The sequence below is a fragment of the Billgrantia sp. C5P2 genome (genome assembly GCF_051062895.2).
The window spans coordinates 730,506-785,166 of record NZ_CM128542.1; the positions used below are offsets into that span (position 1 = coordinate 730,506).

The following is a 54,661-nucleotide window of genomic DNA, read 5'->3' on the forward strand; positions in this document are numbered from 1 at the left end:
GGAGACCTGCACGATGCGTCCGCCGCCTTGGGCGCGCAGGTGGGGCAGTACCGCGCGAATCAACTGGATCGAACCGGTGAGGTTGGTGGCGATCTGGTGATCGATCTGCTCATCGCTGAGCTCTTCGGCGGCACCGAAGAGCCCATAGCCAGCGTTCGATACCACCACATCGATCCTTCCCATACGCTCGAAGGCCTGGCGGGTGACCTCGTGGATCCCTGGCACGTCGGTGAGATCGAGTGTCAGCACCCGCAAGCGCTCGCCATGGGCCTGCTGCAGTTCGTCGAGCACGCCTTCCCGGCGCAGCGTGGCAACCACGCGATCGCCACGCGCCAGCAGGCGCTCCGTCATCAGTCGGCCTAAGCCTGAGGATGCTCCGGTAATCAGCCATGTCTTGCTCATCATTCTGCTCCTTCGTTCGGTTGGGTTGACGAACCCATGGTGGCGCTCCCGATTGGAATGAAGAAGTAGGCTACTGTTGTATGTACTCGTGAGAGGATTTCACCAATGAGCAAGCCGAGCACGACCAAGCCAAGTCTGGCCGACCTGGAAGCCTTTGCGGTGGTAGCCGCCGAGCGCAGCTTTCGGCGCGCAGCCGATGTGATAGGTATCTCGCGCTCGGCGTTGAGCCACCGGATGCGGCATCTGGAAGAGCGGCTCGGCGTGCGGCTGCTGCACCGCACCACCCGCAGCGTTTCCCTTACCGATGCCGGCGGCCGGTTTCTGGCGCGTATCACACCGACCTTGAGTGAACTGAACGCCACGCTGGATACCCTTGCCGACGACCGCGGCGAACCCAGCGGCCAGTTGCGCATCAATGCGAGCAGGGCGGCAGCTCGACTGTTGCTTGCCCATGTCGTGCCGGCTTATCTGCGCCGCTATCCGGCGGTGGAGCTCGATCTCGTCAGCGAAGGGCGTCTCGTCGATATCGTCGAGCAGGGGTTCGATGCCGGGGTACGGCTGGGTGAGGCGGTGCCCCAGGACATGATTGCGGTGAAGCTGGGAGGGGATATGCGATTCCTGGCGGTGGCCTCGCCGGATTACCTGCACCGCTTCGGCACACCCGACGTTCCCGACGACCTGCACAAGCACCGCTGCATACGCCAGCGTTTGCCCAGCGGCAAACGCTACCGCTGGGAGTTCGAACGGCGAGGGCAGGAAATCGCCATCGACGTGCCCGGTACGCTGACGCTCGACGACAATGAACTCATGGTCGAAGCGGCAGCCGACGGCCTCGGCATCGCCTACGTTCCCGAACTCGTGGCCAGCGACCGCCTCGCATCGGGCCAGCTCGTTGCGTTGCTGGAAGCGTGGAGCCCGCCATATCCCGGCTTGATGCTCTATTACCCCGGGCATCGCCACGTACCCACAGCACTACGTGCCTTCATCGACCTGCTGAAGGTGTCGGATGTTCAGGCGGGTATGCGTATGGCTCAGGCTGGCGATAGTATCTAGTCAGCGCCTTTCCCTGCGGCTCGGCTTAAGCTATCCCTGTATGGCGTCCAGGAGGCGCGACATGGCGAAGCACTTTGGCACCAAGTACGGCTTGTCCTCCAGGCGCGTTTGCACTGGCTCCATCAGGAGGCGCCATGACCCCACAGAACGTATATCGCCGGATCACGCGCGGAATGCCGCTCCTTCTTCTGGCAGGAACGATGGCAATGGCAGCGACGATTGTTGCCGATACAGAAAAATCGACCCTGGCCTTGGCCCAGTTCGATTTCCAGGACACATCCGGCGAAGTCCAGGATCAAAACGCCGAGCACGAAGCGAGACTGAGATCGCTCAATGAGACGCTATACAGTGGCCTCGCCGGGCATCAGGAGATTACGTTTATCGACCTGACCTGCGAGATGGAACGCTGTACGCACCGAACCCCTGGCCTGGCCGTTCTTACAAGGCAGGCCAAGACCGCCGGCGCCCAATATCTCCTTATCGGCGAGGTTCACAAAGTGAGCACGCTGATCGGAAGGGTCAGGCTGGCGGTGCTGGATCTGAACGACAACAACAAGTTTGCCTGCGAGCAACTGTTGTCCTATCGAGGTGATTCCGACGAAGCATGGCAACGCATGGCACAGTACACCTTGCGCCACATCGAGGAGAGTTGCATTCCTCCGGGCTGAAGCCGCCATCGAACGCGACTAGCTACTCCTCTCGCCCCGTGTCGTCACGATCGCAGTCGTAGCGCTTCATGTAAGGAAACGGTGGCAGCCAGGACTCGCGGCGGACGGTCCAGCTTTCGTAGGTGGGCATCAGTTGGTCGGGGGCATCCAGCGCTCCCAGGTGCACTTCGATTTCATCTCCGCTGCGTGCGAACACGGACGAACCGCAGTTGGGACAGAAAAATCGCCCTGCGTAGTCGCGCGTTTCACCTTCGATCGTCACCGCCTCCTCAGGGAACATAGCGGCCGCGAAGAACAGCGCGCCATGATGCTTGCGGCAGTCGAGGCAATGACACAGGCCGACCCGGTAGGGGCGCCCCGTCGCCACGATGCGAACGTTGCCGCAAAGGCAACCACCCGTGAACCGGTCCATGCGGTGTCTCCTCCGATGTGGCCATCCGGCCTCTACCAATCAAGCTAAAAGTAGCAGAGGAGACGGCCACGGCTCTCCTGCCGTTTCTCATCTATGCAACCGGGCTGCGTACTGCTAGTCGGCCAGGGGCCGGTCCGCCAGCACGATGGGATGGCCGCGGGAGCAGCGTTCTATGCGGGCCTCGATGCCGTAGGTACGGGCCAGCAGCTCAGGGGTCAGTACCTGTTGCGCCGTGCCCATCTCAGCCCGCCCACCGGGAGAGAGCACCAGCACCCGGTCGCAGAAGCGCAGCGCCAGGTTGAGGTCGTGGCTGGCCACCAAGGCGATGGCGCCGTTCTCGTGGGTGGCCGAGCGCACCGCCTCGAGCACGTTGAGCTGCCAACGCAGGTCCAGCGCGCTGGTGGGCTCGTCCAGCAGCATCAGCGGCGGCTTGCGTACCAGCACCTGGGCCAGCCCTACCATCTGGCGCTGGCCACCCGACATTTCGGACAGCTGGCGCAGGGCCAGATGACGAATGCCCAAAGTGTCGAAGACGTCTTCGATGGCCTGTTCGGTTGTGGCCCGCGGTTCACTGGCACGTACGGCGCGGCAGGCGCTGAACACGGTCTCGTAGGCTACCAATGGTACCGCCTGGGGTAACGGCTGGGGCAAATAACCCAAGTGCTGCACGCGCTGGGCCGGGGAGAGTGCCCTCAGCTGTTGGCCGTTCAACTGCACATGTCCGCTTGTCGGCATGAGGCCGGCGATGCCCTTCAGCAGAGTGGATTTGCCCACCGCGTTGGGGCCTACCACCGCCACCAGCTCGCCCGGCTCGATGCTCGGCAGGGTCAGGTCGCGAAACACCGGATGGCGCCGATAGCCTGCCGTCAGCCGTTCCAATTCGAGGCTCATAGCGCGGCCCTCCGGCTGCGGGCGACGATCAGGCCGATGAACAGGGGAATACCCACCAGGGCGGTAACAATACCCACCGGCAAGACCACGCCCGGCACCAGCAGCTTGCTGGCGATCGAGGAAAGCGAAAGCAGCACGGCACCCGCCAGGGCGCTTCCCGGCAGCAGGAAGCGATGGTCTTCGCCCAGCATCAGGCGGGCGATGTGCGGCGCCACCAGGCCGATGAAGCCGATCTCGCCGACGAAGGCCAGGGCGGCGGCGGTCAACAGGCTGACACGCAGCAGTACCAGCAGGCGCATCCGCTCCACCGGCACGCCCAGGCTGCGGGCCTGCTCTTCGCCGCTGCGCAGAAGGGTCATGGCCCAGGCATTGCGCAGCGAGAAGGGCAGGCAGACCGCCAGCACGCCGACCACGATGGCGACTTTATCCAGCGACGCGCGAGCCAGGCTGCCCATGGTCCAGAACACGATCTGCTGTACCGACTCGGCGTCGGCGACGAACTGGATCAGCCCCACCACGGCATTGATGCCGAACAGCAAGGCGATACCGAACAGCACCACGGCATGAACCGAGGCACCCAGGGTGCGCGACAGCAGCAGGATCAGCAGCGAGGCGGCGGCGGCGAACACGAAGGCCGAGAGCGGCAGCAGCAGATGCACCGCCAGGCCGAACAGCGAGACGTTGAACGCGATCACCAGCGACGCCCCCAGGGTGGCAGCGGCGCCCACGCCCAGGGTGAAGGGGCTGGCCAACGGGTTGTTGAGCACCGTCTGCATCTCGGCCCCGGCCAATCCCAGGCAGGCGCCTACCACCACCGCCATCAGCGCATAGGGCAGGCGAATGTCGAAGATGATCACGCGAGTGCCGGTTTCCAGGGCGCCGGGGGCGAGCAGGCCATGAACGACTTCTCCCAACCCCAGCATGGCGGGGCCGGAAGCGATGTCTACCAGCAGGGCGGTGGCCGCCGCCAGCGTCAGGCCGGCCAGGCACAGTATTCGGCGCCACACGAAGCGCTGGTACTGGCTGGCCAGCCGGGCGTCAACTTCCATCACTTGGTTCACGGCGCTTCCTCCGCGAGGCCAACCCAGTAGGTGCCGTCCAGCGCCACGGGCTGGAAGCGACTGTAAAAGGTGGCCAGGGTCTGCTCTGGCTCGAGGTGTGCCAGTCGCTCGGGGTGCAACCAGCGGGCCAGGGCCTGCACGGCCACCACATTGAGCGGCGTGTTGTAGAAGTGGTGCCATATGGCGAAGGCGTGCTCGGGGTTTTCGATGGCGGGGAGCGAGGCAAGGCCGGGGCGCTGCACAGCCCGGGCCAGGGAGCGGCGGGCGTTCTGTTCGCTGACACCGGCGCCCAGCACCACGAAGGGCTGCTCGTCAGCGGAGGTCGCATTCTCGGCCGAGCCGATGGCAGTGGCCAGGTAGCGGTCCGGCGGGTCGCTGATCAGGGTCTCCAGGTTGATCGTGCCGCTGACACCGGGCAGCCGCTCGGCGGCCACGTTGGTCCCGCCGGCGGCCTCGATGAAGTGCCCCATCATGCCGTTGGCCATGGTCTCGCAGCAGCCGTCGTGCAGGCCCACTCGGCTGTGCAGGAAGACGCTCGGCCACTCCTCCTCGGGAATCGCAGCCACCGCCTCGCGCACCTTGGCCAGCTCTTCTTCATAGAAGCGGTTGAAGCGCTTGGCTTGTGCCTGGCGTCCCAGCACCTCGCCGAGCAGCGCCATGCTGCGCGGCGTGTTGCGCAGCGGATCCTGGCGAAAGTCGATGAACACCACCGCCACACCGGCCCGCTCCAGGCGCGCGATCAGCTCGTGGTTGTGCGCGCCGGGCCCATGGCCCTCCAGGCTAAAGATGGCCAGGTCGGCGCCCATGGCCAGCACGCTCTCCAGGCTGAAGCTGTCGGCGGAGGCGTGCCCCACGCGGGGCAAGTCGGCCAGCTCGGGGAAACGCGCCAGGTACTGGGCGTAGCCGGCGGGGTCGGTCTGCTCGAAATCGGGCAGCAGGCCGACTAGCCGTTCGATCACTCGTTCGCCCTCAAGGATCGCCAACGCCGGGATGTAACGGCTCTCGCCCAGCACGATGGCCTTGGCCTGCTCGGGCACGCTAACGCTGCGTCCCGCCAGGTCGGTCACCGTGCGCTCCGCCTGGGCCTGAGAGGCGCCGAACAGCACCGCCAATGCGAGCAACAACAGATTGGGTCGCTTGAGCATCAGAACCTCAGCGCCAGGCCGAGGCGGATATCGCGGCCCGGCTCCGGCAGGCCCACTACGCCCGCATAGCCCGGCAGGTGCTGGTAGTCCGCATTGCTGGCGTGGTCCAGGTACTGCTTGTCGCCTATGTTGTGGACCGTGAGCGTTACGCGCAGGTCCTCGTTGGCGGTGGGCAGCCAGTCCATGAAGAGGTCATGCACGCCGTAGCCCGGCTTGTCGATGGTGCCCACGCGGGTCACCAGGCCGTCGAGCCCCTGTACGAAGCGGCCGCGCCAGCCGAATTCCAGATTCGGGCTCCACTGGTAGGCCAGATCGGCCACCCAGGTATCGCCCATGCTGTTGCCCAGCAGGTTATGCGCATAGACGGTGAGCGGCTCGCCATCCACCTTGGCCTCGTTGCTGTGGTAGCTCAGCCCGGCTTGCAGAACGCCCCAGCGATAGGTGGCGCCGAGGCGATACCCGTCCGATTCCAGGTCGCCGATGTTCTGGTAGAGAGCCGGGCCGAACAGCGGGTCGGCGATGGCCTCCTCGATGGTGGAACGATAGACCTCTCCGAACAGGGTGAAATTGCCGAGGGCATAGTCGAAGCCCACCTCGGTATTCCTGGCCTTTTCACCCTTCAGATCCGGGTCGTTCAGGGCGCGGTCGATCTTGAAGGCGTCGTGGGGCATCGGCCCGCGGAAGGCCTCTGCGTAGCCCGCCCTGAGGGTCAGCCCGTCGACTGCCTCCCAGGCCAGGTTGACGTTGGGGCTGACGTCGCTCTCGCTGTAGTGCTGGTCGCTATTGTCGGTGAGCCGGTATTCGTCGTAGCGCACCCCGGCGCTCAGCAGCAGGGTGTCGGTGATCCAGAAGTCATCCTGCAGGTAAACGCCGGTGACCCTGCCGGACTCCTCCTCTGCCCTGGGATCGTCTTCGGCGCCGGCATTCACCGAGTCGCGCCGGTAGTCGACACCGTAGGTCAGGGCATGGTCGCCGAGCCGGCTGGTGTTGCGCAGGTCACCGCCCACGCTGCGCGTGAAGCCGTAGTAGCGGCCCCAGCGGTCGGCAACGTTCTGTTCGATCTCCGACTCGGTGTGATACAGGGTAAAGGCCGCATCCAGCCAGGCGTTCTCTTCCGGGGCGATGGCGTAGTTCAGCGTGGTGGTATCGCGGCGGCCATCCAGCTCGTAGAGCGGGTTGAAATCGCTGATGCCCCATTGCGGCCGCTGGGGGCGCTCGCCCTGGTCGGTGCGCACCTCATGGCTCAGCCTCAGGGTCTGGCCGCCAGGCAGTTGGCCGACGATCTTGGCGAAACCCGACTGCTGCTCGGCATCGGTGCCGGGAATCTCGTTGCCATCGCCATCCTCGAAGCGGCCGTGGTCGCTGTGATTGAGGGAGACCATGCCGCTCCAGCGCTCGCTCAGACGGCCAAAGACGGTGGTGCTGCCCTGGTAGCCCTCGGTATTCGAGGCGCCGCCGATCTTGAACAGGGCGCCCAATCGCTCGTCGTCGCGCAGCAGGTCGCCGGGATCCTTGGTGACGAAGCGAATGGCGCCGCCCAGGGCACCCGCGCCAGCCGTGGCCCGGCCGGCGCCGGCGTCCACTTCCACTTGCTTGAGTAGCTCGGGCTCCACGGCCAGGCGGCCGGTGTGGTGGAACAGGGCGCCGGCCTGGGTCGCGCCGTCGATGGTGACGTTGAGTAGCGTGTCTTCGACGCCGCGTACGTAGACTTTCTGCGCGATACCCACCGTGCCGCCTACGGCAACCTCAGGCTCGCCGGCAAAGAGTTCGCCCAGGTCGCCGGCCTGGTAGCGTTCGATGGTCTCGTCATCGATGCTCATGTCGCTCACTGTCTCGCGCTCGCCGATGACCTGGATCGGTTCGAGCCGATGAGCGTCGTCTTGCGCCAGCACAGTGGGGCTCGCACCCAGCAGGGCAATAGCCGAGTAGAGGGCGCGACGGCGAAAGCGGGGCGGGTGTGGCTGGGTAACTGCCTTGGCAGGAAGTGAAATGTTCATATGCGCTCCAATGTCATCATTACGGATGAGAATCATTGTCTTTTGAAGCGCATTCTTACTCTCCGTCACTCCGATGTGAAACGCTTTTACAATTGTTACTTTTGCCAAGGCCTCTTGGATCGTGCCACTTACGACAAAGCCGCTTACTCCAAGTGACTCAGGTGACAGTTATCTGCGCCGGTGCATTGGCGTGGCCTCGGGATGCCGGTAGCCACAGGCGCATTCGCAGCCCGCCTTCATGGCGATTCTCGGCCTCGATCCAGCCGCCGGCTGCCTCCACCTGACGGCGCGCCAGGGCCAGGCCCAGGCCGTGCCCGCCGGGGCGGGAACCGCGCGCCTGGGCCGTGCGAAAGAACGGCGTGAAGATACGTTCCAGATGCTCGGTCGGCACCCCCGGGCCTTCATCCTCGATGGTGAGCAGGTAACCGTCCGGCATGGCTTTCAGATCGATCCAGACGTTGCCGCCAGCCGGGGTGTGGGTGCAGGCGTTACGAATGACGTTCTCGAAGGCCTGTGCCAGGGCACGATGGCTGCTACCACTGACTTCCGCCCGGGCGGGCAGCCCGGCGTGCAGCGTGTGACCGGGGTATTCGTAGCGGGCGTCCTCCAGGATGCTGTCGAGCAGGTCGGTGAGGTCCAGGCTGTCCCGGTCGAGGTTGGGCTTCTCGTTCTCCAGCCAGGCCAGGGTCAGGGTATCCTCCACCAACTCGCGCATCAGGCGGCATTCGCGGCGCAGCCGAGGCAGCAAGTGCTGGGTGTCGATGCCTTCCTCCACGCAGCTAATGGCCATGTCGATGCGTGTGAGCGGGGTGCGCAGTTCGTGAGACAGGTCAGCGATCAGACGGCGCTGGGTGAGGATGAGATCGCCAGTGCGCTCGGCCATGCAGTCGAACGTCTCGGCCAGGGCGGCAAGCTCGTCGTTGCGATTGCCCAGCAAGGCGCGAACCCGCACGCCCAGGTTGCCGTTGCTGAACTGGCGAGTAGCCAGCTCGAGTTGGCGCAGCGGGCGCATCAGGTGGCGATAGATCACCAGGCTCAGCACGATCAACACCACCAACGGCAGGGCGACCTTGAGGAACAGCTTGGCCTGGGGCAGGTAGGTGCCGGGGCGCATGCGTTGGGGCAGCAATACCAGAAAGTGGGTCCGCCCGTCGGCGAAGGGAGTCTCCATGATGGGGTTTTCGGTGAAATAGAGGTGGATCTTCCACTCCTCGCTGCGGCCGATGCGAAAGCCTTCACGAAAGCGCGGGGTGAGCACGCTGCCGGCCAGCGGCTGAATGTCAGAGCGGACCACGGCGGCCCAGGTGTCCTCGCGTGCCTGCAGCTCGGCCAGCCAGTCGGCCAGGGCTTGCTCGTCGCCGGCGTTATGCAGGCGTTCGGCGGTGCGCCCCCACTCCTTGAGGGTCTGCTGGTGGCGTTCGGCGATGAAGCTCATCTGCTGCTCGGTTTCATCACCCAGGAAGGTAATCACCCACATCAGTACAAGGGTGCCCAGCGCCAAGGTGGCGCACAATTTCCACAACAGCCGCCGGTTCACAGGAAGCAGTATCCCTTGCCGTGGACCGTCTGCAGGCAATCCGCCGTCATGCCCGCTTCCGCCAGCTTGCGCCGCACCCGGCTCAGGTGCATGTCGAGGCTACGATCGAAGCGACTGTACTCCCGCTCCAGCACCACCTGGTAGAGGTAAGGTTTGCTCAACGCCTCGCCCTGGTGAAGCATCAATACCCACAGCAAGCGAAACTGAATCGGGGTGAGAGTGATGGGTCGGCCCGAGTAGTGCACGGACAGGGTACTGCGCTTCAGTGTCAGCGAGCCCACGCTAAGCGTTTCCGGGTTGGCGCCCGGATCGGTGCTGCCCAGCGTGCGCCGCAACAGCGCCTCGATGCGCAGCAGCAGCTCGGCGAAGGCGAAGGGCTTGGGCACGTAATCGTCGGCACCGCGGCTGAAACCGCGGATGCGCTCCTCCTCGGCGCCACAGGCGGTAAGCATGATCACCGGCGTCTGGCGCAGCCTGCGCAAGCGGTTGAGTACTTCGAAGCCATCAAGCTGTGGCAGCAGCACGTCGAGCAGGATCAGATCGAAACGCTGGCTGAGTGCCGACAGCAGCCCGTCTTCCCCCGCATAGCACTGCTGCGTCTCATAACCCTTTCCTTCCAAAAGCCGTGAGATTTGGCCGTTCAGCGTCCTGTCGTCCTCGACGACCAGCACGCGAGGCCGGCACGGGGTGATCGGGGCCATGGCTTATCCATTCTTATATGAGATTTATTATCATATGTGCATGAGATGCAATGGACAAGCGCGACTATAGGCTGCTGCCACCGGTTCGTCGACAACATCCGAGCCATCGAAGCCTGGGCTATGCTTCAGTTCGTCTAACCAATTCAACAGGTTTGAGGTAGACCATGGCCAAACGCTTCAAGGTGGGAGACCGCGTCAGCTGGAACTCCGAGGCGGGGCAGGTAAGCGGCAAGATCATCAAGGTCCACACCCAGGACACGGAGTACAAGGGGCACAAGCGCCACGCCAGCGAGGACGAGCCGCAATACGAGATCAAGAGCGACAAGACCGATCACATCGCCATGCACAAGGACTCGGCGCTCACCAAGCTAGATGACTAGGCCAGGCTATCCAGGAGCGCGCTCATCGGCGGTGGCTCTCTCCTTCAGCAACCATGACCCCAACCCGGCGACGGCGAGCCCCAGGGTGGCAAAGAGCGTGAAGGTGGCGACATGACCTTCAGCTCCCACAAGCCAGCCCGCCAGCGGAGAGCCGGCGACCTGGCCGACCGAGGTGGCGAGCAGTGGCAGCACCGGGCCGAAGGCGGGAGCATTGGACATGATCTGGGTGCTTCTGACCAGGTAGAAACCGGTCAGAATCATGTACCCGGCGCCGAACAGGGCCGCCGATGACAGGGCGAGGGCGAAGTTGCCGGGATTGATGGCCAGAAGCGCCAGGCTTGCAGACATCACCGTAAGCCCGGCGGCATGGGTCATGGCCGGCCCGAAGCGCGAGATGAGATCCCCGCCACCGGCCCCCGTCAGCCCCCCGATGCCCACCGCCAGCCACATCCAGGCGGTCTGGCTAGACACCAGCCCCCCGGCGTTGATCACCGCATCGGGAGCAAACACCCAGTAGGCTGCACTCACACACCCCATCCCGGCAGCCAGGCCACTTAGCCGGGCAAGCCCGAGCCATTGTGCTCGGCTCACCGGCGCGGAGAACAACCGGGGCCGCGAGAGTGAGATGCGTTCCTCACGCGGTAGGTAGCAGAGGGCTGCCAGGGCGGCCAGTGCCGCCAGGGCGGCGAACCCGGTATAGGCGCTGCGCCAGGCCTCCGCCCAGACCAGCACCGCGGGCATGGCGAGCGCGATGCCGAGGCTGGTGCCCGCATTGATGGTGGCGTTGACCCGCCCGCGCAGATCGGGCGGGACGACCCGATATACCGCTTCCGCCATCGCCGGCGAGGACAGCCCGGTACTGATCCCGCAGATCAGCACGCCGACGGCCAGCAGCAGCGAGGAAGGCGCCTGGGCAATGGTGATCAGCCCGATTCCGGCCAGGCCGGCGGCTGCGACGCCTGCGCGGCGTACCCCGAGGCGGCGCGTCACCCAGGGCGCGGCGAGGATGGCGAAGACGAAACTCAGGAAAGGCAGGGCGCCAATGACACCCGCCATGGTCGAAGTGATCGTCAGCTCTTCGCGCATCGAGGGCAGAAAGAGCCCGAACACGAAGCGGGCCAACCCGTAGGTGATGGCAATGACCCCGCTGCCCAGGGCCGCCATGGCGAGCGAGGAGAGCGGCCTCATGGGGTCTCGCTCCGGGCCGCGGCGAGTAGAGCGTCGACCAGCGCCCGAGTGTCGGCCAGGCCGGTCTGCATACCCAGCACCACCACCGCCGTATTGCTACCTTCCAGCACCATGAAGAGGCGTCGCGCCAGGCCGGCATGATGGTCCAGGCCATCGCGTGCCACGGCGGCTTCGAGGCGTGCCAGCAAGTCTTGCTTGGCGGCCGTCGCCAGGGCATGGATTTCGGCGCTGTGCTCGGCGAATTCGCCCATCGCCTTGGCCATGATGCAGCCATGCTGACTGTAGGCTTTGAGCCAGCGGCCGTGCGCATCGACCAGCGCCCGTGTCGCCTGGCCCGGCGGGGCTGAGGCCGTTGCCGCATCGAGGCTGGCGACGAAGCGTTCATGGCGGGCCTGCAGCACGGCCGCGACCAGGGCCTCCTTGGATTCGAAGTGATTGTAGAGCGTCATCCGCACCACCCCGGCGGCGGCCACGATGCGGTCGATGCCGGTGGCGTGGAACCCCTGCTCATAGAAGAGTTGCTCGGCCGTGGCCAGCAACTGGTCGCGCTTGGAGGCGGGCATTCGATGACGCTCCTGTACACGTAAATCTATATAGACCGATCTATCTAAATAGAGGTCTATCTAAGATCAGCAGCACCGGTAGTGTCAAACGATAAGTAAAAGGGCCGCTTTCCTGGGGAAAGCGGCCCTGTACGATTCGGCTTATTGATCAAGCAGTCGGCATGGCATGTCCGACGCTTGATATCGGTTCTTAGGCGGCTCCCGACTCCCGGAAGTTATGCCAGGCATGGTGGTAGAGCACGCCGGCATAGCCGTTGCGCTGAATGAGCTTGAGAATCTTGGCGGGATTTTCCTCATCCAGGGCCTTGTGCAGTTTCGCCCGCTGCTCCTCATCCAGGGCCTCGTACCAGTGATAGGGCTTGCCCTGGGCATTGCTATCCTCGGCCTTGCGCATCAGGTCAATTTCGATGCGCCCGCCATGTCGATACAGGATGTCGTAGCCCTCCTGCAGTTGGGTCGACGGTACGTCGCACGGCTTTTCGAGACCTTCCAGCACGTTGTAGTAGTAATAGCTCAGCGGTTGCATGTGGCTCCTCCAGCGGTATGCCGTTGCTTGTCTACCAACCTGCTCTCCTTTCTCCATCCTGCCTGAGACAGGGCGGCGAGCTCAACGGAAAAATGCACGCCATCCGCGCACCCGCTCCCCCTCTCCGGGCGGCCTCGCCACGCGTCAACCTCCTGCCCAAGCGGTGTGGCGAATAAGTCTCACATCTGCAGTGTCGACATGACGAGATCAGCCTAGCCACCGGGGCAACCTTGGGAAATATGCTGCCGATGAGGGGATGGCGAAGACAGTGCAGCGACATGTTGTGAGCCATGTTCTTGAGGGCCGTGTTGGCGCTAAACTGAAGGCAGCAAGGGGCGAAGGGATGGGGCGGGTTATGAACTACGAGCAAGTGGTGAAGCACCTCTGGCGCCACGGCGATAGGCAAGCGACCGATCATGCCGCCCGGCTGAAGGCGCTCATTCGCTATGCCACCCTGGCTCCTTCCGGACACAACACCCAATGCTGGCGCTTCCGCATCGCCGACGATGCCATCGCCATCCTGCCGGATCTCTCGCGGCGCACACCCGTCGTCGATCCGGACGATCACCACCTCTACGTCTCGCTGGGATGTGCCGCCGAAAACCTGAGCCTGGCGGCGCGGGCGTTCGGTATGTCAGGCGAGATCATCTTCCATCCCGAAGGAGACGGAGAGGTGCGCGTCACACTGACACCCTGTCAGCCTGAGGTCACGCCGCTGTTCGAGGCCATTCCGGCACGCCAGTGCGCGCGCACCGATTACGACGGCTCGCCCGCGACCGATCAGGAACTGTACCTGCTACAGGCCGCGGGAACCGGAGATGGGGTCTCGATCAGCCTGCTGACCGAACGTGAAGCGATGGAGAAAGTGCTGGAGTACGTGCTTCAGGCCAACAGCCGGCAGATCGCGAACGCGGCGTTCCGCCAGGAGCTCGAAGCCTGGCTTCGCTTCGGCGACCGGGAGGCGCTCGAGGCCGGTGACGGGCTTTTCGCGCGCTCCATGGGAAGCCCCGCCACCCCGCGCTGGCTGGGCCGTTGGCTATTCCGCGCCCTGTTTCGGCAAGGCGCCGAAAATGCCAAGGTGGCTCGTCAGGTGCGCAGTTCGGCCGGCATTGCCGTGTTCATCTCGAGAGCCGACGACAGGGCGCACTGGGTGGAAGTCGGCCGCTGCTACCAGCGCTTCGCCCTGCAGGCGACGGCACTCGGCATCTGCAATGCCTTCATCAACCAGCCCATCGAAGAGTCGAGCGTGCGCCCAGCATTCGCCGAGGCATTAGGCGTAGTGGGTGGGCGCCCCGACCTGGTGGTGCGGTTCGGGCGGGGCAAGGCGATGCCGCGTTCGTTGCGGCGACCGATCGAAGCGGTCCTCATGCCGACAGGCGCGGCATAAGCGGCGACCAAAGTGCCGATTCAGCCACTGCCAGGCGCTCATGCTCCGGTAGGGCAGCCAAATAGTTGAAGGGCCGTCTTCTCGCGAAGACGGCCCTTCAAGCATGCGCTTACTTATAAAGCAACTATTACTGATGCGATGCGCTGGCCGATTTTTTGCCCTTGTCGGCCTGCTGCTGGCTTTTCTGTTGAGTATCGTCAGCCTTTTCCTTACCTTTTTGCAAGCTGTTCTCTACTTGTTCCTTTCCCTTCTGCATGCCTGCTGCCGTCAGTTGCTGAGTCTCCTGTAAATACTCCTGGCTCAAGGCGCGAATCTTTTCAGCGTCTTCCTTCATCTTCTCACTCAGCTCTCGAACGGCCTGCTGTTGCTGCTCGATCACCTGCCGAAAACTGTCGGAATCTTTGACTTCAAGCCAAGAGCGTGATTGCGCCAAACTGGTGTCCGCGAAGGCGCGAACGGCGTCGAACTGAGCCGCGAAGAGCTTTTCAAAGTAATCGGTGGTCAGTGCGCCGTAGGCACGTACCGGCTCGACGATGGCCTCGTCGAATTGCTGGTTGCCACGTGCGCTACTCTGGTTGCTATCCGACTTGGATTTTTCAGTACTCATCTAATATTTCCTTCTCTGTAACAAGCAAGCAAAATCGTTCAGGTGAATACTTGATTCAGAAGTTCTTTCTCAACAAGCTGCTGTTAACTTCACCTGTCACGACATAGCCAAAGCATAAATGCTGAAAGAGGTTATGTCCGTGCGGTAGCACACCGAACTCACCTTGTTTGCCATTAAGTCTGAAGAAAGCGATGATAAATAGTTTTGTTTTGTAAGGGCTTTGTTAGCTCGGGCTTCCACTCTTCCGGATCTGACCCGAAAATGATTCATGGAGGATGAACACGGTGCTCACTCCTCGTGACCAGGCGGCAAATGGTATTCGGTTGACGACACTACCCCAGAGGGAAGGTTTCCCATTCGCTGGGCTATGCTACCAGCACGAACCCTTTACCCCTGATGAGAGGTGAGCAATGGCCAAGCGATTCAAGGTGGGCGACCACGTACGCTGGAATTCCGAGGCAGGGCACGTCAGCGGAAAGATCGTCCGCGTTCATACCCAGGACACGGAGTACAAGGGGCACAAGCGTCATGCCAGCGAAGACGAGCCGCAGTACGAGATCAAGAGCGACAAGACGGACCACATCGCCATGCACAAGGACTCGGCGCTGACCAAGGTTGACGACTAGCGGCCTACGCCGACGGCAGCTAGCGCCGCACCTATCCTCGTTCCTGCCACCCTCACCGGAGCCCTGCCATGTCTGATTCACTGCATCTGGCCTGCCCCCACTGCCTGGCCATCAACCGTGTGGCCACGGCGCGGCTGGCCGACGCCTCCCGCTGCGGCAAGTGCAAGCAGCCGCTGTTCACCGGTGCGCCCCTGGAGCTCACTAGCGCCAACTATTCGGCCCTGGTCGAGCGCAGCGAGCTGCCGGTAGTGGTGGACTTCTGGGCCGGCTGGTGCGGCCCCTGCAAGATGATGGCGCCGATCTTTGCCCAGACCGCCGCCGAGCTGGAGCCGCGCATCCGCTTCGCCAAGCTCGACACCGAGGCGGAACCGGCCCTGGCCGGGCGCTTCGGCATTCGCAGCATTCCCATGCTGATCGTTTTCAAGGAAGGGCGCGAGATCGCCCGCCAGGCCGGGCTGATGCAGGGGTCACAACTGAAGCGCTGGCTCGAGCCACATCTCGCCTAAGCCTTTCATTTGTGCCGCAAAGGTCAACGCTTCAACATCCCCTTGGCGAGCGCCTCGCCGAGGCGATCGACGGCGGAAGCCAGCTTCTCATCGATGACATGGAGATATTCCGTCCAGTCGTCGACATGGTGCAGCTCTGTCTTGCCGTCCGAAATGCCGCGCAGCACGATCAGCGGTACGTCGAAGCGCATGCAGGCGCGCAGGCAGGCATAGCTCTCCATGTCCACCATGTCGGCGGCGATGGCGGCATAGGCCGCGCCCGAGACGATATTGGCGCCGGTGGAGAGCGTAGCCTCACGAATGCCGGGAATGCGCAGCGGTAGGGGGACCGTCGCCGGCAGGTCGAGAAAGGGCGTGGTGCCCTTTTCGAAGCCCAACGGCGAGGCGTCCATGTCGCGGTAGGCGATGGAAGTCGCCTGATAGATCTTGGTCTGTTCGAGCGCCCGACTGCCGGCCGAGCCCAGCGACACCACCAGGTCCGGCAGGCGCTCGCACTGGGCGAGGGCGGCAAGGGCGGCGGTTAGCTCGACCGCCGCTTCCACGGGGCCAACGCCGATGATCAAAGGATCGAAACGCTTCCTGAGATGCGTGCCGTATTCGGCCTCGGCCGCCATCGCGAACAGGACGTTGTGGCCGCCCAGTGGCGTCAGCGGCGGGGTGCGCTGCGCCGCGCTCATGTTTCGATCCTCATCCGTGCCTCAGGCATCGCTCGTGTTGCCGACCGTCTGGATGACCTCGAACCCTTCGAAGTTCGGCGGGCCCAGGTACAGCCCCTCGCGCTTGCTCTGGCCGGCGTTCGCGTGCGCCTTGCGGAACGCCTCGGAGTGCGTCCAGGCCTCGAAGTCCTCGCGCGAACGCCAGATGGTGTGCGAGGCGTAGAGCACGTGATCCTCCTTCTCGGGGCCGCGCAGCATATGGAACTCGACGAAGCCGGGCAGGCCCTGCAGGTGGGTCTCCCGCTCCAGCCAGATCTGCTCGAACTCTTCCACTCGCTCGGGGTTGACCCGAAAACGGTTCATGGCGATGAACACGATATTGCTCCTTGTGGTTCAGGCGCTGATGGTGACCGGAAGACGATGACACCGACGCCGACAGGGGGCAAGCATGTTAGAACCCGGCGCTCGTCCCCTTGATCGGATGGCCTTCAACCCCTGCCGGTCGACTCGAGAATCGCCTGGCGCAGCGCCTCCGGCGGCTGGGCGCCCGACAGGCCGGTGGTGCTGTTGATGATGAAGGTGGGCACGCCGCTCACTCCCAGGCGCCGCGCCTCTTCAAGACCGGCTCTGACCTCTGGCCGGCCCTGGTCGCTGACGAGAAAGGCGGGGATGTCGATATCCGCTAGCCCGCCATCTCGGGCGGCGCTGGCCAGTACCGCGCTGTCACCGATGTCCTCGCCCTCGACGAAGTAGCGCCGGAAGAGCGCGTCGACCACCGCCGACTGGACGCCATGTTCCCCGGCTAGCCAGATCAGCCGGTGGGCGTTGAAGGTATTGGGTGTTCGTGTCATGCGTTCGTGGTGGATCTCGATGCCGGCCTGGGCAGCGGCAGCCTCCACCTGGGCGTCGAGCGCCCGGGAGCGCTCCCAGGAGCCGAACTTGGCGGTGCGGTAGTCACGCCGCGACAGGCCCCCGGCGGGCATGTCGGGGTTGAGTTCGAAGGGATGCCAGGCCACCGATACGCTGATTTCCTCGGGCAGTTCGGCCAAGGCGAGCTCGAGGTGGCGTTTGCCGATGAAGCACCATGGGCAAATGGCATCGGAGATCACGGTGATGTCGACGTGGGGCATGGTTGCTGGGCCATTGGGTAGGATTCCCTCGAACCCTAGCACTTTCAGATCGTGTTTGACGCTGGTTTCAGCCATCGGATACCCAAAGATGTATCGTAAGCGAAAGCCACCGGGGAGAGACGTCGATGCACCAGGGAAGCTGCCTGTGCGGGAAAGTGAAGTACGAGTACCGCGGCGAGATCGATGAGGTCTCCATGTGCCACTGTCAGCAGTGCCGGAAGGCCCAGGGCTCCGCTTTCGCCGCCGTGGCGCCCATCCGCTCGGCCGATTTTCGCATCACCCAGGGCGCGGAATACCTCAAGGAGTACCGCGCCACGCCGAACAAGGCGCGGGTGTTCTGCGCCGAATGCGGCAGCCCGCTCTACAGCGCTCGTGACGATCTGCCCGAAGCCAAGCGGCTGCGGCTGGGCACCCTGGATACGCCGATATCGCCCAGCAAGCGCTACCACGCCTGGGTCTCGTCCAGGGCGGAGTGGTTCGAGCTTGCCGATGAGCTGCCCAGGTTTTCCGAATTCGCCCGTTGAGTGATCAGTGCCCCGCATAAGAAGGGCACAGAGTAGAGAAGAGCGTAGAGAGAAGAGAACAAGAGCAGAGCACAGGAGAGACCGGATGGTGTACCTGGCAACGGCGGTGGGTCTGCTGCTGATAGCGGCACTGGCCATGCAGGCCTGGCGACTGGCCGATAACCGCACGATGGATAAGGCCTGGACCTGGCTGCAGTCCCAGGCGCCCGTCACCGTCGAAACGTTCGATCCCGCCATGGTCGAAGGCCTGCCTGACGCCGCCCGTCGCTACTTCCTCTACACCATCGCCCCGGACACACTGCTCCGTGTCGTCAGCGAAATCCACATGACCGGCGAGATCGGCTTCGGCAGCAAGGAAGCGCCGGGCTACCGCCCCATGCGGGCAAGGCAGATACTCGCCTCGCCGCACGGCTTCATCTGGCGGATTCGGGCCGGCTCGGGAATCCTGCAATTAAGCGGCTCGGACGGCATGGCCAACGGCCGCTCCTGGACGCGCTTCTGGCTCAACGGCACGCTGCCCGTCGCCAGGGTAGGGGGCAATGACAACCACCTGCGCTCGTCGTTCGGTCGCGTGGCTGGGGAGGCCGCCTTCTGGGCACCCGCCGCCCTGCTGCCGCAGCATGGCGTTCGCTGGGAAGAGACCGGCGAGCCAAGCCTGGCGCGAGCGGTCATCACCCACGGCACCCTGGAGCAATCGATAGAGATCGCCGTGGCCGAGAACGGCCAACCGACTTGGGTGCAGTTCCAGCGCTGGAGCAACGCCAATCCCGAGAAGGAATGGCGGTTCCAGCCCTTCGGCGGCTACCTGGACGACTTCCAAAACTTCGAAGGCTACACCCTGCCCACCAAGATCGACGGTGGCAATCACTTCGGCACGGAGGCGTACTTTCCTTTCTTTCGGGCGAGAGTAGAGGAGGTTAGGTTTCCGGTGCGGTAGCGCTCAAGGGGGGGGGGGGCGTCCTTGGCTCATGGATAATGACGCGCGAGCGGCTAGGCAAGATCAGCAAGATGTTCGAGGGTTTCGGGATACTTCTGGACCAGCCGGATGAGTGTCTTGGCCTGGGCATTGGGCTTGGCGCGGCCTTGCTCCCAATTCTCCAGTGTCCTTGGGTTGGTGCGGAGGTACATGGCGAATATCGGGCGAGACATATGCAGCCGCTCCCGCAGCTCGATGAGCTCGCTGGCTGTGATGTCGGGAACCTCTGCTAGCTCTACGGAGTGGGAGCGCAGCGTGCGCTTGCCTTGGCGCTCATCTGCCAGTGCATCGAAGCCCTCGACGAGTTCGTCAAAAATGTTACGGCCCATGATCATGTCCTCGCATTAATTTCCGCGTCTAGCAGCTGTCTCAGGGTCTTGCGCTGGGCTGGCGTGAGGTCATCCTGTGAATCCTTGTCGTACACGGTGAACAGCCAGAACTGTGAGCCACCCAACCACCAGTAGTAGATGATGCGAACACCGCCCCGTTTACCTTTCTGCCGCTTGGGGTCACTGAACCGGATCTTGCGCAGCCCTCCTGTTCCTTGGATGACATCACCGGCCTCCGGGTTCTGGAGCAAGAAACTCTGGAAGGCACGAAAGGCGGCATCATCGAAGTAGGTAGATCGATGCCGCTCGAAGGGAGGCAGCTCGACAAAGGTTGCTTTCATATAGTGTACGTAGGTTGCGTATAGTTTTGCGACAGTGCCAGACAATGTCAAGCGCGCACGATGGTCAGCATAGCGATACTTACATCAGCAAAGGGCAATGGTTTGACTTCCCTCGAAACATCCTCACTCCACCAATCGCAGCTCGAGGACATGGCGAATTCGCTCACCGTCCCACTCATAGCCAAGATGCCTACCCTGCCAAGTCGCCGACAATACTGGCGGTCGTAGTACCGCGGCACACTCACCATCCGGATCACGCACGCTTGGGTAGACAATCCCATCGGTGTGGGACTCCCAGGCCTTGCGGCCAAAGGCTTGGCCAGCGTTCCAGTCATCCGGGTCCAGCAGAGGAGCGGCCCCTGGAGGATTGTCGCGCAAGTCGATGAGTTCGCCCTCAAGGTCCGCCAGGTAGACCCGCTGTTGGAGCGGCATGGGCGGCTCATTGGATTCCTGCATGAAGCGCTCGGCGCGATAGCGGGTTTCCGCGATGGCCGTGGCCTCGGTCAAGGCACAGTAATAGGCGCCAAAGGTGCCATCGGTGAACCGGGTGCCGTGCTCACTGAAATGACAGAACGCCGCCATCACCGGCGTCCAGCCGGGGCCATATCGGCGGTCTTCATCGCGTACCAGGTGAATTGCCCCGGCCTGCTCTCGCAGACGCGCCGAGGTCTCTCCCTCAAGCTCCTGCAGCAGGTCCCAGTCGTCAGGTGTCGCAACCCGCTCGAACAAGTCGATAGGCGGGAAACGCGAAGGAATGATTCGGTAGCAGGGGCGCCAGCACACAGGGGAGAGTGGAAACGTCACGCATGGCCCCCACCTCGGGCGGTATCGAGGTGCTGGCGGACCACATAGAGGTCTTGCACCAAGCCGCTGCGCAGCCGATCCAGAGGTGACTGGCCTGCGAACAGGGGGTTGCGATTTGGCCGGCGCAACCAGGAATCCGCAGCGTCGGCCCGCGGCAGCAGGATCTGGAGGGCCTTGTAGATCCCCAGGATCAGCGACATGCGCTCAAGCTGATTGACGTCGAGACGCGCCGTCGTGGGCTGCTTGCGCCAACGCCGATAGGTCGACTCAGGCACGCCAAGGAGCAAGGCGGCTTCCTGCTCTTTCAGGCCCCAGTCGTTGGCGATGTTGGGGTACGTACGCATCGCCGCCGCGCTCATGTGTTGGCGCTTTTCGATGGGCAGCTGGGGCAGAGCCATAACGACCTCCGTTCGCCAAATGGCGGATATACGTAATTATCGCTCAAACGGAGGTTTTGCGCCAATAGCGGGAGGCGAGGCATGTTCCGGTGCTAGGCTGAAACGCAAAGACACATAACGACACAGCCGTACGCGCAGGGGCAGCCCACATGGATAGGGAATCTTCCGAACCTCGTATAGCGTTTCTCTCACTTGACAGTCGAGTGCAGGTTACGCCCGGCGAATGCAGCTTGCCTATTCCACAGACATCATCGCACTACGCGAACGCGGCTACCTACCAAACTGACCGGTATCGACCCAAAGCTGACATGCCGGCAAAGACGGCATGCTCGTTCATTCATGTTAGGCGATTTGTAATGATGGCAAAGCGACGCGACGATTTTCTCAAACCTGTAGCAGACGCTCTTGCCAAGCGAGCTGCCTATATTTGTTCCAATCCGGATTGTCGGGCCCAGACTTTAGCGCCGTCTGATAAAGAACCGGGAAAGTTTCTGTACACAGGAAAAGCCGCCCACATATGCGCGGCTGCGGAAGGAGGCCCTCGCTTCGATCCGGAGATGACAAGTGAAGAGCGAGGCGGCATCGAAAACGGCATTTTCCTCTGTAGCAACTGCGCCGACATGATCGACAAAAATGGCGGCGCAGACTTCTCGCCCGAGCAACTGCACGAGTGGAAGCAAGTTCACGCGAAATGGGTAACTGACAATCTCAATAAGAGAAGTCAGGGGAGAGGAGGCGAAGGTGGTAGCGGCACCATCATCGGGAACAGGGGCACGATCATCGGGGGCAAAGGCGGTGAAGGAGGTGTTTCAGGCATCGGTGGGAAAGGTGGAGGCGGCTTCATCCAAGGTGATGATGGGCTGATAATTGGTGGCGATGGAGGCAGTTGTGGGACCGCTAATGGTCGTGGTGGTCGCGGTGCACGGGGACCTACCGAACGCTTTGGATTCCCCACTGCCATATGGGGATTCGGTCGCGGTGGTTCGGGCGGCAACCATCCGGAGTTCAATCGGCGTGTGGAACTTCTACAAGCCATACGGGCGGAATACCTTGAGAAATTCCCGTCCGATGCTCCGTGTATCGAAGCGGGTATAGATAATGTTCCGGTAGATTGGGTGAATCAGCGCCTTGTTGAACTGGGTGAGATTTGGTGCGTCCAGATGGGGGATTCTGGCTACCAGTTACCATCATTACCCGAATTGGAATAAGGCTGTGGAGCATGGGTGAGGAATCGCCTAACTCAGGCATTACATCAGATTATTCTAATCCTGGATGTCGGCTTCTTGCCGAAAGCCATCACTCACCCTCGGAGCTATCGCCTGTTCACATGCGGTGATTCTCTAGCAGGAAGTCCACGAACAATCGCACCCGCGCCGGCATCGCCGAGCCACCCACGAACACCGCATGAATGGGTTCCCTATCACCGGGATTGAAGGCTTCCAGCAGCGGTACCAGGTCGCCGCGCTGCAAATCCTCGGCCACGCTGAATTCGCCGATGCGCGCGATGCCTGCGCCCACCCGTGCGAATTGCGCCAGCGCTTCACCGCTGCTGCATTCTATATTGCCGCATACCTTGAGGGAGAATGCCTGGTTGTCGCGGATGAACGGCCAGTTGGGTTCAGCACGTCGGAAGTTGAAGCGCAGGCAGTTGTGTTGCAACAGGTCTTCCGGTTGCTGCGGCGTGCCGTGGCGCTGGAGATAGTCTGGGGAGGCCACCACCACCTGGCCGGTATCGCCTATGCGGCGAGCGGTCAGTGGGCTGTCGGGCAGATGGCCGAAGCGCACGGCTACGTCGGCCTGGCCGCCGAGAATATCGACGACTTCGTCGCCCAGAGTGAGGTCGACTGTGATGTTCGGGTAACGCGCGCTGAATGCGGTCACCAACGGCACGATGGCCAGCCGCCCGTGGCCGAGCGCAGCACTTACGCGCAAGCGGCCTTTGGGCACGCCCTGGTCAGCAATGGCCTCTTCGACCTCGGCCATATCGGCAAGGATGCGTCGAGCACCACGCAGATAGGCCTCGCCTTCGGCGGTAAAAGTGATCGCGCGGGTAGTGCGCAGCAACAGGCGGGTACCAAGGCGTTGTTCAGTGCGCGCGATGATTCGGCTAACGGCCGAGGGTGTCAGCCCCAACGCTCGTGCGGCGGCCGACAGGCTGCCTTCCTCCGCCACGCTGGCGAACACGACCATTTCACCTGACCTGCCGCTAAAGTCCATTTGTTCCCCAAAAGCAAAGGTGTTTGCAGAAAAGGCTACCTACCGCTTGCAATGTCCGAATTGTAGCATTCGCGGCATAGATGAGGAGCCTTTCCATGCGTATAAATCCCCCCCTTGTTGCGCTCGCCATCGGTGCCTTCGGCATTGGTGTCACCGAGTTCTCCCCTATGGGCTTGTTGCCGGGCATCGCGCTCGATCTCGGCGTTTCCATTCCTGCTGCCGGCCTGCTGGTCAGCGCCTATGCGCTGGGCGTGCTGCTCGGCGCGCCCCTTATGACTCTGACCACGGGCAGGATCCCCCGGCGTTACCTGCTGATCGGACTGATGGCCATCTTCACTCTGGGCAACCTGATGTCGGCGCTGGCGACTGACTACTACAGCCTGCTTGTCGCCCGGCTGGTGACCTCGCTTAATCACGGCGCCTTCTTTGGCGTCGGCTCCATCGTCGCCGCCAGTCTGGTCGCGCCGGACAAACGGGCGGGGGCGGTGGCGGCGATGTTCATGGGCTTAACCCTGGCGACCATCGGTGGCGTGCCGTTGGCAGCCTGGTTTGGCGAGGTGTTCGGCTGGCGCACGGCGTTCTGGGGCATTACCGGCCTTGGTGTGTTGACCATGCTTGCGCTGTGGTTCGCATTGCCCAATGTGCCTCTGCCGAAAGGCGGCGGCGTGCTGACTGAAATCCGCGTGCTGGGTCGTGGCTCTGTGCTGGCAGCCTTGGCGCTGACCGTGATCGGGTCCAGTGCGATGTTTACCGTATTCACCTATATCGCGCCGATCCTCAGCAGCGAGACCCAGGCTTCCACCACCTTCATCACCGCCATGCTAGTGCTATACGGCATCGGCCTGACGTTGGGCAACATATGGGGCGGAAAGGCGGCGGATCGCTCTGTCGACTGCACCCTGATCGTCTCGCTGAGTGCGCTGATCTTGGTATTGCTGGCGTTCACGGTGCTGATGCGCTGGCCGCTACCGGCTGCTGCGGCCATTCTGATCTGGGGTATCGCCAGCTTCGCCATTGTGCCGCCGCTGCAGATGCGGGTGATGGAAGCCGCCAAGGACGCACCCAACTTGGCCTCGGCTGTGAACATCGGCGCCTTCAACCTGGGCAATGCGATTGGCGCGGCGCTGGGTGGTGCGGTGATCAACGTCGGCCTGGGCTACCCGGCGATTTCCCTGGCCGGTGCGGCGATGGCCGGGCTGGGGCTGTTGATGGTGTTGGGGTTTGCCTGGCGTTCCAGGGCGGTAGCGGCTGCAGTGGTGTAAAGGCCGGCCTGTGTCAACGGCGGAAGCCACGGTTTGAAATGAATCGTGGCCTGTCCCCGATTCTTTGCTGGCCTACCGCGCATCCTTGCCTTCGCAGGCCTGAGCAGTCGCAGCGGGGGTGGCCAAGCTCGCTTATGGCCTGGCGTCAGTCGTGCCCATTGAGCGATGCAGGGCGGTAAAGTCGCACTCACCTAGCCAGGTGCCAAAATGCCAGTTGTATCGCCCAAGATTTCGCAGAGGCATTCAAGCGGCAGCTTCTGGCCGTAAGCGATCAGCATGCCTTTGAGAGAAGCATTCATATGCTCCCTCAGAGGCAATAAATCGTGGTGCAACAAGCAGGTGGCGCGTCAATTGGACGTCACTCCGCGAGCCCCTTCCTGTCGGCAAAATTAGCGCGGGCCAAGGCGGTGAACGCCTTGAGCGCGGCGGACGGGTTGCGGCGGTTCGGATAGTAAAGACACAGGGTATCTCTGGGCGGGGTCCAGTCTTCCAATACTCGCTCGAACTCGCCGGTCTCGATTTCGCGGTACACGTCTTGTTCCATAAAAAAACCGAGCCCTACGCCTTGCTGCACGACGGTCTTGGCGAGGTTTGCTTCGTCCAGTGTAAGTTGCCCGCTCACATCGACTCTGGCCACTTCTCCATCACATTCGAAATGCCATGGATAGATCGCGCCATTTGGGAGACGGATGCGCACGCAGTTGTGAAGAAGGAGATCAGACGGCGAACTGGGCCGACCGTAAGTATCGAAATACGCTGGCGACCCAACCACTGCATAGCGTTGCGGCTTACCAAGACGAATCGCAATCATGTCACTGGGTACGAGGTTCGCAGACCGCACACCGAGATCGAACCCTTCAGAGACTATGTCAACCAGACGGCCCTCAGTAACAAGGTCGATATGTACTTGTGGGTGACGTCGCAGAAACTCCAGCACTAGCGGAAGAAGAGCTTCACGTGCGGCGCTGGCAAAAGCATTGATACGCAAGACACCCGTAGGACCGGCGCTGTGGGATCGCACTGCTTCCAGTGCGCCGCGTAAATCCTGCAATGCCGGACCCACACGGTCCACGTACATCATGCCTGCTTCGGTCAGAGACACGCTGCGTGTCGTGCGATTGAACAGCCGCGTGCCGAGATTCGCTTCCAGTTTGGCAATGGTATTGCTCAAAGCAGTGGTTGAAATACTGAGTTCGATAGCCGCCTGTCGAAACGAGGCCCTGCGTGCCACGGCCAGAGCAGCTTCGAATTCATTGAGGCCTAGGCGTTGTTCTGACATCGGATTGTCCCGTTTATCGGGATTCGTCATTAATGTGCATCCCGATTGTTGGAATTATGGGCGGCTCGTATCCTAACTGCAAGGTTGCTCCGTAACCCCGTTGCTTAACAGACAGGAGATCCGATGATGCACCTACTACTACCTAAAGCCGTCGAGACGTTCTTTGAAATCAATAATGGTGGCGACACCTCGCGTGTTGTGGACTGCTTTTGGACAGATGCCACGGTGATCGACGAGAACCAGACACACCAAGGGGTCAAAGCTATCGAGGCCTGGCAGCGTGACGCAAAGCAAGCCTTTACCTACCGTGTCGAGCCCCTGGAGTCATCAAATGAAGAGGGTCAACTGGTCGTCAAGACTCGTGTTGTCGGTAATTTTCCTGGCAGTCCAGCGGAGCTGGGTCACGTATTTCTGCTGCAGGATGGTCGGATTCGCTCATTGGAGATTAAGTAATGATGAACCTCGACTTGGCAGGTAAGCGGGTCTTGATCACCGGAGGCACCAAAGGGGTCGGAAGAGCCGTAGTTGAACTGTTCCTCGAGCAGGGAGCAAAGGTGGTGACCTCGGCCCGTCACGCGCCTGCCGATATGGCTGACGACCAGTGCGTTTCGGCTGATCTCATGACCAGAGAGGGATGTGATTTCCTGGTGACCGAGGCAAAACGTCTCTTGGGAACGGTGGACATCCTCATTCATGTTTTGGGCGGCTCGTCAGCCCCCGGGGGAGGGTTTGCTGCGCTAAACGACGAGCAGTGGCAAAGCGAATTCAACTTGAATCTGCTTCCCGCCGTGCGCCTGGATCGGGCCTTGCTCCCCGATATGTTGAATCGAAACGAAGGCGTCATCATCCATGTGACTTCTATCCAGAGCAGACTGCCCCTGCCTGAAGCAACGACTGCTTACGCTGCTGCCAAAGCTGCGCTTTCGACCTACAGCAAAAGCCTATCGAAAGAAGTTTCACCGCAAGGTGTTCGAGTCTTGCGAGTTGCACCGGGGTGGGTCGAAACCGAATCATCCATCGCACTGGCGCAGCGACTGGCGATGGAAGCAGGAACGGATTACGAAGGGGGTAAACAGATAATCATGGACTCAATCGGTGGCATTCCGATCGGTCGCCCTTCCGCGCCGTCCGAGGTTGCTAACCTTATTGCTTTTCTGGCTTCGCCTCGCGCCGCATCCATTACTGGGACAGAATTTGTCATTGACGGAGGAACAGTGCCGACAGCCTAGTACCGCTGCCTCATAGACGCAGCAACGACTGACAAGTGAGACTGACGCGAGACTGCTTTCGGCCGAAGCGGATAATCGCCAGGGTCCGCTTCTGGCCGAAAGCCGATAACACCAGCCAACGGTAATATCGGCTGTTCTATACCCTCGGCCCACGGGCCAGCACCTCTTGATGCTGCGGCTGCTAGCGCTTGAACACCTACTCGGTTCCCGAGCTGCTCTCCTCTGTCTCTACCTGCCCGCGCCGCTGCAACCAGCGCATCACCAGCCAGCACAGCGAGGCCCAGGCCGCTCCGGCGGTCCAGCCGGCAAGTACATCCGTCGGCCAATGCACGCCGAGGTAGACACGGCTCATGCCCACCAGCAGGGTGAGCAGTATCGCCAGTATCAGCAGGTAAGCCTTCAGCCTCAGCGCTGGCTGTACACGGATGAGCAGGGCGGCCAGGGTGAGGTAGGTGACGGCAGACATCATCGAGTGGCCGCTGGGGAAGCTCGCGGTGTAGACCATGGCTTCATGCGGCACGAGGTCGGGCCGGGGACGATCGAAGCCCATCTTCATCAGCGTGCTGAGCAGCATGCCGCCGGGCACCGCGACCGAGGCAAAGAGCGCCGCACGATGGTGCCGGGCGAGTAGCATGTAGCCTAGGGCACCCAGTGTGATCACTACCAGCACGCCGACACCGCCGAGCGCGGTAAAGTCTCGTCCCATTTCCTCGACCCAGCCCGGGCCGAGCGGATCGGTGTGATCGGCAGGATTGCGCAGGGCAAGCAGCAGGGTCTCGTCGATGGTCTGGGTTTCCCCCTCGGTGACGGCATCGGCCAGCTCGATGAACCCCCAGACCCCGCCGGAAAGGACCGAGACACACAGCAGCACTGCCAACTCGTAGCGGCCGAGCCGAGCCAGCAGGGAAAGGCCATGGCGTCTCACATGTTCGATTTTTCTGTAGTGCCTCATTTGCAACTCCCTTGCTTTGATAAGCATACGTGTCGATTTTCAGGACACCCCTTGGGCTTTATTACAACCTCCCCAGCCCACTCACCCTGACCACCTCTCTCGTCACCGCTTCATCCAGCATGCCGCGGCTCGTCTCGACCAGCGTGAGCCAGTCCCGCGCGCGGGTGATGCCGGTGTAGACCAGCTCGCGGGTGAGGATGGGGTTGGGGGCGTCGGGGAGCAACAGGGCGGTGTGGGTGAATTCCGAGCCCTGGGATTTGTGCACCGTCATGGCGAATACGGTTTCCACCGCCTGCAGGCGGCTGGGCAGTACCCACTTGATGTCGCCGCTGCCGTCGCTGGCCGGGAAGGCGACGCGCAGCAGGGTGCGGCCGGGTTGTTCGGTTGCGCTGCGAGCTTCGGGCACAGCGAGGGTGATGCCGATATCGCCGTTCATCAGCCCCAGGCCGTAGTCGTTGCGGGTGACGAGCACCGGGCGGCCTTCGAACCAGCCTTGTTCCAATTCCAGGTCGCTGGCCTTGAGCCAGCCGGCGCGGCGCAGGGCGCGGCCGATGCGCGGGTTCAGCCCCTCGATTCCCCACGGGCCTTTCCTCAGTGCGCACAGCAATTGGAAGTGGCCGTGGGCGGCGAGCACCTGGCGGGCCCAGTCGTCATAGGGCTGGCGGGCATCGCCTTCGCCGAAGAAGGGCTGCGCGGGGCGTGCTGCCTTCATCACTTCCAGGTAATGGCGATAGCCGACCGGTGGCGCGATGGTCTCGCCGCGACGGTCGTGGCGGCCTTCGCCGCTGTTGGTGAAGCCGGTCGAGTTGCCGTTCACGACGAGGCGATCCAGTGCCGGGTCGTCGGCGTCCGTCAGGGCAAGGCGGGCGATGTCGGCGTAGCCCTGCTGAAAGATCTCGCGCACGGCACGCTTCTTCTCCTTTTGGCCGTGGTCGGTGTCGAGCGGGCGATTGACCGCTTCGGCAAGCTGGCCGATGCCGCTTTTCGCATCAAAGCGGTGGCTCACTCGCAGCATTGCGATGGCCTGGTCGAGCGGCTGGCCTGCTGCGTCCCGGTACTGTTCGGGAATCGGCGCGCCGGTCACCCGTTCCAGCCAGTCGCAGGTGGCCGGGGTGTAGTGGCCGCCTTCGGCGCGCTGGCACAGGTCGCCGAGCACGGCGCCGGTCTCCACCGAGGCAAGCTGGTCCTTGTCGCCGAGCAGGATCAGCCGCGCCCTGGGCGGCAGGGCGGTGAGCACGGCGGCCATCATTTCGATATCGACCATCGAGGCTTCGTCGATTACCAGGGCGTCCAGCGCCAGCGGGTTGCCGGCGTGGTGGCGGAAGTGGCGGGTATCCGGTCGTGAGCCCAGCAGGCGGTGCAGAGTCGTGACCTCCGTCGGGATACTGTCGCGCAAGGTTGAGATATCCACACCCTGTTGGCCCACGGCGGCGGCCAGCTCCACCAGCGAAAGCCCCTGCACCTGCTTGGCGATGGATTCGTTGAGCCGTGCGGCGGCCTTGCCGGTGGGGGCAGCCAGGCGAATGCGCAGCGGGCGCGGGGCGCCTGAGCCGGCCTGGGCAGGTTCACCCAGGGCCAGCGCCTGCAGCAGCGCGAGCAGCTTGACCACGGTGGTGGTCTTGCCGGTGCCGGGGCCGCCGGTGATCACGGCGAAGCGTGAGCGGCTGGCGAGTGCACAGGCGGCCTGTTGCCAGTCAATCTCATGGTTGTGGGGGAACAATGCGGCCAGCGCCCGGGCCAGGGTGGCGGTGTCGGTTTCTGTGTCAGTGGCGGAAGTGAGCCGGGCGCCGATCAGCCCTCGAATGTCCTGCTCGTACTGCCAGTAGCGGCGCAGGTAGAGCCGCACGTTGCCGTCACGTTCGCTGCGCACCAGCGGGGTATTGCCTGGGCCGCTACCGTCCGCCACTAGGGCGGGGTGGTTCAGGGCGGCTTGCCAGGTGGCGAGATCCAGCTCGGCCAGCAGCTCGCTGGGCAGCGGCGGTGGGTCGCTGAGGTCGTCGCCTTCCGGTGGCAGCGAGAGCGCCAGGTCGGGGGCGGCAAGAGTCTGCGCGAGGTCGAGACATACGTGGCCGCGGCCGAGCTGATGGCTGGCAAGCGCCGCGGCGAGCAGCAGCAGGGGAGGGGCGTCGCTTACCTCGCGCTGGAAGAAGCTGGCCAGTGCGCGGTCCAGCGCACGCAGCCAGCCGCGCTCCACCCAGCGGTCGAGCAGGGCGAACAGCGCCTGAGTGTCGTTGAGCGCGGCTTGTACGTTGCCCTGCGCGGCTTGAGGCGGTTCCGGCCTGGCGGGCTCGTCTTTTTCAGGTGCGTCGCCAATGCCTGCTGATTCCTCTCCGAGATCGGCGAACAGGTCCGGGGTGGCGTCGTCGTGCTTACTGCGCTTGCTCATGCCGGCGCCTCCGTCGTGTTACGGGTGCCTGCCGCTTGGGTATTGCCTTGGAACAGCGCATCCATCGCTTCGATCAGCTCACGCGGGGGGCGCTCGGCGTGCACGCCGCGGCTCTCCGCATTCGCGCCCCTGAGAAAGACGGTGAGCGAGCCACCGATGTGGCGGTCGTAGTCGTAGCCCGGCAGGCGTGCCTTGAGCAGCCGGTGCAGGGCCAGCAGGTAGAGCGCGTACTGCAGGTCGTAGCGTTTCTCGGCCACCGCCTGGCGCATCGCTTCGGGGCTGTAGGCGCTGTCGTCCGGCCCCAGGTGGTTCGATTTCCAGTCGGCCACGTAGTAGCGCCCTTCATGCTCGAATACGAGGTCGATGAAGCCCTTGAGCATGCCGTTGAGGGTGTCGGCATCCAGTGCGGGGCGCGGCAGGCTGGTGCCTGGCCTGTCATCTGGATTGGGAAGTGTGTAAGCACTTACGAGGGCGTCCAGCTGGCGGGTGTCGACCTGGCGTGAGGCGAACCAGAATTCCATCTCCACCTGGTAGCTCGTCAGCGTTTCAAGCGTAAGGCTGCCTGCGCCATTGGGCAGCGGCAGCGGGGCGGCGAGCAGGGTGCCGAACCAGGCGTGCAGGGTATTCAGCCACGGCTGCCAGCCGCGCACCTGACAGCGCCGGGCCAGGGTCTCCTCGCGCATGGCCGGCTCGCGGGCCACGCGGGCGAAGCCGTGCTCGCCGGCCCACTCTAAAATCCCATGGAGGAAGGTGCCAGGCCCGGGGCCACGGGGGAACCGATGCAGGGAGGGCAGCGGTTCGCTCTGGCCGCTGTCATGCGGCTCTTCGATTACTTCCAGCGCGGTGGCCTCCATGGCGGTGGCCGGCTCCGGCAGGCTGCCGCTTCGCTGCGCTTCGCTACCGTGCGGCGTAGGGGGTAAGTCAGCCCTTACTGGGGCGCTTACCATTTCTCCCGAGAGGCGCAGCGCCGAGTAGCTGGCGATCCACCAGTGCTCGCGGGCGGGGCGCGTGGGGGTGCGCGCCTCGCCAAGGATATCGTCGCGCTCTGTCTGGCTGACGATCTGGGCGTGGGCCGGTGGTGCCGGGGCGATCTCGATGGCGGCGCAGTCGCCCTTCAGGCGCTTGAGTGCTTCACTGAACCCGGTCGGCCCGAGCAAATCGCCATTGGCCAGCAACTGGCCGATGGCGCTGCCTTCGTCGCCCTTGAGCGGGGCCATGCCGAGCCAGGTGGCGTGGCGCGCGCGGGTCAGTGCCACGTAGAGCTTGCGCAGATCCTCGCCCAGGCGCTCGCGGTCGACGGTGGCCAGGGTCTCCTCGTCGGCCTCCAGGCTGATGCGCAGGCGGCCTTCGGCGTCGTGCCAGCGCAGCGGGGAGTCGTCCTTCTTCGTCGGGCGATGACTGCAGATGAAGGGCAGGAACACCAGCGGGTACTCCAGCCCCTTGGACTTGTGAATGGTGATGACCTGCACCAGGTCGGCGTCGCTCTCCAGGCGCAGCTTATGGGTGTCGCCCTGGCCTTCGGGGTGGGCGATGGATTCGGCGAGAAAGCGGATCAGCGCATGTTCGCCGTCGAGTTCCTGACTGGCGTGCTGCAATAACTCCCCTAAGTGCAGCAGGTCGGTGAGTGCTCTCTCACCGTCGCTGGCAGGCCCCCAGGCAAGCAGCCGCGTGGCGACGTCGAAGTCGTGGATGATCTTGCGCACCAGCGGCAGCACGCCCTGGCGCTGCCACAGCCGGTGGTAGTCGCGGAACTGCAGTACGCGGCTTTCCCAGGCCAGCTCGTCCTCGTTCAAGCGATCCAGCGTGGCGATATCGAGCCCCAGCACGGAAGTGGCCAGGGCGGTACGCAGCAGCCTGTCGTCCTCAGGTTCGGCGCAGGCGCGCAGCCAGGCATCGAGCTGGGTGGCGACCGGCGAGGCGAACACCTTGTCCTTGTCGGAGAGGTAGACGCTCTTCACGCCGCGCCGGGCCAGCGCCTGGCGGATCGCCCGCGCCTCGCCCAGGCCGTTGACCAGCACCGCCATATCGGAAGGCTTGAGTGGCTGCAAGCGCTCGCCTTCCTGGAAGCCTGCTTGGCCGCGCTGGCCCTCGTTGAGCAGCTCGACCATATAGGAGGCGCAGCGCTCGGCCATCACGCCGTGGTAGGCGGTCTTGGAGAGCGGCTCGTCGCTTTCGAGCTGCCACAGGGTCATGGCTGGCAGCGGCTGGCCCTGGCGGGTAAGTGAGTCCTTGCGCCCTTTGGCGCCAACCGCATTGAAAGGAACGGGGTTCCCCTCGGGTGAATTGAACAGGAAGGCGCCGGGCGGGTGCGCCTCGGCGAATTCGAAGCAGCGGTTCACCGCTTCGACCATCTCGCTGCTGGAGCGGAAGTTGGTGCCCAGGGTGACGTGGCGGCCTTGGGTGTCGCGGCGGGCGCGCAGGTAGGTGTAGATGTCGGCGCCGCGGAAGGCGTAGATTGCCTGCTTGGGATCGCCGATCAGGAACACGCCGGTCTCAGGCGAGTTCTCGCGGATGCGGTACACGCAGTCGAAAATGCGGTACTGCACCGGGTCGGTGTCCTGGAACTCGTCGACCAGGGCGACCGGGAACTGGCGGCGGATCTGCGCCCCCAGAGCCTCACGGTTGGGGCCGGTGAGCGCCCGGTCGAGGTGGGTGAGCAGCTCGTTGGGGCCCATCTCGGCGCGGCGTTCCTGCTCGCGGTCGAGCCGTGCGCGGCACCAGTGCACGGCGTGGGTGAGCAGGTCGGCGTAAGGGTCGGGCAGGGCGTGAAGTTCTTCCTGCAAGGCTTCCAGCGCGGCCAGGGCCGGATGATTCGGCGGCTCGCCCTTGAGCCAGATATCGGCCATGCCCTGGGGCGTGAGGCGCTTCCAGGCGGCGTCGGTCAGGCCGGGCCAGGTAGCCTCGCCCTGGCACCACTCGCGCAGGGCGCCGAGCCAGTTGGCACGGCTCTTGGCATTGAAGCTCTGGCCCTTGAAGGCCTTCTGCTGGGCGGCTTCCTCGAACAGGGCCTCGCACTCGTCCACCCATGCAGGCCAGGGCGCCTTGAGCTGGGCCAGGCGCTCGGCGGTCTCCCGTTGGGCGTTGGCGACCGTTTCGGCCGGGGGCGGGGCGCCCTTGTTCAGTGCCTCGGCTTCGGGCATCAGCCCGCGCACCGCCTGGTGCAGCTGCTCGGGCGTGCTCCAGTGGCGTACCACGCTGGCCAGCTCGTCGGTGTTGAGCGGGTAGTAGAAGCTGCGCCAGTAGTCGCGCACCACCTCGAGTTCCAGCTCGGTCTGGTCGTTTTCCAGGTCGAGGGAGAACAGGCTGCCGCTGTCGAAGGCGTGCTCGCGCAGCATGCGGTAGCACCAGCTGTGGATGGTGGAGACGGCGGCCTCGTCCATCCATTCGGCGGCGAGCTGCAGGCGCCGGGCACAGGCGGGCCAAGTGGCGGGAGCGTATTCATTGCGGAGTGCGATCAACAGCGGGTCGGCCTGGCTGTCGGCGGTCGGGGCTGATCCGGCGTCAGGCCTGCGAGGAGGCGCTGTGAACCCATCCTTGGGCGCTACCGATTCCATCCCTGGAATCGGACCTCCTCTTCGGCCTGCCCCCGGCGCCCCTTGGTCAGCCTTGGGAGCCGCTTCGGTTAGAAAAACATCCGCCGCCTCGACGAGCCGCGCACGGATGCGCTCGCGCAGCTCCTGGGTGGCGGCGTTGGTGAAGGTGACGACGAGGATTTCGGGCGGCGTCAGCGGGCGTTCGAAAGCGGCGTCGTCGGATTCCGAGCGGGCGCCGAGCACCAGGCGCACGTAGAGCAGGGCGATGGTGAAGGTCTTGCCCGTGCCGGCGCTGGCCTCGATCAGGCGGCTGCCGTGCAGGGGAAAGGACAATGGATCGAGCTGCGTGACCTCGCTCATGCTTGTTCCCCTGTTGGTTATGCCCATCACGGGCCGATTCATCCTGCGCTGCCGGGTTATGTTGCCGCAAAACGTCGAGGCGATAAATGCAGACTCGCCTGTCCGCAGACGAGATTTTCACGCCTGGAGCGCCAAGTGACAGGCACTGGGTTACCATGAAGACGTGACTGCCAATTTGATGAGGAGGCGTCGATGAGACTCCTGGCCATCTTGTTTCTGATGCTGTGCAGCGTTGCCGTGCAGGCCAAGTCGGAAGGCGAGCGTGTAAGGGCATGGACCCTGGAGGATCAGTACGGTGATGCCGTGATGATCGCCCCCGACACCCGCTTGCTGCTGGTGGCCAGCAGCCGCAAGGCGGCCGACGTGGTGAACGAGGCACTGGAGGGGCTGCCGGAGGGCTTCCTCGAGTCTCACATGGCGCTGTACGTGGCGGATGTCTCGCGGATGCCCAAGATGATCACGCGCATGGTGATGGTGCCCGCAATGCGCTCGGCGTCCTACAGTGTCCTGCTCGACTACGATAGCAAGGTGGCGCCGGCGCATCTCGGCCAGGGCGACGAGGTGTTGTGGCTTGGCCTGGAGGGGCTGGTGGTCGAGGAGCGGCGCACTTTCGATTCGCCCGAGGCCTTGCGCCAGGCCCTGGAGGCGTTGCCGTGATGAGCGTGATCGCCCCTGTCCTGATTGTACTGCTCACCGTGGTCGGCATGGAGCTGTTCGCCTGGTTTGCGCACAAGTACATCATGCACGGTTGGGGGTGGGGCTGGCATCGGTCGCATCATGAGCCGCCCGGTTCCCCCGAGCGACGCGGCTGGTTCGAGAAGAACGACCTCTACGCCGTGGTGTTTGCCAGCATTGCCATCGTCCTGATCGCGCTGGGCACCGCGGGAAGGTATCCGTTGCAGTGGATCGGGGCGGGCATGACCGCCTACGGCTTTCTTTACTTCGTCGCCCATGATGGCCTGGTGCACCAGCGCTGGCCATTTCGCTACGTGCCGCGCCGGGGTTACCTCAAGCGGCTCTACCAGGCCCACCTGATGCACCATGCCGTGCGCGGCCGCGAGGGCTGCGTGTCGTTCGGCTTCCTGTTCGCGCCTCCGGTCGCCAGGCTCAAGCGCCAGCTGCGCGAGCGGCATGGTGGGCCACTGGCTAGCGAGGACGCTGCCACAGCGACGCCGGACGCGGGGCCGGCGTCTCGCCGCGAGACGTGAGGGCCATTCTCGCGCCTTGGGCCAGCAGCCGCAGCTTCTCGGCCTTGCCGGTCGAGACCCGCCTGTCCCAGGCGTGAGCGCCGCGGGTCTTCACCTTGACGCCTATCTCCCGGTACACGCCGTGGGCCGTGGCTATCGCCCAGGCCGAGCGCAGTGTCAGGGCGGATAACCCACCGCGTGCGGAGGCGTAATACGGCTCGGCGGCATCGACCAGGCGCGACGCCAGTCTCGCCAGGGTGGGGCGGTGCGCCGGGTCGGCGACCTCGCCTTCGGGGATGCCGGCATCGTGCAGCCACTCGGCGGGCAAGTAGCAGCGGTTCATCCCGGCATCCTCGACGATGTCGCGGGCAATGTTGGTCAGTTGGAAGGCCAGGCCCAGGTCGCAGGCGCGATCCAGCGTCGTCTCCTCTTCTACCCCCATGATGTGCGCCATCATGATCCCCACCACACCGGCCACGCCGTAGCAGTAGCGCAGGGTATCGTCGAAGCTGACGTAGCGGGTTCCGTCGACGTCCATGGCGAAGCCCGCCAGATGCTCCAGCGGGTAGCGCACTGGGATGGCGTGTCGCTGTATCACCTCCTGGAAGGCGGCGAAGGCCGGTTCGCTCATCGGTTCCCCGGCGTAGGCGCGGCGGGTCAGTTCGCGCAGTTCCGCGAGACGCTGACGGCCCTCCATGCCCTGGCGGCCGTCGCCGGGCTCGCCAGCAAACCCCAGCGACTGGCCGTCCACCACGTCGTCGCAGTGGCGGCACCAAGCGTAGAGCATCACTGCGCTGCGGCGGGTGTCGGGGTCGAACAGCCGCGCGGCGGTGGCGAAGCTCTTCGAGCCGGCCTGGATGGTCCGGGCGGCGTGAGCGACGAGGGTTTCGTTCATGTCCGCTCCAGCATCAGACCGGCGGTCGCCTTGGCCGACCCGATCACTCCCGGTACCCCGGCACCGGGGTGGGTGCCGGCGCCCACCAGGTAGAGGTTCTCGATCCGGTCGTCGCGGTTGTGCGGGCGGAACCAGGCGCTCTGGGTGAGGATCGGCTCCAGCGAGAAGGCCGAACCGAGGTGGGCATTGAGTTCGTCGCGGAAATCTTCGGGTGTGAAGTGGCGGCAGGTGACCAGGTGCTCACGCAGCCCCGGGATATAGTGTCGCTCCAGGTAATCGAGGATCCGATCGCGGTAGCGCGGCCCTTCCCGCGCCCAGTCGATGGGTGCATTGCCCAGGTGTGGTACCGGCGCGAGAACGTAGTGCGCACTGCCGCCGGGAGGGGCGAGCGAGGGGTCGGTCACGCAGGGGGCGTGCAGGTAGAGCGAGAAGTCGTCGGCCAGGGTCTCGGCGTTGAAGATCTCGTCGATCAGCTCGCGATAGCGTGGGCCGAAGCAGACGGTATGGTGCGCCAGGCCCGCCGGGGGCGGCATGTCGAGTCCGAAATAGATCACGAACAGCGACATACTGAAGCGCTTGCCAGCGAGGCGTCTGGCCTCGCCGACGCCTCGCGGGTGGCCGCGGAGCAGGTGGCCATAGGTATGCATCACGTCGGCATTCGAAGCCAGGGCATCGGTCTCGAAGCGGCGTCCGTCGGCAAGCTGCACGGCCGTCACCCGCTCCTGTTCGATCTCGATGCGATCCACGCTGGCGTTGAGCTCGAGCTTGCCGCCAAGCTCCTCGAACAGGGTCACCATTCCCTGTACCAGCGCGCCGGTGCCGCCACGCGGGAACCATACCCCCCATTCACGCTCCAGCGCATGGATCAGGGTGTAGATCGACGAGGTGGCGAAAGGGTTACCGCCCACCAGCAGCGAATGAAAGGAGAGGGCCTGGCGCAGGTGATCGTCACGGACGAAGCGCGACACCATGGCATACACACTCTTCCAGGCCTGCAGCCGAGCGAGCTGTGGCCCGGCGCGGGCCATGTCACGAAAGCTGAGGAACGGCACCGCGCCGAGCTTGAGATACCCCTCCTCGAATACCGCTCGCGAATAGGCCAGGAAGCGGCGGTAACCCTCCACGTCGGCGGGGTTGCGTTGGGCGATCTGCCGTTCGAGCTCGGCCTGGTCGTTGACGTAGTTGAAGGCCGGCCCGTTCTCCCAGCACAGGCGGTAGAAGGGCGTGACCGGCAGCAGCTCGACGTAGTCGGCCATCTTGCGGCCGGCCAGTGCGAACAGCTCCTCTAGCGCGGTGGGGTCGGTGATGACCGTGGGGCCGGCATCGAAGGTGAAGCCCTTGTCCTCATAGACGTAGGCGCGCCCGCCGGGCTTGTCTCGCTTCTCCAGCAGGGTGGTCCGATAGCCGCCGGCCTGCAGGCGAATGGCAAGCGCCAGGCCGCCGAAGCCGGCTCCGATGACCACGGCACGGGGAGATGCTGTCATTGCGGTGTCCTGATCTGATGGGGGGAGCCGAGTCGCGCGGCACGCAGGGCTTCGCCCATGGGTACCGGGGGCTTGCCGGTGACGATGCGCAGCTTGTCCAGGGCGGTCAGGCGTCCGGCGTAGAAGCGTTGTACAAGGGGGGCCGGCAGGCCGTAGAAGCGCTGCATGACCCTCCAACGCTGTGCGGGGTGGCCGGCCAGGAACAGCATGCGGTTGAGCAGGCGAAAATACCCCTGGCGCCGCCACTCGCCGAACGCCTCTCGACGAATGGCATCGAACAGCGCCGGCGCGCTCAGGTCGTCGAGGCTGGCGATGCGCTCCGCCAGGCGCACGGCGTGGGGCAGCGAGTAGCCGGTGGTGGGGTGGAACAGCCCGGCGCGCAGGCCGCTGCGCGGCTGATGGTCGGCCTCGTGCCAGAAGGCGTCGAAGTCGCCGGCCAGCGTGATGGGCAGTACGCCGTGTTCCTCGCGGAGTATCGCCTGAACCCGCCAGCCGTTGGCGTGCGCATAGTCGGCGATGTTGCTGCGCAGGCGCTTCGGATCGAGCCGGCCCTTGTCCACATAGTGGGTATCTTCGATCAGCAGCGTGTCCCGGGTGAAAGGCAGCACGTAGACGAAGCGATACCCCTCGCCCTGGGCGACCGTGGCATCCATCAAGATAGGGCCGTCGAGCCCATGGGGGCGCGCTAGTTCGAGTTCCTGACCGAGAAAGGCCTGGTAACCCAGCGCCAAATGTGGGCTCGTCGCCACGCCGCGCCCATCGATCACCGCACCGGCATGCAGGGTTCGGCCATCCTCCAGGCGCACCTGGGTGGGGCCGAGCTGCGATGCCTGGACGCCGACCCGCAGGGCCTCGCCGAGCGAGGCGCGCAGCACGGAGGCGAAGTCTTGCGAGAAAATGCTGGCATAGCCGCTTTGCAGCGTGCGCCGGCGCTCGGGAAATCGCACCTCGTGATGCGGCCAGCGGCAGCCCACCAGCGGGCCGACCCAGTCCCACTGCGCGGGCGTGAGGTCGCTATCGTGAAACGACCAGGTATGGTTGCCGCCCGGCGCGGCTTCCTGCTCGAGTACGAGTACGTCGAGTTCGGGGCGGACTTGCTTGAGGCGAAGCGCGATCAAGCCATTGGCGAGACCGCCCCCCACCAGGATCAGGTCATGGATAGCCTTCATGTCAGGAAAGCCTCCTCGACGATTGCCGTCGCGCGTGGCGTGCCCCCGGCCGCTTCGACCTCCTCACCCAGGCGTGCCAGGGCGGCGGCAAAGCCGGTGCCCGCGAGCAATTTCTCCAGCTTGACGCTCAAGGCGCGATGTCCCTCGAAGCGTGGCGAGGCGCGCAGCCCCACGCCGGCATGCTGGACGCGCGTGGCCACGCCAGGCTGATCGAAGGCGAGTGGCAGCACCAGCATCGGCGTGCGCGCGACCAGGGCATCCATTACCGTATTGAGCCCGCCATGGGTGATCACCGCATCGGCGCGCGACAGCACGGCGCGCTGCGGAAAGAAGCTCGTCACCCGTGTCGCTCCCTCCCGCCAGAGCGCTTCCTCCTGCCGCTGATCGAGCCCGCCGCAATGCGCCACCAGCAGCTGTGCGCCGAAGGGGCGGCAGGCCCGCGCGATGCGCCGGAACAGGGTGAGGCGATGGCCCTGCAGTGTCCCCAGCGAGGCGAAAACGACAGGCTTGTCGGGGGCCAGCTTGGGCTCCGACGTCCAGGCCGCGGGCGCCGCCGGGCGCAGTGGCCCGACGTGATGAAAGTGGGGGGGCAGGTGGCGGCGGGGAAGCTCGAGGCCCGCTACCGTCTGGCTGATCTGGGCGCGAGGCGAAAGACATTCGTGAAGCCCTTCCCGTCGAGAAAGGCCGAACGCTGCGGCGTGGTAGGCCACGGTGCGGCGATGCTCCCCCATGAGCATGTCGTAGGTCCGCTCGCTGCCGGCATAGACCCGCCCGCGTCGCTCGCTTTCGCCATAGGCAAACGGCATCACCGGCAGCGGCAGGCCGGGCTCGCGATTGACCGGCAGGGCGCAAGCGACCGAGACGAAAGCGCGGCCGCTAGCCTCGGCCACCAGTCCGCCGGCCGCCTCCATCTGATCGCAGATCAGGGCATCGATGCCAAGCTCGTCGAGCGCGCGGGGCAACTCGCGGCACAGCATGTCGGTGGTGCGGCTCATGTCGGCGATCAAGCGGCGCAGCCCCAGCGGCCCACCCGGTTGGGCCGCCAGGCGCAGGGTGCGTGCCAGGGAGCCGGGCGGATGGCTGGTGTGACCCACGGGGTGGAAGGAAACCTGACCTGAGTCGAGCCAGCGGGCGGCTTCCTGCTGTTGCAGAAAGGTGACTCGGTGGCCTCGGGCGACAAGCGCTTCCGCGAGCGCCTGCAGGGCGCGAAAGTGGCTGGGAAAGGGCGGTGCGACGACACCGATATGGCGCGCCATGTCAGGACGGCTGCCCGTCAAGCGAGAGCATGGGGGCGCGGCGCAGCTCGGCGAGGTTGGCGCTGCCGCTGCAGAAGCAGGCGATGCGCAGCTGCTCGATGACGACCTGGAAATGCTCGATGACGGCTTCGGTCGACTGCGTGGCGCTGTGCAGCACCGCGGCGGCCTGCGCCACCAGGTCCGCCCCCAGGCGGATCGCCTTGGCGACCTCGACGCCGTTGCGGATGCCGCCCGAAGCGATCAGCGGTGTTTCCGGCAACGCCTGGCGCACGCTTATCAGGGCCTCGGCCGTGGGAATCCCCCAGTCGGCGAAGGCCATCGCCACCCGCCGTGCGCTCTCGCTCTGGGCACGCTCGCCTTCCACCCTGGCCCAACTGGTGCCGCCGGCACCCGCCACGTCGATGACCGCCACTCCGGCCGCGACAAGCGACTGCGCCACCGGCGCCGAAATGCCCGCCCCCACCTCCTTCGCCACCACCGGCACGTCGAGAGCCTTCACCAGCCTCTCGATGGCCTGGAGCACGCCGCGCCAGTCACTGTCGCCGCCGGCCTGAACGGCTTCCTGCAGCGGGTTGAGGTGCACGATCAGCGCATCGGCGCCGATCATCTCCACGGCCCGCCTGGCCCAGTCGATTCCCTGTGGCTCGAGTAGCTGCGATGCGCCGATGTTGCCGAGCAGCGGCACGCTGGGGGCAAGGCGCCGAAGATCCCGCGTCAGGCCATGATCGGCGCCGGACTGCAGGGCGACGCGCTGCGAGCCCACTCCCAGGGCAATGCCCAGGGCTTCTGCCGCCTCGGCAAGGTGATGGTTGATCGCCGCCGCCCGGGTGGCGCCGCCGGTCATGGAGCTGATCAACAGCGGGGCGCGCAGCCGTTTGTCGAACCACGTCGTACCCAGGTCGATGGCATCCAGGCTCATTTCCGGCAGGGCGCAGTGGCGGAAACGATAACGCGACAGGCCGGTGGTTTCCGGGGCGGGGGCCTGCTCCATGCCCAGCACGATGTTCAGGTGATCGTTCTTGCGGTGGACCAAGTCATCGTCGGCCATGATGAGCCTCCTGGGGAGGAAAGTTGCCGAGCCGGAGCTACTGTTTAAGGCAGGGACTATCGTACTAGGATATAGGTCTTGTGCAATCCTTGTATAAGATCCTAGTCTAATAGCGATACGCGTCAACCCGCGGTCCACGCCCGTAACCTATAGCTCGTCTTGGCTGGCGCCTGAAGGAGAAATGCGCGATGAACTTACCACTGCCACGAATCGACGGCGTTTCCCACGATCCCGGTGAGTTTGACGAGCTTCGTGAACGCCTCGTCATGCGGCTGGAGGAACTGCTGCCTTCGATGGAAGGCGAGCAGGATCGGGTCGGCCTTGCGATGCGGGCGTGCCTGCTCTCGCCGGGAAAGCGCATCAGGCCCATGCTGCTGGTTCTGGCCGGGCGGGGCCTGGGTAGCGATTCCTCGGCGCTGGTTGACCTGGGGTGTGCCACGGAGATGGTCCATGGCGCTTCGCTGATCCTCGACGACCTGCCCTGCATGGACAACGCCCAGCTGCGCCGGGGCCAGCCGACGATCCATCGCCAGTACGGCGAGGACGTGGCGGTGCTCGCTGCCGTGGCGCTGCTGACCGAGGCCTTTCGCCTGGTGGCCTCGACGCCGAGCGTGCCGGCCGAGGCGCGCATGCACCTGGTCGGCAGGCTGGCGGATGCTTCAGGCATGCAAGGGTTGGTGAAGGGGCAGTATCGCGACTTGCACGCCGACTCCCGCTTGCGGTCGGCGCAGGCCGTGGCGACCACCAATGCGCTCAAGACGGGCGCGCTGTTCGAAGTCGTCATGCATATGGCGGCCGTCGTCGGCGAGGCGGACGAGTTCGCCACCGCCGAGCTGAGCCGTTTTGCCCAGGCGCTGGGCCAGGCCTTTCAGCACTATGACGATCTCATCGACGAGAGCGGCTGCGATGGCAAGGATCCGGGGCAGGATCGGGGCAAGACGACGCTCATCGCCTTGCTCGGGGTGGAGACGGTGCGTTGGCGGTTAGCCAGTCAACTGGAGCAGGCCGAGCGGCATCTGGCGGCGGTCTTCGGGCCCGAACAAGCAATATGCCGCTACGTTCAGGCGCTGTCCGCTCGGCTGATGACGGTCACCTGACCGGGTGCTCAGGTTTTCTTCCCTTTCACCGCTTGATGCACCGGGGCTAGCAGGCGTTCGGTGAGTTCGGCGAAGCCGAGTCTGTCCTGGCGGGCTTCATATAGCGCGGTGAAGCTGGGCCAGCGGTGGGCGAGGTAGGCGTTGCGGCCCGCCTCGCCGGCGTTGAAGTCGTCGCCGTTGTAGGTACTGGCGGCGGCGCGCCAGGCGTCGCTGTCGCGCTCGGTTTCGGGCGTGCCCAGTTTGCTCAGCCAGACAAAGGCGGTATCACAGGCGAGCGGCAGCGGCTGGTTCATGCCGGCCTGCCAGGTTTTGACGATCTCACGCAACTGATCGCGGGCGGCTTCCGGGTCGAGCGGCGGCAGGGTGACGTGGCCGGCCTTGGAGAGCAGCAGTGTGGTCATGGACCTGTCGTTCAGGTGCCCGGCCAGGTGCGCGACCCAGTGGCGCAGGATGTGCGACCAGCGGTACTTGCCCTTTTTCACCAGACTGCTGCTGGTGAGCACCAGGCGGCAGCGCTCGCCTGATTCGCTCATGCGCAGTTCGTCGAGCCAATCCTCAATAGGCGGGGCGCCGGGCACGCTGAGCTGCACCGGCTCGGGTTCTTCGATGGCAAGGGGCCACGTTTCCAGGGCTTCCTCGTAGGCCTCGAACAGCGCCTCCATCGGTTCGGTGAGCTGCTCGCGCATGCGCTCGCCGAAGGCACCCATGGCCAGCACGCCCTGGCCCTGCAAGCGGTCGAGGGTGTCGAGCATGGCGGGCAGGCGGTCGCAGCCATCATCCACGGCGCGGCGCTGCTCGCGGATCAGCAGGTCCTGCAACTGCCAGTTGCCGAGGCCGTCCAGGGCGAAGGGTTCGTGGTCGAGGCTGACGATGTCCTCGCGCTCGAGGAATACCTTGAGCCGGGTGGTGAAGAAGGCCTTGGCTGGGTCGCGCAGGAAGTTGGCCAGTTGAACCAGGGTCAGCGGCGCGTCCTGCTTGTATGGCTCCAGGTCGAGGGGCGCGGCTTCCGCCGCCGCTTCGCCATGCGCTTGTCCGTGAATTTCGCGCCACTCATGCGCATAGGTGAACAGCCGCCGGGCCGAGACATCGCGCTGGGCCTGCTGTGCCTCGCTGGGGAAGTAAGTGCGGCTGAACGGTTGCAGCGGGTGCTCGGTAGTGAGGGCGTCGAGCAGGTCGCTGCCGTCGCTTTCGCCCTTGTCGGAAAGGCGCCAGCCGGCCTGGAGATGGTCGCGCAGCTGGCCGACCAGAACCGAGGGCGGCTTCTCGGCGTTGTCGACGATGCTGCGGCCCACCCAGCTCACGTAGAGCTGCTCCCGGGCGGAGAGCAGCGCTTCGAGGAACAGGTAGCGGTCATCTTCGCGGCGCGAGCGGTCGCCGGGGCGGTAATCGCCGTTCATCAGGTCGAAGTCCATCGGCGGCTGGCTGCGCGGGTAGTCGCCGTCGTTCATGCCCAGCAGGCAGACGCGCTTGAAGGGGATGGCGCGCATCGGCATCAGGGTGGCGAAGTTCACCGCCCCGGCCATGAAGCGCTGCGACAGGCTCGACTCGTCGATCTGGCCCAGCCAGTGCTCGCGCACCACGGAGAGCGGAAGGTCGCGGGTCAGCCCGGCCTCCTCTGCGCTCTCCTGCCACTCCTGAAGTTTCTGTTCGAGCTGGGCCAGCATCAGGCTGTCTTCGGGCGTGTCGGCGAGGAAGCTCGCTTCCAGCAGGGCGCGCAGGCGCTGCACCCAGCCGCTCACGTCGGTGGGCTCGCGCAGGGTGCGCCACTGCTGCTCCAGGGTTTCCAGCAGCGCGGCCAGGGGCCCGGCCAGCGCCGCTTCCAGCCCGCCGATGTCGTCGAAGGGCTCGATGCCCTGCCACGGGCCGCTGGCGGCCTCGCCCACGGCGTAGCCCAGCAATAGCCGGCGCAGGCCGAAGGCCCAGGTGTTCTGCTCCATGCCCTGTGGCAGGTCGAGGCTGCCGCGCTGGCTGGCGTTGAGCCCCCAGCGGATGCCGGCGCCTTCGATCCAGCGGCGCAGGGTGGGTACGTCGTCTTCCTCGATGCCGAAGCGTGCGCGCAGGGCGGGCACGTCGATCAGGTCGAGTAGGTCGCTCACCGAGAGGCGCAGCTCCGGCAGGCGCAGCAGTTTCTCCAGCGCGATCAGCAGCGGCAGGCGGTGGCGGCTGCCCTGGTCGGAGAGCGTGAAGGGGATGTAGCGCGGGTCGTCGCGTTCCAGCTGGCCAAAGACGGCTTGCACGTGCGGCGCGTAATGGTCGATGTCCGGCACCATCACGATCACGTCGCGGGGCTTGAGGCTGGGATCGGCGCTGAAGGCGGCGAGCAGCTGGTCGTGGAGGATCTCCACTTCGCGCTGGGGGCTGTGGGCGGCGTGGAAGACGATGGAGTCGTCGCGGCTCGGGTCCACCGCCGGCCAGGTCTCGCGGGTCTCGTGCAGCGGGCGCAGCTCGCGGATGTCGTCCTGCAATTGCTGCAGCAGCCGGCCGTTCCCCTCGCGCACGAAGGGCTCGAACAGGTCGATGCGCAGCGAGTCGGCGGCGAACAGGCGCTCGTATTGCTGGGCGTCGTCGTGCTCGTCGAGCAGGCGCAGGTAGTCGCGGCCCTGCTTGCCCCAGGCGGCCAGCAGCGGTTGGGCGTGCAGGTGAAGGCTCTGCGCTCCGTCATCGCTGCCAACGCCGAGCACGTCGAGCTGCGCCGGCATGCCCTCCTTGCGCCGCTGCCGGTAGCGCTGGGCGCGGAGCAGGTCCTTGTGCTCGATGATGTCGGCCCAGTAGTGCTGGCAGGGGTTGTGCACGCACAGCACCACCTGGCTGCAGCGGGCGATGACGGCCAGCGCTTCCAGCGACTGCTGCGGCAGCGAGGAGATGCCGAACACCATCACCCGCCTTGGAAGACCCACGGGGCGGTTGTCGCCATCGAGCTGGCGCGCCGCCTCGAGGAAGCGGCGGTGCACCATGGCGCGGCTGGAGGCCACGCCGTCGTCGCCTACGTCGTCGATCAGCGCGCGCCAAAGGACGGGCTGCCAGCGCTGGGTGTCGGGAAGCGCTTGGGCCTGGCCGCGGGCGGAGATCAGCACGTCCTCGCCGCGGCCCCAGGCGTCGAGCCAGTCGGCGCGGTAGACCTGGTACTGGTCGAACAGGTCGGCCAGGCGTTCGGCGAGCTGGTGGTGCTTGCGCAGGTCGCTGTCGCCTTCGAGGAAACGGCGCAGCGGGGCGAATTCGTCGCGCGGCATCAGCTCGGGCAGCAGGCGCAGCAGCCGCCAGATCAGGTGCGACTTGTCGAAGGGCGAGGTGGCCGGCACCGCATTGGAGTCGCCTTCCACGTGGTTGAGCACGGCGCGGTAGGCCTGCCACAGGAAGCGCGCCGGCAGGGTGACGTCGAGCGCGGCGGCGATGCCGCTGCCGCCGTCGGCCTCGTCGGCGGCCAGCGCCAGCTTCATCCACTGGCCGATGCCGTTGCTCTGTACCAGGATCGTCTCGTTCTCCAGCGGCGCCAGCGGGTGGCGCTTCATCCACTCCACCGCCACGCCGCGCAGGTCCTCCAGGCGGTTGCCGTGAACGACCATGAAGCCGGGGGTGAGGGACGTGGCGGCGAACGGCATGGCGGGTCCTTGCTGCAAACTTAAATACAGTTTTGCAGTTTTACAGGTTTAAGCTTTTGCAGTCATGCGGTTCCAAGCCGAGACGCTTATACAGATAGGCGCTTGTCTGGCCGAAGGCTCTGAGGCATGGTCTGGAGATCGTGCGTTGCACTTCCTTCATCAGGGACGGCCATGGCCTATGACCTCAGCGAACGCCTGGTAATCGGGCTGGCATCCAGCGCCCTGTTCGATCTGGCCGAGTCCGACCGGGTCTTCCGCGAGCAGGGGGAGGCGTCCTATCGCATCTATCAGCGCGAGAACGAAAACACGCCGCTCGGTACCGGGGTTGCCTTCCCCTTCATCAAGCGCCTGCTGTCATTGAACGAACTCAGTCCGGACAATCCACCCATCGAGGTGGTGCTGCTCTCGCGCAACGATCCGGAAACCGGACTGCGTGTCATGAAGTCGATCGAGCACCATGAGCTGGGCATCACGCGGGCGATCTTTCTGCAGGGGCGCTATCCCCACCGCTTCATCCCGGCATTGAATATCAGCCTCTTCCTGTCGGCCAATCGCCAGGATGTCGATCAGGCGATCCTGGCGGGGCACCCGGCGGGGCAGGTGCTGTCGTCGGGCGATCTCGACCTGACCGACGAGGAGGAGCTGCGCATCGCCTTCGACTTCGATGGCGTGCTGGTCACCGACGAATCGGAAACCATCTACCAGCAGCAGGGTATCGAGGCGTTTCGCGAATACGAACGGGCCAATGCCCAGGTGCCTTCCGAGGCGGGCCTGTTGGCCGTATTCCTGCGCAAGCTGGCCCACATCCAGATGCTGGAAAAGCAGCGCGAAGAGGAAACCCAGGGCGCCTATCGTCCCAAGGTCAGGGTTTCCATCGTGACGGCCCGCAACGCGCCGGCCCATGAGCGGGTCATCCATACCATGCGCAGTTGGGGCGTGACCGTCAACGAGGCCTATTTCCTCGGCGGCATCGCCAAGGAGCATGTTCTCGGCATCATCAAGCCGCACATCTTCTTCGACGACCAGGCATCCCACCTCTCGGCCACCAGCGATATCCTGCCGTCGGTGCATGTGCCGTTCGGGCAGCTCAACCAGGGCCTCGTTTCCGGTGAGGAAGAGGCGCCTCGACCTGTCCACTCCCTGCCTGAAGAGAATTCGCCACGAGGTTAGCAATCGTCCAGAACTGACGAAGGGGGCCTAGGGCCCCCTTATCAATGTGCAGGCTGGAAATGCTATTGCTTGCCTGCCTTTGCTTTGTGCTATGCCGACCGATCAACGCGGACGGTGGTGGAATTCCTGGCGGGAGATCCTGCCATCGTGGTTGCGATCCATCAGCACGAAGATTTCCGGTAGCGAACCCGCTTGGGCTTCCTCTCGTGAGATATGACCATCACCATCCAGGTCCAGCCGCCCGAAGCTTTCCTGGCCGGCTGTGTTAGAGGAGGCGAGGTGCGGCAGAGCCAGGGGGCCTTCGCCCTGTTCGGCCAGGGTGGAACCCGAGGCAAGGGCGAGTGCAATGACCAGTGCGTATTTCGCGGTTTTCATCGTTTGCGTTCCATTAGGAAAGTAGATAGATAACGTTCGAAAAGTAGATTGATGACATTCAGCGGCCGGGCTCATGCCGGGCTTGCGGTGGGGCGTATCACGATCTCGCTGGTATCCACGTCGTCGGGCTGGGCGATGACATGGGCGATGGCCGCGGCAATGGCGTCGGGCTTGAGCGCGATCTGGCGAAAGCTCGCCATCGCTTCGGCGGCACCGGCATCGGTGATGGTGTCGGCCAGCTCCGACTCCACCACGCCGGGATAGACGCAGGTGACGCGAAGCTTGTCGTTCTCCTGGCGCAGTCCGTCGGAAATGGCGCGCACGGCGTACTTGGTGGCGCAGTAGACGGCCCCGGTGGGCACCACGTAGAGCCCGCCGATGGAGGAGATGTTGATCACCTGTCCGCTGCCCTGGGCCTGCATGGTGGGCAACACGGCAGCGATGCCGTGCAGCACGCCACGGATGTTGACGTCGATCATGCGGTCCCACTCGTCGACCTTGAGCGAGGCCAGGGGAGAGAGCGGCATGACGCCGGCATTGTTGATGATGACGTCGATGCGGCCGTAGAGCTCCAGCGCGGCATCGGCGAAGGCCTGCACGTCTTCCCGCTGGGTGACGTCCAGCGCGAGGAAGTCCACAGTGCCGCCCTCGGCGCGAATGGCTTGCGCCAGTGTTTCCAGCCTGTCGGTGCGGCGCGCGCCGACGACCAATCGATGGCCGTGGCTTGCCAGAAGGCGGGCGGTGGCCTCGCCAATGCCGCTGCTGGCGCCGGTGAGAAGAATGACTTTGCTCATGGGGATAGGCTCCGTATCGGTGGCTTGTGACGACCCTCTCGCAGGGCTTGGATAATCAGTCCTTGAGCAAGAGCGCCGTTGGAACAAGCCTACGGAGGCGACACGAATGCCGACAGAGCCATTCCTATCATTTTTTTGCCTAATCCTATCGCGGGATAATTTTTTAGGTTAATTTTTGCTGTTGATCTTGCCTAAATATAAAGTGATATATAAACGAGGAGCTTCCGTGTGGCGACCCAGTCTTCCCCTGTCCTTCATGAGCGAATGGTCGAGCGGCTGTATCGGCTCGTGCCGAACGAGGGCTATACCCAGTCGCTGCTGGATGGGGTGCGCTTTCTGCGCTCGAACCGCCCGCTGAAGCTTACGCCCGTGCTGTACGAGCCGAGCATCGTGATCGTGTGCCAGGGGCGCAAGCGGGGCTACCTGGGTGACGAGATATACCTCTACGATGCCCTGCACTACCTGGTGCTATCGGTACCGCTGCCCTTCGTATCGGAAACCGAGGCAAGCCCCGAAGAGCCACTGCTGGCCATTTCGATTCGCCTGGACATGGCCGTGGTGGCAGAACTCGCGTTCAAGCTGGACCAGTGGGGCGAACGTTCGGTGGCGCCACCGCGGGGCATGCTTTCCACACCGCTCGGCGAGCCCATGGCGGATGCCACGCTCAGACTGATCGAGGCGCTGGGCTCGCCTATGGAGGCGCAGTTGCTGGCGCCGGGCATCGTGCGGGAGATCTGCTACCGCGTGCTGGTCGGCGAGCAGGGAGGAAGCGTGCGCGCGGCACTGGCGCATCAAGGGCAGTTCGGCAGGATCGCCAAGGCGCTGCAGCGTATCCACGCGGATTATGCCGAGCCGCTGGAGGTGGGGCGCCTGGCCAGCGAAGTCGGCATGAGCACGGCGGTTTTCCACGTGCATTTCAAGGCGGTAACGCAGACATCGCCTCTGCAGTACATCAAGTCGACGCGGTTGCACCAGGCCCGGTTCATGATGATTCGGGACGGACTGCCCGCAGCGGCCGCCGCCGCCAGGGTGGGCTACGAGAGCCCTTCGCAGTTCAGCCGCGAGTTCAAGCGCTTCTTCGGTCGGCCTCCCGGCGAGGAGGTGCGTGAAATGAAAGCCACGCTGGCATTGCTGCCGCCGACACAGGCGGAAGGCCTGGCGCTGACGCATTGAGCGGTTCGGCGACGGGTGTAGGATGGAAGGCCATCACCTAATGCAACAAGGGCTGGCCATGAGCGACTATCTGCTGGAAGAGGCACCGCTGAGCAGCGGGGCCATCTATCGTCTGTTCTGCGGGACGATCTGCCCGCGCCCCATCGCCTGGGTGTCGACCCATGACCGCGACGGCAATACCAACCTGGCGCCGTTCTCGTTCTTCAACGTCGTGAGCGTGGCGCCGCCGATACTGGGCTTCTCGCCGCTGCTCAACGGCGAGGGCCAGCCCAAGGACACCATCCGCAACCTGGAGCAGGTGCCGGAGTGCGTGGTGCACATCAGCGGCGAAGCGCTGGTGGAGGCGATGAACGTCACCAGCGCCAGCCTGCCGGCCGGCGAAGACGAGTTCGCCCTGGCGGGGCTGGAGAAGGTCACCATGCCGGGGCTGTCGGTGCCGCGGGTGGCGGCTGCCCCGGTGGCCTTCGGCTGCCGGCTGCGCGAGATCATGCGCTTCGGCGACCAGCCCATGTCAGGCTGCCTGGTGCTTGCCGAAGTGGTATCGCTCCACATCGACGATGCGATATGGAATGGCCGTCATGTCTCGGTGGACGAGCTCAAGCCCATCGGGCGCATGGCGGGCAGCGACTATGCCCGTACGAGCGATCTGTTCGGGCTGGAAAGGCCGGCCTGACGGCACCTGGCCCTAGTCCGCCTTGCCGCCGAGCGTTTCCCGGTCGAAGGCGGCAGCTTCGGCCAGCAGCCAGTCGATGAAACGGCTAACTGCTGGCGGTGCGTCACCGGTGGCGGGCACCAGCAGGTCGTAGGTCATGGGCGAGGCGAGAACGTAGCGTTCGCCGAAGGGGCGCACGAGGATGCCGCTCTTCAAGCGATCCATCGCGATGGGGTGGTTGGCGAGCATGACGCCGTGCCCGGCGATGGCCTGATCCAGGGCCAGGCCGAACAGCGAATAACGGCGCTGTGGCGGGGCGATCTTGTCACCGACGCCGGCGGCCTCGAGCCATTCACTCCAGCCAGGAAAGTCGATCCCTTGTCGCGATTCCCAACTGACGTCCAGCAGGGTGTGCTCGGCCAGGTCGGCGGGTTCCCGCAGAGGCTGGCCCTGTTGCAGCAATGACGGGGCGCAGACGGGAAACAGTTCATCGGCGAACAGGCGATGGCTCGTCACGCCCGGCCAGGGGCCACGGCCATAGCGAATCGCCAGGCGCGCGCCGTCGCCTTGCCAGGCGGGCACGGTAAGCGATTGGTTGGCATCGAGGGAGATGCTGAGCTCCTGCTCCGAGGCTTCGAAATTTGCCAGACGCGGCAGCAGCCACAATTGCAGGAAGGAGGGTGGGGCGCTCAGCGACAGGGTGGCAGCGCTGCGTGCCCGCTCCCTTGCGGCCGCGACCCCCGCGGCGATGCGCTCCAGGCCGCTGTCGATGTCGGCGGCCAGGTGGCGACCTGCCTCGTTCAGGCGTACGCCGTTGGCGTGCCGGTCGAAGAGGGGAATCCCCAGCCTATCCTCGAGCTGCTTGATCTGTCGGCTGACCGCACCGGGGGTGACGCCCAGGCGGCCGGCGGCAGTCTTGAAGCTTCCCTCCCGTGCCGCTTCGGCAAATGCCCGGAGTGCGTTCAGGGGCAGGCGCTCGATCTTCATAGGGTGATTTTTCCTGAGTCTAGGGCAGCAGAGTAATCGTTTGGAGCAAGGGCTGACAGCTGCTTGACTGGCGGTATTCATGGTCAAGGAGGCAGTATGGAGCACACCAGGCGATTGACTCAAACTGAGGCTGTAGGGAGCACAGCCTCACGCCGCCATATCGATTTGCAGGCGAGTGGCTTGATGGTGCTGTTCTGCCTGGCGCTCGGGCTTCAGCAGGTTGCGATCAAGGCGGTCGCCGCCGATATCTCGCCGTTGGCGCAGGTCGCCCTGCGTTCCGCCATCGCGGCCCTGCTGGTGGCGGCCTTGGCCTGCCGGCATGGCTTGCGGCTGGCCGATTTTCGCGCCCGCCTCGGGCCGGGGCTATTGGTGGGGTTGGGGTTCACCGCGGAATTCGTGTTCGTGGCATGGGGGCTTACCCATACGCTGGCATCGCACATGTCGGTGTTTCTCTACACCGCGCCTGTGTTCGCTGCGCTGGGATTGCACTTGTGGGTGCCAGGTGAGCAATTGACGCGGCGGCAGTGGGCGGGTGTCGGGCTGGCCTTCGCCGGCATGGCCATGGCGATGGCGCCGACGACCGCTGTCGAGAACGCCGGAGCCATCCTGCTGGGCGATGCCCTGGGGCTGCTGGCGGGTCTCTCCTGGGCCGCGACCACGCTGGTGATCCGGCGCTCGTCGCTCTCCGAAGCGCCGCCGGTCCAGACCTTGTGCTATCAGCTCGTCATCGCCGGACTGCTGCTGATACCCGTTGCCACGCTGCTGGGGGATCTCGGGCGCATCCATGCGACCGGCGGCGTCATCGCCAGCCTGGCTTTCCAGACACTGGTGATCTCCTTCGCTGCGCTGTTGCTCTGGTTCTCGCTGCTGCGGCGCTATTTCGCCTCGCAGCTGGGCATCTTCTCGTTTCTCTCGCCGGTATTCGGCGTACTGTTCGGCGCCGCCCTGCTCGGCGAACCGCTGACCATGAATTTCATCGCCGGTGGCATTGCGCTGCTGGCCGGACTGCTGATGGTGACGCGCTAGGGTGTCGTTCAGGCAGCTCGATCAGGGACATCGTTGTCGGCGAGGAGGGGGCGGTCCGGTATATCCCTTCACCGACTGCAGGGAATTCGCCATGAGCGACTATTCTGCTGGGAGAGGAACCGTTCGCAGCGGACCATCTTTGGCCAACACATCTCGATGATGCAGGATCGCATCCCGTGCCGCCTCAGTTAGCCGGCGACACGGCCACAGAGGAAGTGAAATCATGAGAAGGCGTCCTCCGCCCCAGGACCCGAGCCGTTCGCAGGACCTCTGGCGGCAATCGGCCACGACATTGGCGTCCCTTATCCGATCCGGGGAAGTATCGTGCCGCGAGGTGATCGATGCGCACCTGGCGCGGATCGAGGCGGTCAATCCAACGCTCAATGCCGTCACTGTCATGCTGCAAACGTCGGCCCGTGAGGCGGCGGACGCGGCGGATGGCCATCGTAAAAAGAAGGGGAAACGCGATCTACCGCCTCTGCACGGGGTGCCGATCACGGTGAAGGAGAATATCGATTGCCTCGGCACCCCGACCACCTTCGGCCTGGCGGCGAACGCCAATGCTCTGCCACAGCAGGATGCCCCGGTGGTCGAGCGGCTGCGCGCCGCCGGCGCCATTCCTATCGGGCGCACCAACATGCCGGAGATGGGCCTGCGGGTCTCCACCAGTAACCCGTTCAGGGGGCTGACGCGCAATCCGTGGAACGCAGAGCTGACCGCGGGGGGCAGCAGCGGTGGCGAAGGTTCGGCCGTGGCGTCCGGCATGTCGCCGCTCGGCATCGGCAATGACATCGGCGGGTCACTGAGAAATCCTGCGTTCTGCTGTGGTGTCTCGGCATTGAAGCCGACCCAGGGGCGCGTTCCCTTCGGGGGCGCGGGCGACGGTTACCTGAGCGCCCAGGTGATGCTGACCGATGGCCCCATCGCCCGCAGCGTGGCCGATCTCAGGCTCGCGCTGGAGCAGGTCCACGGGCAGCACGTGCGCGACCCTCGCTCGGTCACAGTGGCACTGGAAGGCCCGAGAGTGCCGCGTCGTGTTGCCATGGTGACATCGCTGCCGGGCACCGTGGTCGAGCCGGCCATTGTCGCCGGCGTGCGGGCGGCAGGCGAGGCGCTTGCCGCCGCCGGTTACCAGGTGGAGGAGGCGATACCGCCGGAAATCGAGCTGATCAACCATCTCTGGACGCAATTCCAGATGTCCGACCTGAGCCTTACGGCCGAGCCGATGCGCCCTATGCTCAGCGCGGAGGCGGCCATGCTCATGGATGCCCTGATCGCCAAGGTCGATCCAATGGTGACCCATGCCGCGCTGCATCAGGAGCGTTCGCGTCTCGGCCGGGCCTGGGCGGCGTTCTTTGCGGAGTATTCCATTATTCTGGGACCCGTCTGGCCTTCGGCACCGTTCGTGCATGATGCCGATGTCGCATCGCCAGCCGGCGCTGACCTGATGCTGGGCATGCAGTGGTTCGTCACCCCCGGCAATTTGCTCGGCTTCCCCGCTGTCGTGTTGCCGGCCCGGCCGATCGACAACGCACCGATGACCGTCCAGCTGTACGCCGACCGCTTTCGCGACGACCTGGTGCTGGAGGCGGCCGAGGTCATCGAGGCGGCATTTGGGCCGTGCACGCCGGTAGATCCTTTTGTAGCCTGAGCAAACAGAACGCCGCCTAGCTCTACGGCTGTTTCCTGGTGGATACGACCGGCAGGCTTGCCAGGTCGACGTCGCCGTGCTGGCTGGTCACCGTCAATCGGCTCTGGCTTCCCTGCTGCTGGGCAAAGCCGCTGATGCGATGGTCAAGAGTGTCATAGACCCGGAGGGAGTCGTCGGTCTGCACGACGAGGCGACGAGCCTGGGCAAAGTAGGCATAGCGTAAACCGTTCTGTTCGCCGGTCGCGTTGGGAGTGCCGAGTTCCGCCGGCCACCAGGCAGGGTTCCCTTCCGCGGCGGGCCAAGCCGGCTGCTGGGCAACCATCTCACCCGCTTTCTCACCAATCATCTCCCCAATCTCGTGGCACAGCGCATCCACGCGAGCGTTCAAGGCATGGTTGAGAGGGTCGCTCAGCATCAGCATGCCACCCTGCATCCATTGGCCGGGGCCGCCGAACTCGGGATGCGAAAACATCGCCATCTGGCCATTACCCTCGGCCACGGCCGACACCATGTGCGCAATGGCGTCGCGACTGAAATCGTGACGCTCGGCGAGCTCGTCGACGATGGCGAGTCCCTGGGGGCTGAGTGAGTACATGAAGGTTTGACTCACAGTTCGCCGGCCAGTTTCTTTCCCACCAGCTCGAGGCGGTCCTGGCCCCAGAACGGCTCTCCTTCGACGTCGTACCACGGGACCCCGAAGCAACCGGCGGCGACGGCCTGCTCGCAGGCTTCGTCGAGGCGCTGATGGCCCGGCTCCGCTTCAGACTCCTGCAGCAGTCCCTGGCTGTTCAGGCCGCAGGCATCGGCGATCTCGCCTAGCGTGGCGAGGTCGGCAATGTCGCGCTCCTCGGCCCAGCAGGCACGCAGTATGGACAGCGACAACTCGGCGATGTCGTGGCCTTGGGCCTTGGCGGTCAGTAGCAGGCGCGCCGCGGGGCGGTCGTCGGCGGGGAAGTACTTGGGTTCGACGTTGAGCGGTACGCCCAGCAGGCGCGGCCACCGCCTCAGCTCCGCCAGACGGTAGGCCTGGCGCTCGGGTGCGCGCTTGGGCAGCGGCAGCCCGCCCGTCCTG

The 54,661-nt window shown here is 64.6% G+C and carries 55 protein-coding genes (2 of these 55 only partly in view); 20 read left to right on the forward strand and 35 right to left on the reverse strand.

What is annotated here, in order from left to right:
- Positions 1-402: the start of an SDR family oxidoreductase gene (locus ACRWQA_RS03495; RefSeq protein ID WP_434227144.1), read on the reverse strand. It extends 426 nt beyond the left edge of the window; only the first 402 of its 828 coding nucleotides appear in the window; its start codon is at positions 400-402; its stop codon lies off the left edge, out of view.
- A 105-nt stretch (positions 403-507) separates the two neighbouring features.
- On the opposite strand from ACRWQA_RS03495, the gene ACRWQA_RS03500 reads away from it, so the two are divergent.
- Entirely contained in the window at positions 508-1,455 is a 948-nt protein-coding gene (locus ACRWQA_RS03500) for a LysR family transcriptional regulator (RefSeq protein ID WP_434227146.1), read from the forward strand.
- 134 nt (positions 1,456-1,589) lie between these two features.
- The gene (locus tag ACRWQA_RS03505; protein WP_434227147.1) at positions 1,590-2,123 is read left to right on the forward strand and encodes a DUF2380 domain-containing protein; all 534 of its coding nucleotides are present in this window, start codon (positions 1,590-1,592) and stop codon (positions 2,121-2,123) included.
- Between the two features lie 22 nt (positions 2,124-2,145).
- Here the strand turns inward: ACRWQA_RS03505 and ACRWQA_RS03510 are convergent, their stop codons facing one another.
- The 7 genes from ACRWQA_RS03510 to ACRWQA_RS03540 all read right to left on the reverse strand — a co-directional run bounded on the left by ACRWQA_RS03510 (position 2,146) and on the right by ACRWQA_RS03540 (position 9,867).
- Complete coding sequence (locus ACRWQA_RS03510; RefSeq protein WP_263581155.1) at positions 2,146-2,535, reverse strand: GFA family protein; 390 nt, start codon at positions 2,533-2,535, stop codon at positions 2,146-2,148.
- A gap of 114 nt (positions 2,536-2,649) precedes the next feature.
- Complete coding sequence (locus ACRWQA_RS03515) at positions 2,650-3,426, reverse strand: ABC transporter ATP-binding protein (RefSeq protein ID WP_263581154.1); 777 nt, start codon at positions 3,424-3,426, stop codon at positions 2,650-2,652.
- Positions 3,423-4,487 carry a FecCD family ABC transporter permease gene (locus ACRWQA_RS03520; RefSeq protein WP_263581153.1) on the reverse strand — a complete coding sequence of 355 codons (1,065 nt, stop codon included), beginning with the start codon at positions 4,485-4,487 and terminating at the stop codon, positions 3,423-3,425. Before ACRWQA_RS03520 ends, ACRWQA_RS03515 begins: the two co-directional genes overlap by 4 nt.
- Positions 4,484-5,632: an ABC transporter substrate-binding protein gene (locus ACRWQA_RS03525; RefSeq protein WP_434227149.1), complete on the reverse strand. Its 1,149-nt coding sequence runs from the start codon at positions 5,630-5,632 to the stop codon at positions 4,484-4,486. The genes ACRWQA_RS03520 and ACRWQA_RS03525 overlap by 4 nt, the downstream gene beginning before the upstream one ends.
- Positions 5,632-7,629: a TonB-dependent receptor domain-containing protein gene (locus ACRWQA_RS03530; protein WP_434227150.1), complete on the reverse strand. Its 1,998-nt coding sequence runs from the start codon at positions 7,627-7,629 to the stop codon at positions 5,632-5,634. The genes ACRWQA_RS03525 and ACRWQA_RS03530 overlap by 1 nt, the downstream gene beginning before the upstream one ends.
- A 157-nt stretch (positions 7,630-7,786) precedes the next feature.
- Complete coding sequence (locus ACRWQA_RS03535; RefSeq protein WP_434227152.1) at positions 7,787-9,166, reverse strand: histidine kinase sensor domain-containing protein; 1,380 nt, start codon at positions 9,164-9,166, stop codon at positions 7,787-7,789.
- Positions 9,163-9,867 (reverse strand): response regulator transcription factor, encoded by a 705-nt coding sequence (locus ACRWQA_RS03540; protein ID WP_434227153.1) that lies wholly within the window; start codon positions 9,865-9,867, stop codon positions 9,163-9,165. The genes ACRWQA_RS03535 and ACRWQA_RS03540 overlap by 4 nt, the downstream gene beginning before the upstream one ends.
- Positions 9,868-10,031: 164 nt before the next feature.
- On the opposite strand from ACRWQA_RS03540, the gene ACRWQA_RS03545 reads away from it, so the two are divergent.
- Positions 10,032-10,247: a hypervirulence associated TUDOR domain-containing protein gene (locus ACRWQA_RS03545; protein ID WP_434227155.1), complete on the forward strand. Its 216-nt coding sequence runs from the start codon at positions 10,032-10,034 to the stop codon at positions 10,245-10,247.
- A gap of 6 nt (positions 10,248-10,253) precedes the next feature.
- On the opposite strand, the gene ACRWQA_RS03550 is transcribed toward ACRWQA_RS03545, so the two are convergent.
- The 3 genes from ACRWQA_RS03550 to ACRWQA_RS03560 form a co-directional block, all read right to left on the reverse strand.
- Entirely contained in the window at positions 10,254-11,435 is a 1,182-nt protein-coding gene (locus tag ACRWQA_RS03550) for an MFS transporter (RefSeq protein ID WP_434227157.1), read from the reverse strand.
- Positions 11,432-11,998 (reverse strand): TetR/AcrR family transcriptional regulator, encoded by a 567-nt coding sequence (locus ACRWQA_RS03555; protein ID WP_434227158.1) that lies wholly within the window; start codon positions 11,996-11,998, stop codon positions 11,432-11,434. Before ACRWQA_RS03555 ends, ACRWQA_RS03550 begins: the two co-directional genes overlap by 4 nt.
- A 190-nt stretch (positions 11,999-12,188) precedes the next feature.
- Positions 12,189-12,524 carry a hypothetical protein gene (locus ACRWQA_RS03560; RefSeq protein ID WP_263581146.1) on the reverse strand — a complete coding sequence of 112 codons (336 nt, stop codon included), beginning with the start codon at positions 12,522-12,524 and terminating at the stop codon, positions 12,189-12,191.
- Between the two features lie 355 nt (positions 12,525-12,879).
- Here ACRWQA_RS03560 and ACRWQA_RS03565 point away from each other — a divergent pair, with 355 nt between their 5' ends.
- The gene (locus ACRWQA_RS03565; protein ID WP_263581145.1) at positions 12,880-13,911 is read left to right on the forward strand and encodes an Acg family FMN-binding oxidoreductase; all 1,032 of its coding nucleotides are present in this window, start codon (positions 12,880-12,882) and stop codon (positions 13,909-13,911) included.
- 127 nt (positions 13,912-14,038) lie between these two features.
- Here ACRWQA_RS03565 and ACRWQA_RS03570 read toward each other — a convergent pair whose 3' ends face one another.
- Positions 14,039-14,518, reverse strand: a complete 480-nt coding sequence (locus ACRWQA_RS03570; RefSeq protein ID WP_263581144.1) for a phasin family protein — start codon at positions 14,516-14,518, stop codon at positions 14,039-14,041.
- A gap of 410 nt (positions 14,519-14,928) precedes the next feature.
- On the opposite strand from ACRWQA_RS03570, the gene ACRWQA_RS03575 reads away from it, so the two are divergent.
- Both ACRWQA_RS03575 and trxC read left to right on the forward strand, forming a co-directional pair.
- Positions 14,929-15,144, forward strand: a complete 216-nt coding sequence (locus ACRWQA_RS03575) for a hypervirulence associated TUDOR domain-containing protein (protein ID WP_434227161.1) — start codon at positions 14,929-14,931, stop codon at positions 15,142-15,144.
- 68 nt (positions 15,145-15,212) lie between these two features.
- Positions 15,213-15,650, forward strand: a complete 438-nt coding sequence (gene trxC / locus ACRWQA_RS03580; protein ID WP_434227163.1) for a thioredoxin TrxC — start codon at positions 15,213-15,215, stop codon at positions 15,648-15,650.
- 23 nt (positions 15,651-15,673) lie between these two features.
- Here trxC and ACRWQA_RS03585 read toward each other — a convergent pair whose 3' ends face one another.
- From ACRWQA_RS03585 to ACRWQA_RS03595, 3 genes are all read right to left on the reverse strand, one after another.
- Positions 15,674-16,327, reverse strand: a complete 654-nt coding sequence (locus tag ACRWQA_RS03585) for a 5'-methylthioadenosine/S-adenosylhomocysteine nucleosidase (protein WP_434227165.1) — start codon at positions 16,325-16,327, stop codon at positions 15,674-15,676.
- 21 nt (positions 16,328-16,348) lie between these two features.
- Positions 16,349-16,681 carry a heme-degrading protein HmuQ gene (gene hmuQ / locus ACRWQA_RS03590; protein ID WP_263581140.1) on the reverse strand — a complete coding sequence of 111 codons (333 nt, stop codon included), beginning with the start codon at positions 16,679-16,681 and terminating at the stop codon, positions 16,349-16,351.
- A gap of 113 nt (positions 16,682-16,794) precedes the next feature.
- A complete protein-coding gene (locus ACRWQA_RS03595; RefSeq protein WP_446326247.1) occupies positions 16,795-17,436 on the reverse strand; it encodes a DsbA family oxidoreductase in 642 nt (213 codons plus the stop codon).
- A 125-nt stretch (positions 17,437-17,561) separates the two neighbouring features.
- On the opposite strand from ACRWQA_RS03595, the gene ACRWQA_RS03600 reads away from it, so the two are divergent.
- Together ACRWQA_RS03600 and ACRWQA_RS03605 are read left to right on the forward strand one after the other, a co-directional pair.
- Positions 17,562-17,960, forward strand: a complete 399-nt coding sequence (locus tag ACRWQA_RS03600; RefSeq protein ID WP_434231785.1) for a GFA family protein — start codon at positions 17,562-17,564, stop codon at positions 17,958-17,960.
- A gap of 85 nt (positions 17,961-18,045) precedes the next feature.
- Positions 18,046-18,897, forward strand: coding sequence for a DUF6544 family protein (locus ACRWQA_RS03605; protein ID WP_434231788.1), 852 nt, complete (start codon positions 18,046-18,048; stop codon positions 18,895-18,897).
- 53 nt (positions 18,898-18,950) lie between these two features.
- Here the strand turns inward: ACRWQA_RS03605 and ACRWQA_RS03610 are convergent, their stop codons facing one another.
- From ACRWQA_RS03610 to ACRWQA_RS03625, 4 genes are all read right to left on the reverse strand, one after another.
- Positions 18,951-19,265: a helix-turn-helix domain-containing protein gene (locus ACRWQA_RS03610; RefSeq protein ID WP_434231791.1), complete on the reverse strand. Its 315-nt coding sequence runs from the start codon at positions 19,263-19,265 to the stop codon at positions 18,951-18,953.
- A gap of 2 nt (positions 19,266-19,267) precedes the next feature.
- A complete protein-coding gene (locus tag ACRWQA_RS03615; RefSeq protein WP_434231793.1) occupies positions 19,268-19,606 on the reverse strand; it encodes a toxin in 339 nt (112 codons plus the stop codon).
- A 123-nt stretch (positions 19,607-19,729) separates the two neighbouring features.
- Complete coding sequence (locus tag ACRWQA_RS03620) at positions 19,730-20,410, reverse strand: RES family NAD+ phosphorylase (RefSeq protein WP_434231796.1); 681 nt, start codon at positions 20,408-20,410, stop codon at positions 19,730-19,732.
- Positions 20,407-20,808, reverse strand: a complete 402-nt coding sequence (locus ACRWQA_RS03625) for an antitoxin Xre-like helix-turn-helix domain-containing protein (RefSeq protein ID WP_434231798.1) — start codon at positions 20,806-20,808, stop codon at positions 20,407-20,409. The genes ACRWQA_RS03620 and ACRWQA_RS03625 overlap by 4 nt, the downstream gene beginning before the upstream one ends.
- Positions 20,809-21,164: 356 nt before the next feature.
- Between ACRWQA_RS03625 and ACRWQA_RS03630 the strand changes: the two genes are divergently transcribed.
- Complete coding sequence (locus tag ACRWQA_RS03630) at positions 21,165-22,016, forward strand: hypothetical protein (protein WP_434231801.1); 852 nt, start codon at positions 21,165-21,167, stop codon at positions 22,014-22,016.
- Between the two features lie 115 nt (positions 22,017-22,131).
- On the opposite strand, the gene ACRWQA_RS03635 is transcribed toward ACRWQA_RS03630, so the two are convergent.
- Positions 22,132-22,998, reverse strand: coding sequence for a LysR family transcriptional regulator (locus ACRWQA_RS03635; RefSeq protein ID WP_434231804.1), 867 nt, complete (start codon positions 22,996-22,998; stop codon positions 22,132-22,134).
- Positions 22,999-23,120: 122 nt separating this feature from the next.
- Between ACRWQA_RS03635 and ACRWQA_RS03640 the strand changes: the two genes are divergently transcribed.
- Positions 23,121-24,287 (forward strand): MFS transporter, encoded by a 1,167-nt coding sequence (locus ACRWQA_RS03640; protein ID WP_434231805.1) that lies wholly within the window; start codon positions 23,121-23,123, stop codon positions 24,285-24,287.
- A 358-nt stretch (positions 24,288-24,645) separates the two neighbouring features.
- Here ACRWQA_RS03640 and ACRWQA_RS03645 read toward each other — a convergent pair whose 3' ends face one another.
- Positions 24,646-25,596, reverse strand: a complete 951-nt coding sequence (locus ACRWQA_RS03645) for a LysR family transcriptional regulator (RefSeq protein WP_434231807.1) — start codon at positions 25,594-25,596, stop codon at positions 24,646-24,648.
- Positions 25,597-25,689: 93 nt separating this feature from the next.
- Here ACRWQA_RS03645 and ACRWQA_RS03650 point away from each other — a divergent pair, with 93 nt between their 5' ends.
- Both ACRWQA_RS03650 and ACRWQA_RS03655 read left to right on the forward strand, forming a co-directional pair.
- On the forward strand, positions 25,690-26,019 hold the full coding sequence (locus ACRWQA_RS03650) for a nuclear transport factor 2 family protein (RefSeq protein WP_434231809.1): 330 nt from the start codon (positions 25,690-25,692) through the stop codon (positions 26,017-26,019).
- Positions 26,019-26,795 (forward strand): SDR family oxidoreductase, encoded by a 777-nt coding sequence (locus tag ACRWQA_RS03655; RefSeq protein WP_434231812.1) that lies wholly within the window; start codon positions 26,019-26,021, stop codon positions 26,793-26,795. Before ACRWQA_RS03650 ends, ACRWQA_RS03655 begins: the two co-directional genes overlap by 1 nt.
- A gap of 196 nt (positions 26,796-26,991) precedes the next feature.
- Here ACRWQA_RS03655 and ACRWQA_RS03660 read toward each other — a convergent pair whose 3' ends face one another.
- The 3 genes from ACRWQA_RS03660 to recB all read right to left on the reverse strand — a co-directional run bounded on the left by ACRWQA_RS03660 (position 26,992) and on the right by recB (position 34,026).
- The gene (locus ACRWQA_RS03660) at positions 26,992-27,747 is read right to left on the reverse strand and encodes a phosphatase PAP2 family protein (RefSeq protein WP_434231815.1); all 756 of its coding nucleotides are present in this window, start codon (positions 27,745-27,747) and stop codon (positions 26,992-26,994) included.
- 61 nt (positions 27,748-27,808) lie between these two features.
- Positions 27,809-30,133: an exodeoxyribonuclease V subunit alpha gene (gene recD, locus ACRWQA_RS03665; RefSeq protein WP_434231818.1), complete on the reverse strand. Its 2,325-nt coding sequence runs from the start codon at positions 30,131-30,133 to the stop codon at positions 27,809-27,811.
- The gene (recB, locus tag ACRWQA_RS03670; protein WP_434231820.1) at positions 30,130-34,026 is read right to left on the reverse strand and encodes an exodeoxyribonuclease V subunit beta; all 3,897 of its coding nucleotides are present in this window, start codon (positions 34,024-34,026) and stop codon (positions 30,130-30,132) included. Before recB ends, recD begins: the two co-directional genes overlap by 4 nt.
- 192 nt (positions 34,027-34,218) lie before the next feature.
- Between recB and ACRWQA_RS03675 the strand changes: the two genes are divergently transcribed.
- Both ACRWQA_RS03675 and ACRWQA_RS03680 read left to right on the forward strand, forming a co-directional pair.
- A complete protein-coding gene (locus tag ACRWQA_RS03675) occupies positions 34,219-34,683 on the forward strand; it encodes a hypothetical protein (RefSeq protein WP_434231822.1) in 465 nt (154 codons plus the stop codon).
- The gene (locus ACRWQA_RS03680) at positions 34,683-35,234 is read left to right on the forward strand and encodes a sterol desaturase family protein (protein ID WP_434231842.1); all 552 of its coding nucleotides are present in this window, start codon (positions 34,683-34,685) and stop codon (positions 35,232-35,234) included. The genes ACRWQA_RS03675 and ACRWQA_RS03680 overlap by 1 nt, the downstream gene beginning before the upstream one ends.
- Here ACRWQA_RS03680 and crtB read toward each other — a convergent pair.
- Genes crtB through fni form a run of 5 tightly spaced genes read right to left on the reverse strand, consistent with a single transcriptional unit; the run spans position 35,173 to position 41,065 of the window.
- Complete coding sequence (gene crtB / locus ACRWQA_RS03685; RefSeq protein WP_434231825.1) at positions 35,173-36,108, reverse strand: 15-cis-phytoene synthase CrtB; 936 nt, start codon at positions 36,106-36,108, stop codon at positions 35,173-35,175. The two genes, ACRWQA_RS03680 and crtB, sit on opposite strands and share 62 nt — an antisense overlap.
- Positions 36,105-37,592 (reverse strand): phytoene desaturase, encoded by a 1,488-nt coding sequence (locus ACRWQA_RS03690; protein ID WP_434231828.1) that lies wholly within the window; start codon positions 37,590-37,592, stop codon positions 36,105-36,107. Before ACRWQA_RS03690 ends, crtB begins: the two co-directional genes overlap by 4 nt.
- Positions 37,589-38,761, reverse strand: a complete 1,173-nt coding sequence (crtY, locus tag ACRWQA_RS03695) for a lycopene beta-cyclase CrtY (protein ID WP_434231831.1) — start codon at positions 38,759-38,761, stop codon at positions 37,589-37,591. The genes ACRWQA_RS03690 and crtY overlap by 4 nt, the downstream gene beginning before the upstream one ends.
- Complete coding sequence (locus ACRWQA_RS03700) at positions 38,758-40,017, reverse strand: glycosyltransferase (RefSeq protein ID WP_434231834.1); 1,260 nt, start codon at positions 40,015-40,017, stop codon at positions 38,758-38,760. Before ACRWQA_RS03700 ends, crtY begins: the two co-directional genes overlap by 4 nt.
- Position 40,018: 1 nt before the next feature.
- Positions 40,019-41,065: a type 2 isopentenyl-diphosphate Delta-isomerase gene (gene fni, locus ACRWQA_RS03705; RefSeq protein WP_434231836.1), complete on the reverse strand. Its 1,047-nt coding sequence runs from the start codon at positions 41,063-41,065 to the stop codon at positions 40,019-40,021.
- 188 nt (positions 41,066-41,253) lie between these two features.
- Here fni and ACRWQA_RS03710 point away from each other — a divergent pair, with 188 nt between their 5' ends.
- Positions 41,254-42,162 (forward strand): polyprenyl synthetase family protein, encoded by a 909-nt coding sequence (locus tag ACRWQA_RS03710; protein WP_434231839.1) that lies wholly within the window; start codon positions 41,254-41,256, stop codon positions 42,160-42,162.
- 8 nt (positions 42,163-42,170) lie between these two features.
- Here the strand turns inward: ACRWQA_RS03710 and recC are convergent, their stop codons facing one another.
- Positions 42,171-45,761, reverse strand: a complete 3,591-nt coding sequence (gene recC / locus ACRWQA_RS03715) for an exodeoxyribonuclease V subunit gamma (protein WP_446326248.1) — start codon at positions 45,759-45,761, stop codon at positions 42,171-42,173.
- 171 nt (positions 45,762-45,932) lie between these two features.
- Here recC and ACRWQA_RS03720 point away from each other — a divergent pair, with 171 nt between their 5' ends.
- On the forward strand, positions 45,933-46,931 hold the full coding sequence (locus ACRWQA_RS03720; RefSeq protein ID WP_434230275.1) for a 5'-nucleotidase: 999 nt from the start codon (positions 45,933-45,935) through the stop codon (positions 46,929-46,931).
- Positions 46,932-47,033: 102 nt separating this feature from the next.
- Here ACRWQA_RS03720 and ACRWQA_RS03725 read toward each other — a convergent pair whose 3' ends face one another.
- Both ACRWQA_RS03725 and ACRWQA_RS03730 read right to left on the reverse strand, forming a co-directional pair.
- The gene (locus tag ACRWQA_RS03725; RefSeq protein ID WP_434230278.1) at positions 47,034-47,306 is read right to left on the reverse strand and encodes an EF-hand domain-containing protein; all 273 of its coding nucleotides are present in this window, start codon (positions 47,304-47,306) and stop codon (positions 47,034-47,036) included.
- Between the two features lie 71 nt (positions 47,307-47,377).
- Positions 47,378-48,100, reverse strand: coding sequence for an SDR family oxidoreductase (locus tag ACRWQA_RS03730; protein WP_434230280.1), 723 nt, complete (start codon positions 48,098-48,100; stop codon positions 47,378-47,380).
- A 228-nt stretch (positions 48,101-48,328) separates the two neighbouring features.
- Between ACRWQA_RS03730 and ACRWQA_RS03735 the strand changes: the two genes are divergently transcribed.
- The gene (locus ACRWQA_RS03735) at positions 48,329-49,273 is read left to right on the forward strand and encodes an AraC family transcriptional regulator (RefSeq protein ID WP_434230283.1); all 945 of its coding nucleotides are present in this window, start codon (positions 48,329-48,331) and stop codon (positions 49,271-49,273) included.
- Between the two features lie 58 nt (positions 49,274-49,331).
- A complete protein-coding gene (locus tag ACRWQA_RS03740; RefSeq protein WP_434230285.1) occupies positions 49,332-49,946 on the forward strand; it encodes a flavin reductase family protein in 615 nt (204 codons plus the stop codon).
- A gap of 12 nt (positions 49,947-49,958) precedes the next feature.
- On the opposite strand, the gene ACRWQA_RS03745 is transcribed toward ACRWQA_RS03740, so the two are convergent.
- Positions 49,959-50,912, reverse strand: a complete 954-nt coding sequence (locus ACRWQA_RS03745; protein WP_434230287.1) for a LysR substrate-binding domain-containing protein — start codon at positions 50,910-50,912, stop codon at positions 49,959-49,961.
- 183 nt (positions 50,913-51,095) lie between these two features.
- Between ACRWQA_RS03745 and ACRWQA_RS03750 the strand changes: the two genes are divergently transcribed.
- Together ACRWQA_RS03750 and ACRWQA_RS03755 are read left to right on the forward strand one after the other, a co-directional pair.
- The gene (locus tag ACRWQA_RS03750) at positions 51,096-51,938 is read left to right on the forward strand and encodes a DMT family transporter (protein ID WP_434230289.1); all 843 of its coding nucleotides are present in this window, start codon (positions 51,096-51,098) and stop codon (positions 51,936-51,938) included.
- Between the two features lie 223 nt (positions 51,939-52,161).
- Positions 52,162-53,589 carry an amidase gene (locus tag ACRWQA_RS03755; RefSeq protein ID WP_434230291.1) on the forward strand — a complete coding sequence of 476 codons (1,428 nt, stop codon included), beginning with the start codon at positions 52,162-52,164 and terminating at the stop codon, positions 53,587-53,589.
- A gap of 22 nt (positions 53,590-53,611) precedes the next feature.
- Here ACRWQA_RS03755 and ACRWQA_RS03760 read toward each other — a convergent pair whose 3' ends face one another.
- Positions 53,612-54,184 carry an SHOCT domain-containing protein gene (locus ACRWQA_RS03760; RefSeq protein WP_434230293.1) on the reverse strand — a complete coding sequence of 191 codons (573 nt, stop codon included), beginning with the start codon at positions 54,182-54,184 and terminating at the stop codon, positions 53,612-53,614.
- 11 nt (positions 54,185-54,195) lie between these two features.
- A protein-coding gene (locus ACRWQA_RS03765; protein ID WP_263581118.1) for a 2-hydroxychromene-2-carboxylate isomerase crosses the window boundary here: on the reverse strand, positions 54,196-54,661 show its 3' portion. It continues 137 nt past the right edge of the window; the window shows 466 of its 603 coding nt (coding positions 138-603); the start codon falls outside the window, past its right edge; it ends in the stop codon at positions 54,196-54,198.

Coding starts and splice junctions, on each gene's coding strand:
- ACRWQA_RS03500 (WP_434227146.1), top strand. CDS start 508: ATGAGCAAGCCGAGCACGACCAAGCCAAGTCTGGCCGACCTGGAAGCC.
- ACRWQA_RS03505 (WP_434227147.1), top strand. CDS start 1,590: ATGACCCCACAGAACGTATATCGCCGGATCACGCGCGGAATGCCGCTC.
- ACRWQA_RS03510 (WP_263581155.1), bottom strand. CDS start 2,535: ATGGACCGGTTCACGGGTGGTTGCCTTTGCGGCAACGTTCGCATCGTG.
- ACRWQA_RS03515 (WP_263581154.1), bottom strand. CDS start 3,426: ATGAGCCTCGAATTGGAACGGCTGACGGCAGGCTATCGGCGCCATCCG.
- ACRWQA_RS03525 (WP_434227149.1), bottom strand. CDS start 5,632: ATGCTCAAGCGACCCAATCTGTTGTTGCTCGCATTGGCGGTGCTGTTC.
- ACRWQA_RS03530 (WP_434227150.1), bottom strand. CDS start 7,629: ATGAACATTTCACTTCCTGCCAAGGCAGTTACCCAGCCACACCCGCCC.
- ACRWQA_RS03540 (WP_434227153.1), bottom strand. CDS start 9,867: ATGGCCCCGATCACCCCGTGCCGGCCTCGCGTGCTGGTCGTCGAGGAC.
- ACRWQA_RS03545 (WP_434227155.1), top strand. CDS start 10,032: ATGGCCAAACGCTTCAAGGTGGGAGACCGCGTCAGCTGGAACTCCGAG.
- ACRWQA_RS03550 (WP_434227157.1), bottom strand. CDS start 11,435: ATGAGGCCGCTCTCCTCGCTCGCCATGGCGGCCCTGGGCAGCGGGGTC.
- ACRWQA_RS03555 (WP_434227158.1), bottom strand. CDS start 11,998: ATGCCCGCCTCCAAGCGCGACCAGTTGCTGGCCACGGCCGAGCAACTC.
- ACRWQA_RS03560 (WP_263581146.1), bottom strand. CDS start 12,524: ATGCAACCGCTGAGCTATTACTACTACAACGTGCTGGAAGGTCTCGAA.
- ACRWQA_RS03565 (WP_263581145.1), top strand. CDS start 12,880: ATGAACTACGAGCAAGTGGTGAAGCACCTCTGGCGCCACGGCGATAGG.
- ACRWQA_RS03570 (WP_263581144.1), bottom strand. CDS start 14,518: ATGAGTACTGAAAAATCCAAGTCGGATAGCAACCAGAGTAGCGCACGT.
- ACRWQA_RS03575 (WP_434227161.1), top strand. CDS start 14,929: ATGGCCAAGCGATTCAAGGTGGGCGACCACGTACGCTGGAATTCCGAG.
- trxC (WP_434227163.1), top strand. CDS start 15,213: ATGTCTGATTCACTGCATCTGGCCTGCCCCCACTGCCTGGCCATCAAC.
- ACRWQA_RS03585 (WP_434227165.1), bottom strand. CDS start 16,327: ATGAGCGCGGCGCAGCGCACCCCGCCGCTGACGCCACTGGGCGGCCAC.
- ACRWQA_RS03595 (WP_446326247.1), bottom strand. CDS start 17,436: ATGCCCCACGTCGACATCACCGTGATCTCCGATGCCATTTGCCCATGG.
- ACRWQA_RS03600 (WP_434231785.1), top strand. CDS start 17,562: ATGCACCAGGGAAGCTGCCTGTGCGGGAAAGTGAAGTACGAGTACCGC.
- ACRWQA_RS03605 (WP_434231788.1), top strand. CDS start 18,046: ATGGTGTACCTGGCAACGGCGGTGGGTCTGCTGCTGATAGCGGCACTG.
- ACRWQA_RS03610 (WP_434231791.1), bottom strand. CDS start 19,265: ATGGGCCGTAACATTTTTGACGAACTCGTCGAGGGCTTCGATGCACTG.
- ACRWQA_RS03615 (WP_434231793.1), bottom strand. CDS start 19,606: ATGAAAGCAACCTTTGTCGAGCTGCCTCCCTTCGAGCGGCATCGATCT.
- ACRWQA_RS03625 (WP_434231798.1), bottom strand. CDS start 20,808: ATGGCTCTGCCCCAGCTGCCCATCGAAAAGCGCCAACACATGAGCGCG.
- ACRWQA_RS03630 (WP_434231801.1), top strand. CDS start 21,165: ATGATGGCAAAGCGACGCGACGATTTTCTCAAACCTGTAGCAGACGCT.
- ACRWQA_RS03635 (WP_434231804.1), bottom strand. CDS start 22,998: ATGGTCGTGTTCGCCAGCGTGGCGGAGGAAGGCAGCCTGTCGGCCGCC.
- ACRWQA_RS03640 (WP_434231805.1), top strand. CDS start 23,121: ATGCGTATAAATCCCCCCCTTGTTGCGCTCGCCATCGGTGCCTTCGGC.
- ACRWQA_RS03645 (WP_434231807.1), bottom strand. CDS start 25,596: ATGACGAATCCCGATAAACGGGACAATCCGATGTCAGAACAACGCCTA.
- ACRWQA_RS03650 (WP_434231809.1), top strand. CDS start 25,690: ATGATGCACCTACTACTACCTAAAGCCGTCGAGACGTTCTTTGAAATC.
- ACRWQA_RS03655 (WP_434231812.1), top strand. CDS start 26,019: ATGATGAACCTCGACTTGGCAGGTAAGCGGGTCTTGATCACCGGAGGC.
- ACRWQA_RS03660 (WP_434231815.1), bottom strand. CDS start 27,747: ATGAGGCACTACAGAAAAATCGAACATGTGAGACGCCATGGCCTTTCC.
- recD (WP_434231818.1), bottom strand. CDS start 30,133: ATGAGCAAGCGCAGTAAGCACGACGACGCCACCCCGGACCTGTTCGCC.
- recB (WP_434231820.1), bottom strand. CDS start 34,026: ATGAGCGAGGTCACGCAGCTCGATCCATTGTCCTTTCCCCTGCACGGC.
- ACRWQA_RS03675 (WP_434231822.1), top strand. CDS start 34,219: ATGAGACTCCTGGCCATCTTGTTTCTGATGCTGTGCAGCGTTGCCGTG.
- ACRWQA_RS03680 (WP_434231842.1), top strand. CDS start 34,683: ATGAGCGTGATCGCCCCTGTCCTGATTGTACTGCTCACCGTGGTCGGC.
- crtB (WP_434231825.1), bottom strand. CDS start 36,108: ATGAACGAAACCCTCGTCGCTCACGCCGCCCGGACCATCCAGGCCGGC.
- ACRWQA_RS03690 (WP_434231828.1), bottom strand. CDS start 37,592: ATGACAGCATCTCCCCGTGCCGTGGTCATCGGAGCCGGCTTCGGCGGC.
- crtY (WP_434231831.1), bottom strand. CDS start 38,761: ATGAAGGCTATCCATGACCTGATCCTGGTGGGGGGCGGTCTCGCCAAT.
- ACRWQA_RS03700 (WP_434231834.1), bottom strand. CDS start 40,017: ATGGCGCGCCATATCGGTGTCGTCGCACCGCCCTTTCCCAGCCACTTT.
- fni (WP_434231836.1), bottom strand. CDS start 41,065: ATGGCCGACGATGACTTGGTCCACCGCAAGAACGATCACCTGAACATC.
- ACRWQA_RS03710 (WP_434231839.1), top strand. CDS start 41,254: ATGAACTTACCACTGCCACGAATCGACGGCGTTTCCCACGATCCCGGT.
- recC (WP_446326248.1), bottom strand. CDS start 45,761: ATGCCGTTCGCCGCCACGTCCCTCACCCCCGGCTTCATGGTCGTTCAC.
- ACRWQA_RS03720 (WP_434230275.1), top strand. CDS start 45,933: ATGGCCTATGACCTCAGCGAACGCCTGGTAATCGGGCTGGCATCCAGC.
- ACRWQA_RS03725 (WP_434230278.1), bottom strand. CDS start 47,306: ATGAAAACCGCGAAATACGCACTGGTCATTGCACTCGCCCTTGCCTCG.
- ACRWQA_RS03730 (WP_434230280.1), bottom strand. CDS start 48,100: ATGAGCAAAGTCATTCTTCTCACCGGCGCCAGCAGCGGCATTGGCGAG.
- ACRWQA_RS03740 (WP_434230285.1), top strand. CDS start 49,332: ATGAGCGACTATCTGCTGGAAGAGGCACCGCTGAGCAGCGGGGCCATC.
- ACRWQA_RS03745 (WP_434230287.1), bottom strand. CDS start 50,912: ATGAAGATCGAGCGCCTGCCCCTGAACGCACTCCGGGCATTTGCCGAA.
- ACRWQA_RS03750 (WP_434230289.1), top strand. CDS start 51,096: ATGGTGCTGTTCTGCCTGGCGCTCGGGCTTCAGCAGGTTGCGATCAAG.
- ACRWQA_RS03755 (WP_434230291.1), top strand. CDS start 52,162: ATGAGAAGGCGTCCTCCGCCCCAGGACCCGAGCCGTTCGCAGGACCTC.
- ACRWQA_RS03760 (WP_434230293.1), bottom strand. CDS start 54,184: ATGTACTCACTCAGCCCCCAGGGACTCGCCATCGTCGACGAGCTCGCC.